This window comes from Fodinicola feengrottensis, assembly GCF_039530045.1.
Lineage (GTDB): Bacteria > Actinomycetota > Actinomycetes > Mycobacteriales > HKI-0501 > Fodinicola > Fodinicola feengrottensis.
Window position 1 is genome coordinate 1 of the sequence record NZ_BAAANY010000046.1, and the last position, 48,890, is coordinate 48,890.

Annotated in this window: 38 protein-coding genes and 1 tRNA gene; 27 read left to right on the plus strand and 12 right to left on the minus strand. The window is 65.6% G+C overall.

All coding sequences use genetic code 11. The features are described 5' to 3' along the window. Nucleotides 1-185 precede the first annotated feature (185 nt). Complete coding sequence (locus tag ABD301_RS40495) at nt 186-2,090, minus strand: ricin-type beta-trefoil lectin domain protein (protein WP_344315337.1); 1,905 nt, start codon at nt 2,088-2,090, stop codon at nt 186-188. Nucleotides 2,091-2,507: 417 nt separating this feature from the next. On the opposite strand from ABD301_RS40495, the gene ABD301_RS40500 reads away from it, so the two are divergent. The 12 genes from ABD301_RS40500 to ABD301_RS40555 all read left to right on the plus strand — a co-directional run bounded on the left by ABD301_RS40500 (nt 2,508) and on the right by ABD301_RS40555 (nt 15,396). Then, nucleotides 2,508-3,377, plus strand: a complete 870-nt coding sequence (locus ABD301_RS40500; protein ID WP_344315338.1) for an acyl-CoA thioesterase — start codon at nt 2,508-2,510, stop codon at nt 3,375-3,377. Between the two features lie 41 nt (nt 3,378-3,418). After that, nucleotides 3,419-4,180 carry a 3-hydroxyacyl-CoA dehydrogenase gene (locus ABD301_RS40505; protein ID WP_344315339.1) on the plus strand — a complete coding sequence of 254 codons (762 nt, stop codon included), beginning with the start codon at nt 3,419-3,421 and terminating at the stop codon, nt 4,178-4,180. Further along, a complete protein-coding gene (locus ABD301_RS40510; RefSeq protein ID WP_163567608.1) occupies nt 4,180-5,277 on the plus strand; it encodes an NAD(P)-dependent alcohol dehydrogenase in 1,098 nt (365 codons plus the stop codon). Before ABD301_RS40505 ends, ABD301_RS40510 begins: the two co-directional genes overlap by 1 nt. A 13-nt stretch (nt 5,278-5,290) precedes the next feature. Then, on the plus strand, nt 5,291-6,055 hold the full coding sequence (locus ABD301_RS40515; protein ID WP_163567609.1) for a crotonase/enoyl-CoA hydratase family protein: 765 nt from the start codon (nt 5,291-5,293) through the stop codon (nt 6,053-6,055). Nucleotides 6,056-6,086: 31 nt separating this feature from the next. Further along, the gene (locus tag ABD301_RS40520; protein ID WP_279579769.1) at nt 6,087-6,749 is read left to right on the plus strand and encodes a TetR/AcrR family transcriptional regulator; all 663 of its coding nucleotides are present in this window, start codon (nt 6,087-6,089) and stop codon (nt 6,747-6,749) included. Nucleotides 6,750-6,851: 102 nt separating this feature from the next. After that, the gene (locus tag ABD301_RS40525; protein WP_344315341.1) at nt 6,852-8,015 is read left to right on the plus strand and encodes a thiolase family protein; all 1,164 of its coding nucleotides are present in this window, start codon (nt 6,852-6,854) and stop codon (nt 8,013-8,015) included. Further along, the gene (locus tag ABD301_RS40530; RefSeq protein WP_344315342.1) at nt 8,012-9,190 is read left to right on the plus strand and encodes an acyl-CoA dehydrogenase family protein; all 1,179 of its coding nucleotides are present in this window, start codon (nt 8,012-8,014) and stop codon (nt 9,188-9,190) included. Before ABD301_RS40525 ends, ABD301_RS40530 begins: the two co-directional genes overlap by 4 nt. Nucleotides 9,191-9,203: 13 nt before the next feature. Beyond that, entirely contained in the window at nt 9,204-10,292 is a 1,089-nt protein-coding gene (locus tag ABD301_RS40535) for an acyl-CoA dehydrogenase family protein (RefSeq protein ID WP_344315343.1), read from the plus strand. Then, a complete protein-coding gene (locus ABD301_RS40540; protein ID WP_163567610.1) occupies nt 10,292-11,170 on the plus strand; it encodes an enoyl-CoA hydratase-related protein in 879 nt (292 codons plus the stop codon). The genes ABD301_RS40535 and ABD301_RS40540 overlap by 1 nt, the downstream gene beginning before the upstream one ends. A 33-nt stretch (nt 11,171-11,203) precedes the next feature. Beyond that, complete coding sequence (locus ABD301_RS40545) at nt 11,204-12,607, plus strand: aldehyde dehydrogenase family protein (protein WP_344315344.1); 1,404 nt, start codon at nt 11,204-11,206, stop codon at nt 12,605-12,607. Nucleotides 12,608-12,628: 21 nt separating this feature from the next. After that, nucleotides 12,629-14,164: an AMP-binding protein gene (locus tag ABD301_RS40550; RefSeq protein WP_344315345.1), complete on the plus strand. Its 1,536-nt coding sequence runs from the start codon at nt 12,629-12,631 to the stop codon at nt 14,162-14,164. Next, on the plus strand, nt 14,161-15,396 hold the full coding sequence (locus tag ABD301_RS40555; RefSeq protein ID WP_163567611.1) for a cytochrome P450: 1,236 nt from the start codon (nt 14,161-14,163) through the stop codon (nt 15,394-15,396). The genes ABD301_RS40550 and ABD301_RS40555 overlap by 4 nt, the downstream gene beginning before the upstream one ends. Here ABD301_RS40555 and ABD301_RS40560 read toward each other — a convergent pair. Then, a complete protein-coding gene (locus ABD301_RS40560; RefSeq protein ID WP_344315346.1) occupies nt 15,362-16,687 on the minus strand; it encodes an alginate lyase family protein in 1,326 nt (441 codons plus the stop codon). The two genes, ABD301_RS40555 and ABD301_RS40560, sit on opposite strands and share 35 nt — an antisense overlap. 98 nt (nt 16,688-16,785) lie before the next feature. Here ABD301_RS40560 and ABD301_RS40565 point away from each other — a divergent pair, with 98 nt between their 5' ends. Continuing rightward, complete coding sequence (locus ABD301_RS40565) at nt 16,786-17,739, plus strand: NAD-dependent epimerase/dehydratase family protein (protein ID WP_163567612.1); 954 nt, start codon at nt 16,786-16,788, stop codon at nt 17,737-17,739. A gap of 64 nt (nt 17,740-17,803) precedes the next feature. On the opposite strand, the gene ABD301_RS40570 is transcribed toward ABD301_RS40565, so the two are convergent. Further along, nucleotides 17,804-20,119: a glycoside hydrolase domain-containing protein gene (locus tag ABD301_RS40570; protein ID WP_344315347.1), complete on the minus strand. Its 2,316-nt coding sequence runs from the start codon at nt 20,117-20,119 to the stop codon at nt 17,804-17,806. A gap of 185 nt (nt 20,120-20,304) precedes the next feature. Continuing rightward, on the minus strand, nt 20,305-21,702 hold the full coding sequence (locus ABD301_RS40575) for an MFS transporter (protein ID WP_344315348.1): 1,398 nt from the start codon (nt 21,700-21,702) through the stop codon (nt 20,305-20,307). A gap of 72 nt (nt 21,703-21,774) precedes the next feature. On the opposite strand from ABD301_RS40575, the gene ABD301_RS40580 reads away from it, so the two are divergent. Then, the gene (locus ABD301_RS40580) at nt 21,775-22,164 is read left to right on the plus strand and encodes a MerR family transcriptional regulator (RefSeq protein WP_344315349.1); all 390 of its coding nucleotides are present in this window, start codon (nt 21,775-21,777) and stop codon (nt 22,162-22,164) included. A 114-nt stretch (nt 22,165-22,278) separates the two neighbouring features. Further along, on the plus strand, nt 22,279-24,255 hold the full coding sequence (locus ABD301_RS40585) for an aldo/keto reductase (RefSeq protein WP_344315350.1): 1,977 nt from the start codon (nt 22,279-22,281) through the stop codon (nt 24,253-24,255). On the opposite strand, the gene ABD301_RS40590 is transcribed toward ABD301_RS40585, so the two are convergent. After that, the gene (locus tag ABD301_RS40590; RefSeq protein ID WP_344315351.1) at nt 24,252-25,649 is read right to left on the minus strand and encodes an amidase; all 1,398 of its coding nucleotides are present in this window, start codon (nt 25,647-25,649) and stop codon (nt 24,252-24,254) included. The two genes, ABD301_RS40585 and ABD301_RS40590, sit on opposite strands and share 4 nt — an antisense overlap. Nucleotides 25,650-25,741: 92 nt before the next feature. Between ABD301_RS40590 and ABD301_RS40595 the strand changes: the two genes are divergently transcribed. Together ABD301_RS40595 and ABD301_RS40600 are read left to right on the plus strand one after the other, a co-directional pair. Then, nucleotides 25,742-26,353 carry a TetR/AcrR family transcriptional regulator gene (locus ABD301_RS40595; RefSeq protein ID WP_344315352.1) on the plus strand — a complete coding sequence of 204 codons (612 nt, stop codon included), beginning with the start codon at nt 25,742-25,744 and terminating at the stop codon, nt 26,351-26,353. A 13-nt stretch (nt 26,354-26,366) separates the two neighbouring features. Continuing rightward, complete coding sequence (locus ABD301_RS40600) at nt 26,367-27,281, plus strand: SGNH/GDSL hydrolase family protein (RefSeq protein ID WP_344315353.1); 915 nt, start codon at nt 26,367-26,369, stop codon at nt 27,279-27,281. 3 nt (nt 27,282-27,284) lie between these two features. Here ABD301_RS40600 and ABD301_RS40605 read toward each other — a convergent pair whose 3' ends face one another. The 3 genes from ABD301_RS40605 to ABD301_RS40615 all read right to left on the minus strand — a co-directional run bounded on the left by ABD301_RS40605 (nt 27,285) and on the right by ABD301_RS40615 (nt 30,694). Beyond that, a complete protein-coding gene (locus ABD301_RS40605) occupies nt 27,285-28,712 on the minus strand; it encodes an aldehyde dehydrogenase family protein (protein WP_486320509.1) in 1,428 nt (475 codons plus the stop codon). Between the two features lie 11 nt (nt 28,713-28,723). Beyond that, entirely contained in the window at nt 28,724-29,986 is a 1,263-nt protein-coding gene (locus ABD301_RS40610; protein WP_344315355.1) for an MFS transporter, read from the minus strand. Nucleotides 29,987-30,091: 105 nt separating this feature from the next. Then, nucleotides 30,092-30,694, minus strand: coding sequence for a TetR/AcrR family transcriptional regulator (locus ABD301_RS40615; protein ID WP_344315356.1), 603 nt, complete (start codon nt 30,692-30,694; stop codon nt 30,092-30,094). Between the two features lie 115 nt (nt 30,695-30,809). Between ABD301_RS40615 and ABD301_RS40620 the strand changes: the two genes are divergently transcribed. Continuing rightward, nucleotides 30,810-31,457, plus strand: coding sequence for an SCP2 sterol-binding domain-containing protein (locus ABD301_RS40620; protein ID WP_279579787.1), 648 nt, complete (start codon nt 30,810-30,812; stop codon nt 31,455-31,457). On the opposite strand, the gene ABD301_RS40625 is transcribed toward ABD301_RS40620, so the two are convergent. Then, nucleotides 31,447-32,451, minus strand: a complete 1,005-nt coding sequence (locus ABD301_RS40625; protein WP_344315357.1) for a zinc-binding dehydrogenase — start codon at nt 32,449-32,451, stop codon at nt 31,447-31,449. The genes ABD301_RS40620 and ABD301_RS40625 overlap by 11 nt on opposite strands. Before the next feature lie 80 nt (nt 32,452-32,531). Here ABD301_RS40625 and ABD301_RS40630 point away from each other — a divergent pair, with 80 nt between their 5' ends. The 7 genes from ABD301_RS40630 to ABD301_RS40660 all read left to right on the plus strand — a co-directional run bounded on the left by ABD301_RS40630 (nt 32,532) and on the right by ABD301_RS40660 (nt 45,738). Continuing rightward, a complete protein-coding gene (locus tag ABD301_RS40630; RefSeq protein WP_344315358.1) occupies nt 32,532-33,500 on the plus strand; it encodes a helix-turn-helix transcriptional regulator in 969 nt (322 codons plus the stop codon). 54 nt (nt 33,501-33,554) lie between these two features. Then, complete coding sequence (locus tag ABD301_RS40635) at nt 33,555-36,860, plus strand: glucodextranase DOMON-like domain-containing protein (protein ID WP_344315359.1); 3,306 nt, start codon at nt 33,555-33,557, stop codon at nt 36,858-36,860. A 40-nt stretch (nt 36,861-36,900) separates the two neighbouring features. After that, nucleotides 36,901-37,917: a non-homologous end-joining DNA ligase gene (gene ligD, locus ABD301_RS40640; RefSeq protein WP_344315360.1), complete on the plus strand. Its 1,017-nt coding sequence runs from the start codon at nt 36,901-36,903 to the stop codon at nt 37,915-37,917. A gap of 32 nt (nt 37,918-37,949) precedes the next feature. Continuing rightward, on the plus strand, nt 37,950-39,200 hold the full coding sequence (locus ABD301_RS40645) for an alpha/beta fold hydrolase (protein WP_344315361.1): 1,251 nt from the start codon (nt 37,950-37,952) through the stop codon (nt 39,198-39,200). A 73-nt stretch (nt 39,201-39,273) separates the two neighbouring features. Continuing rightward, a complete protein-coding gene (locus ABD301_RS40650; RefSeq protein ID WP_344315362.1) occupies nt 39,274-41,409 on the plus strand; it encodes a serine/threonine-protein kinase in 2,136 nt (711 codons plus the stop codon). Further along, nucleotides 41,409-43,415 (plus strand): serine/threonine-protein kinase, encoded by a 2,007-nt coding sequence (locus ABD301_RS40655; RefSeq protein WP_344315363.1) that lies wholly within the window; start codon nt 41,409-41,411, stop codon nt 43,413-43,415. Before ABD301_RS40650 ends, ABD301_RS40655 begins: the two co-directional genes overlap by 1 nt. An 85-nt stretch (nt 43,416-43,500) precedes the next feature. Beyond that, nucleotides 43,501-45,738 (plus strand): endo-beta-N-acetylglucosaminidase, encoded by a 2,238-nt coding sequence (locus tag ABD301_RS40660; RefSeq protein ID WP_344315364.1) that lies wholly within the window; start codon nt 43,501-43,503, stop codon nt 45,736-45,738. On the opposite strand, the gene ABD301_RS40665 is transcribed toward ABD301_RS40660, so the two are convergent. Beyond that, nucleotides 45,739-46,356 (minus strand): hypothetical protein, encoded by a 618-nt coding sequence (locus tag ABD301_RS40665; protein WP_344315365.1) that lies wholly within the window; start codon nt 46,354-46,356, stop codon nt 45,739-45,741. It abuts the gene before it with no gap. 129 nt (nt 46,357-46,485) lie between these two features. Between ABD301_RS40665 and ABD301_RS40670 the strand changes: the two genes are divergently transcribed. Beyond that, on the plus strand, nt 46,486-46,896 hold the full coding sequence (locus tag ABD301_RS40670; protein WP_344315366.1) for a DUF1003 domain-containing protein: 411 nt from the start codon (nt 46,486-46,488) through the stop codon (nt 46,894-46,896). Nucleotides 46,897-46,945: 49 nt separating this feature from the next. On the opposite strand, the gene ABD301_RS40675 is transcribed toward ABD301_RS40670, so the two are convergent. Further along, nucleotides 46,946-47,030, minus strand: a tRNA-Tyr gene (locus tag ABD301_RS40675). 160 nt (nt 47,031-47,190) lie between these two features. Between ABD301_RS40675 and ABD301_RS40680 the strand changes: the two genes are divergently transcribed. Continuing rightward, entirely contained in the window at nt 47,191-47,682 is a 492-nt protein-coding gene (locus ABD301_RS40680) for a YajQ family cyclic di-GMP-binding protein (RefSeq protein ID WP_344315367.1), read from the plus strand. A gap of 3 nt (nt 47,683-47,685) precedes the next feature. Here ABD301_RS40680 and htpX read toward each other — a convergent pair whose 3' ends face one another. After that, on the minus strand, nt 47,686-48,549 hold the full coding sequence (htpX, locus tag ABD301_RS40685) for a zinc metalloprotease HtpX (protein ID WP_344315368.1): 864 nt from the start codon (nt 48,547-48,549) through the stop codon (nt 47,686-47,688). Between the last annotated feature and the right edge of the window lie 341 nt (nt 48,550-48,890).

The window sequence follows — 48,890 nt, forward strand, 5'->3', positions numbered from 1 at the left end:
CCGGCCCACCCCCAACCCTTTACCAAATAATACGAGAAATCCAGCACATCCTCGCCACCTGGGCCGGCGCATGCCATACCTGCCACCAAATTCTACGAACCTAACAAAGTACTACTAGGCGTACGGCCGCGATTCCTCACCGCGTGGGCGAGCCACGTGCGATGAGGAGTCGCGGCCAAAATGACCTACGTGGTCCATTTCTGGTTGGCGGCGCCGGTGCAGTCCCAGAGCTGCAACGGGGTGCCGTCCGCGGTGCTGGGACCGGTCACGTCGAGGCATCTGTTGGACTGCGAGTTGACGATGTCGTTGCCCGCCGTGTGTTGCCATTGTTGGTTGGCGCCGCCCGTGCAGTCCCACAGCTGCGTTCGGGTCCCGTTCGCGGTGCCGTTGCCGACCGCGTCCAGGCATTTGCCGAGCGCGCGCACCGTGCCGTCGGAGTTGAAGGACCACTGTTGCGCGGAGCTGCCGTTGCAGGTGTAGAGCTGGACGGCGGTGCCGTTAGCGCTGTTGGCGCCGGCCACGTCCATGCATTTCCCGCCGTAGCCGGTCACCGCACCGGTGCCGCCGCCCCCGCCGCCGCTGCCCTGTGTACCAGCCCACGTGAAGGTCGCCGAGGTGGCCGCCGGCAGGTTGTACGTGAAGGATTCGTTGCCCCAGTTGACTTTCACCGACTGGGTGCCGTTGGTGCCGTTGTACGCGATCAGCGCCTTCGACCCGTCCGGGTTCTGCCATGCCACATTCGGCACGGTCGAGTTGGCGGAGGAATCGATCCGGTACGCGCCGGGTTTCACGAATTTCGTCAGCTGGCCCATCGTGTAGTACTCGATGGTGTAGTCGACCTGCCCGCTTCGGCTGTCTCCATTGTGGACGGTGATCAGCCCGGTGCAGGTGCTGCAGCCGCCGCTGTTGGGGCCCATGGTCTGGTCGACCGCGAGGCTCCATTTCACCACGCTTTTACCCCAGTTCCGGGTATAGCTGATGATGTTGTTCATGTCCTCGTTCTGCTGGTTGCCGATCCAGGTGCCACCGGAATGCTCGGTGTCGTAGGCATCGGTGTTCGGGAACTGGTTGTGGATGGTGGTCTGCTGACTCACGTCCCCGCCGTAGCCGTGCCATGCGATGCCGCCAAAAAGCGAGTCGGCGCGCAGCGCCGCGTCGCCCATCGGGACCGAACCGAGGTCGTTGTAATTTCCCCAGTTATAGTCCAGAACCAGCAGTTTGGTGTCCAGCCCGGCCGCGTGGAATGCCGGCAGCAGATTGTTCTTGCTGAAGGTGTCCAAGCCGGAGCCGTTCCAGTTCATCGAGCCGTAGTTCGTGTCGTCGGAGCCGCAGCAGGTCGGCTCGTTCTGCGCGGACACGAAGTCAATGTGCAGGCCAGCGGCTTGCGACGCCTGGATGAACTTCACGAAATATTGCGCGTACGTCCCATAATACTGAGACTGCAGCCAGCCGCGGTTGGTGAACTTGCCGTTGTCCTTCATCCAGCCCGGCGCGCTCCACGGCACCGCCATCACCTTGAGGTTCGGGTTCAATGCCTTGGCCTGCTGGGAAAGCGGGATGACATCGGCCAGATCGTGGGAAATCGAGAAATGTGCGAGGCTCGGATCGGTCTGGCCGGACGGCAGGTCGTCGTACGAGTAGTTGTAGCGGGCCAGGTCGGACGCGCCCATCGGATTGCGCAGGAAGCCGACGCCAATGCCGTTCACCGGGTCGAAAAGCGCGCGCATCGTGTTGTCGCGAGTGGTCTGGGACAGGGCTCCGCTGGAGTTCATCAGCCAGGCGGCGGTGTCGGTGAAGGACGCGCCGCCGCCGGTGAACTGCTGGTAGCGGTTGCTTTCGTTGACAGTGATGGTCTGGTTGGCGCCCGGGCTGCTCGCCGCGAACGCGATCGGGGCCTGCTGCTGCAGGCCGCGGGTGACATGGCGACCACCGGAGTCATCCGTGGTGGTCAACCAGATGTTCACCGGCTCGGCGGCCGCGTGCGCCGGGCTCACCGGCAGCGCGCCAAGCGCGACGCCGGCGGTGAATGCGGCCAGGACAGCCAGAAAGCGTGAGCTCCTGGGCTGCCCGGGATCTCTGGTCGCGGGCATGACGAGTCCTTCCTCGGCACGACGGGAAAAGTGAACTCACCGAAGAACGACGACCCTGCGCAGCGGTCCGCCATGACCGCTGCATCGCCGACCCGCCGTGGCCGGGGATCCGCTGGTTTGCGGGGCCTGCCCCGGCGAGTAACACGCAGGAAACACCCGGCAGGAGAGCATGTCAATATGCGGCAAGATCGATACAGATCGCTCGTACGGCCGCAAAACCGCAGGTCAGACCTTAATTCTCCTCTTTAATCGGGAGCGAAAAAAAGTCCGTCAAGGGTTTGCCCGCGATACCTCGTCGCGGGCGACAGTCGCCCGCGATGGGGCATCGCGGCCAAACTCGGACAATGCGCCCGCCGGGCCGTACCGGCGAAGGCTGGGTATGTTCATGGCGACACAGCCCAGCGCAGGGAGGCGCGGATGCAGCCCGATCCCGGACCGGACCCGTCCCACGAGTTTGGGCCGCTGCTGGAGCTGGAGGAACTGGACGACAACTTGTTCCGCGGCTGGTGCCATTCCGGCCTGCCGCAGCGGGTTTTCGGTGGGAATGTGGCGGCCCAGGCGCTGGTTGCCGCCGGCCGGACGGTGCCGGCGCAGCGGCCGGTGCATTCGCTGCACGGCTATTTCGTCCGGGCCGGCAATCCCGACCACCAGATTCTCTATCAAGTGGAAAAGACTCGCGACGGCCGTTCGTTCAGCACTCGGCGGATTACCGCGACGCAGCACGGCGAGGCGATTTTCACGCTGTCGGCGTCCTTTCAGGTGCCTGCCGAGGGATTCGACCATCAACGGGAAATGCCGGTGACCCCGCCGGTGAGTGCGATTCCGCCGGAGGTCACCGGCAGCACGCCGGGTCGCGGCCGGATGCGCGACTCGCCGGTGACCCGAGTGCTGGACCTGAGGCCGGCCGACGGCGGCGACCCGGCCCGCCATCGACAGCGTTTCTGGGTGCGTACGCGCAATCGCCTGGATGACCAGCCGCTGTTGCACGTCTGCGCGCTGACGTACATTTCCGACCTCAGCCTGGCCAGCACCGCTTCGCTGCCGTACCGGACGGAGGCCACCATGATGATCTCCTCGCTGGACCACGCGGTGTGGTTCCACCGGCCGTGCCGGGCCGACGAATGGCTGTTGTTCGCGCAGCACAGCACGAATGCGGCGGGTGCGCGCGGGCTCGTCAACGGCGAGTTCTTCACCCAGGACGGCAAGTTGGTCGCTTCGGTGATGCAGGAGGTGCTGATGCGTCCGATCGGCCCGCCGCCCGAGCGACACTTACCTAACGATCGCTAAACGGGTAGGGTGCGGCTGACCACGGACGAAGGGATGGACGGATGCAGATCGCGGGCAGCGTCGCGCTGGTGACCGGAGGCGCATCGGGGCTGGGCCTTGCCACCGTGCGCAAGCTGGTGGAGTCGGGCGCCAAGGCGGTGATCCTGGACCTGCCGTCGTCGCAGGGCAAGCAGATCGCCGAGGAATTGGGCGACAGCGCGACTTTCGTGGCCGCTGACGTGACCGACGAGGGGCAGGTGACCGCCGCGGTGCAGACCGCCGTCGGGCTCGGCCCGCTGCGGATCGCGGTGAACTGTGCCGGCATCGGCAACGCGCACCGTACGGTCAACAAAAACGGACCATTCCCGTTGGACGCGTTCGCCAAGGTCATCCAGGTGAACTTGATCGGCACCTTCAACGTCATCCGGCTGGCCGCCGCCGAGATCGTCAAGACCGAGCCGATTGACGGCGAGCGCGGTGTCATCGTGAACACGGCGTCGGTGGCCGCGTTTGACGGCCAGATCGGTCAGGCCGCTTACTCCGCCTCAAAAGGCGGGATTGTCGGCATGACCTTGCCGATCGCGCGTGATCTCGCGAGCATGCTCGTACGAGTCGTGACTATCGCGCCGGGCCTTTTCGAAACGCCGCTGCTCGGCGCACTTCCGGACGAGGCAAAGAAATCCCTCGGCGCCCAGGTGCCGCACCCGAGCCGGCTCGGCCAGCCGCCGGAGTATGCCGCGCTGGCCGCGCACATCGTGGAAAACCCGATGCTCAACGGTGAGGTCATCCGGCTGGACGGCGCGATCCGGATGGCGCCGCGGTAATGCGGGCGCGGGCCGCCGTCCTGCGGGCAAAGGACGGGCCGTACGTGATCGAGGACGTGCGGCTGGCCGCGCCCGGAACCGGCGAGCTGCTGGTACGGATCAGTGGCGCCGGCATCTGTCACACCGATCTGCTGCCCAGAGTGCCGGACTATCCAGCCATGCCACCGATCGTGGCCGGTCACGAAGGCTCCGGAGTGGTCGAGGAAATCGGGCCCTCGGTGACCGGCCTCGAGCCGGGCGACCATGTCGTACTCACCTTCGATTCCTGCCGTGCCTGCGAAAACTGCTATGCCGGCCATCCGGCCTATTGTGACACATTTTTGGTACGCAACCTGACTGGTGTCGGTTTGGGGGATTCCGCGCCCATGCAGGACGCCGACGGCAAACAGATTTCGGCTCGCTGGTTCGGTCAATCGTCCTTCGCGAGCCATTCGATCGTGGCCGCGCGTAACGTCGTGAAGGTCGATTCCTCGCTCCCGCTGGAAATTCTCGGACCGCTGGGCTGCGGCATGCAGACCGGTGCCGCGTCGGTGCTGATCGCGCTCGGTGTCACCGCTGGTACGTCGATCGCGGTCTACGGTACGGGCGCGGTCGGGCTCAGTGCGGTGATGGCGGCGCGGGTAGCCGGCGCGGCGAAGATCATCGCGGTCGACGTGAGCCCGAAAAGGCTGGAGCTGGCGGCCGAACTCGGCGCCACCCATACGATCGACGGCTCGACCGACGACGTTGTTCGTCAGATCCGCGGAATCACCGGCTCGGGCACTCAGTTCGCGTTGGATTCGACCGGAGTTCCCGCTGTCATCGTCAATGCGATCACCGCGCTGCGACAGACGGGTACGTGCGGCCTGCTCGGTGTCGTCAAAGGCGATCTCATCCTACCGGCTTCGGTGCTGGCGCTTGGGCGCAATGTCAAGGGCATTCTTGAAGGTGACGCGGTGCCGCAGGTCTTCCTGCCCAAACTGATCGATTTGTGGCAGCAGGGCCGCTTCCCGTTCGATCGGCTGGTCGAGACTTTCCCGCTGGAGCGGATCAACGAGGCCGAGCAGGCCGCGCTTGCCGGCGAGGTAGTCAAACCCGTCCTGCTCCCCAACGGCTAACGGAGGTGGCTCAGTGAGCGACAGCGTGCTGACCGAAATCGCGGACGGCGTCCTGGTGATCACCATTAACCGACCCCAGGCCCGTAATGCGGTCGACAAGTCGGTCGCCGAGGGCATCGCGGCCGCGGTGGAGGAACTCGACAGTCGGCCGGACCTGGTGATAGGTATCATCACCGGCGCTGGTGGCACGTTCAGCGCTGGCATGGACCTGAAAGCCTTTGCCCGCGGCGAAACTCCGTCGTTGCCCGGTCGCGGTTTCGGCGGGATCACCCAGCAGCCGCCGACCAAGCCAATGATCGCCGCGGTGGAAGGCTGGGCGCTGGCTGGCGGTTTCGAGCTGGCGTTGAGCGCCGACCTGATCGTGGCCTCGAAAGAGGCGAAGTTCGGCATTCCCGAGGTCACTCGCGGACTGGTGGCCGCGGCGGGCGGACTGCTCCGGCTGCCCAAGGTTCTGCCGTACCAACTGGCGATGGAGTATGCGCTGACCGGCGATCCGTTCACTGCCGAGACCGCGCATCGGTACGGCCTGGTCAACCGCCTGGTCGAACCGGGACAGGCATTGGCGGAGGCGAAGAAACTGGCCGCGCGCATCGGGCAGAACGGGCCTTTGGCCGTACGAGCGACAAAGCAGATCGTCGCCGGAGTGGTCAAGTGGACCGACCAGGAGGCCTTCGCTGAGCAGGGCAAAATCGTTGGGCCGGTTTTTGGTTCCGCGGACGCCCGCGAAGGTGCCGTCGCCTTTGCCGAAAAACGCAAGCCGGTGTGGAAAGGCGAGTAGATTCGTTCGTTCCGTTGGGAAGGGAGGCGCAGTGCCGGCCAAAGCCGAGGTTGAGCTGGATATGGAGCAGGTCGAAGGGGGACGTTGGCGGATCTTCGGCGCCAACGTGCTGCCGCCGATTTTGGCCTGTGCGCTGGAAGCCTTCGAGGAGCAGGGCTATCACGCCACCACGGTCCGGGACATCGCGCGCCGGGTCGGCGTCACCGTGCCGGCACTTTACTACCACTACGAGAACAAACAGGCGCTGCTCGTCGAGCTGCTGATGGGCTCGATGGGGGGCTTGCTGGAGCGCTGCGAGGCCGCGGTGGCCGAGGCCGGCGGCGAGCCGGTCGACCAGTTCTCGGCGATTGTCGAGTGCATCGTGCTCTACATGGCCTCGCGCGGCTCGCAGGGCTTGCTGGACAGCGAGATTCGCAGCCTGGAGCCGGAAAATCGAGTTCGCTATATCGCTCTGCGGGATCGCCTGGAGACGACGCTGGGCGAAATCATCGAGCGGGGCGTGGCGGCCGGCGACTTCACCACCGAGTTCGCCGAGGAGTCCCGCCGGATGGTGCTGACCGCGTGCAACGCGGTCGCCCGCTGGTATCACCTGGACGGGCCGGTGTCGCCTGAGGAGATGGCGCGGCGATATGTCTCCATCGCACTCGGAGCTGTCGGATATCGGCCACGCTCTCGCGCGCGTAAGAAGTCCTGAGGCATTGTTCACTGCCTTGACTCGGTCGACCTGTTGTCAAGTTAGCGATCGCTCAGTAAGTTCTGTGACGGGGGTAACTCTCGTACGAAGAGGTGAGCCAACATGCGCGATGCCGTCATCGTCGAAGCCGTCCGTACGCCGCTGGGCAAGCGTCGAGGAGCCTTGCGCAACGTCCATCCGGTGGACCTGTCCGCGCAGGTGCTCAAGGCCCTGGTCGCCCGGGCCGGGGTGCAGCCGGCGCGGATCGACGACGTGATCTGGGGCTGTGTCATGCAGGTCAGCGAGCAGGCCGGCAACATCGGCCGCAACGCTGTGCTTGCGGCCGGCTGGCCGGAGTCGGTGCCGGCCACCACGGTCGACCGGCAGTGCGGATCTTCCCAGCAGTCGGCGCATTTCGCCGCCGCCGGTGTGATGGCCGGGCAATATGACCTGGTGATCGCCGGTGGTGTCGAGTCGATGACCCGAGTGCCGATGGGATCCGCGCGCGGCACCGGCGGCAGCCCGTGGGGCGAGTGGGTCCGCGAGCGATACGGCGTCGACGGCTTCAACCAGGGCATCGGCGCCGAAATGGTGGCCAAACGCTGGAATATCAGCCGCGAGCAGGTCGATCAGATCAGCCTGGACTCGCATCGCCGGGCCGCCGAGGCGACCGACGCCGGCCGGTTCAAGAAGCAGATCGCGCCCGTACAAGCGCTGGACAACGAAGGAAACCTGACAGTTTTTGAGGTCGATGAAGGAATTCGGCGGGAAACGTCGATGGAGAAAATGGCCGGGTTGAAACCGGCCTTTCAGGACGACGGCGTCGTGACCGCCGGCAATTCCTCGCAGATTTCCGACGGCGCCGCCGCGATGCTCATCACCACCAGCGAGATCGCCGAGCAACTCGGCCTCACTCCGCTGGCCCGGTTCCATTCTTTTTCGCTGGCTGGCGTGGATCCGGTCAGCATGCTCACCGGCCCGATCCCAGCTACCCGGAAGGTGCTGGAAAAGGCCGGGCTCAAGGTAGATGACATTGGCGCTTTTGAGGTGAATGAGGCGTTCGCGCCCATCATTGACGCCTGGTTGACCGAAATCGGAGCACCGTGGGAGAAAGTCAATCCGAACGGTGGCGCGATCGCGCTCGGACATCCGCTCGGCGGTTCCGGTGCCCGGCTGATGACCACGCTCGTGCACCACATGGTCGACAACGGGATTCAGTACGGCCTGCAGACAATGTGTGAAGGCGGCGGCATGGCGAACGGTACCATCCTGGAGCTCGTCCGATGAGCGATTTCGCGGCTCGCGCGGCCGGTTGGCTCTCCGCGCACGCACCGACCGACGGCTCAGCGGAGCTGGCCGACGCGAAGCGTTTCCAGGCCGAGTTATATGACGCCGGGTTCGCCGGCATCACCTGGCCGACCCAGTACGGTGGTCAGGGACTGAGTATGACCGAGCAGTTGACTTTCAGCGGCATCGCGCAGAAGTACGACCTGCCGACCTATCCGTTCATCATCGGCATGGGCATGTGCGGCCCGACCCTGCTGGATCTTGGTACGGACGAGCAGAAAACCCGATATATCAAGCCGCTGCTGCGCGGTGAGGAGATCTGGTGTCAGCTGTTTTCCGAGCCTGGTGCGGGATCCGACGTGGCCAGCCTGCAGGCGCGGGCGGTCCGTGACGGCGACGACTGGGTGCTGAACGGCCAGAAAGTGTGGACGACGAACGCGCAGTTCGCCGATTTCGGTGCGGTGCTGGCGCGTACGGATGTAGACAAGCCCAAACACAGCGGGCTCACCATGTTTGTCGTCGACATGCACGCGCCCGGCGTGAACGTCCGGCCGTTGCGGGTGATGACCGGGAACGCGCCGTTCAACGAGGTTTTCTTCACGGACGTACACATTCCCGGTGATGCGGTGATCGGCACCGTGAACGACGGCTGGCGGGCCGCGGTCACCATGCTCGGGCATGAGCGGGTTTCCATTGGTACGTCGATGGCGCCGCGATCGGATCCGCTGGCTTTTGGGTCACTGCTGGAAAGCGCGCGACGGGCCGGGAATTCGACCGATCCGGCCGTACGAGCCAAGCTGACCGAGCTTTACGTGCGGCAGCAGGAGTTACGGCTGCTGACCGTACGGATGCGCCAGGAAGCCTTTGCTGGCAAGCCGATCGGCGCTCGCGGCTCGGTCGCGAAGCTGGTCGGCGCGGTGGTTGCCAACCACAGCGCCGATGTCGCCGGTTCGGTGGCCGGCCCGGACGCCGTCGGATGGCTGCCGGACGACCAGGCCGCGGCCGAGCTCACGACCGGGATCGTCGGCGCGCCTGGCATCGGGATCGCCGGTGGCACCAACGAAATTCAGCGCAACATCATTGGCGAGCGGGTATTGGGCCTACCCAAGGAGCCTCAGGTCGACCGGGACGTGCCGTTCCGGGACCTGAAGGTCGGCACCCAGCGGACGAACTGACATCGGAGCCGACATGGAACTCGTACTCACCCAGGAACAGGAAGACCTGCGCGCGACGGTTCGTAAGTTCTTCCAGGACCAAGTCCCGATGTCCGCCGTGCGGGCGGTGGTGGATGGCGCCGACTATGACGCTGGGCTGTGGAAGCGAATGTCCAGCGAACTGGGCCTGACCGGGCTGGTGGTGCCGGAGTCGTACGGCGGTGCTGGCGCGGGGCACGTCGAAAGATCTGTGGTGCTGGAGGAAATGGGCCGCTTTCTGGTGCCGTCGGCCTTCTTCTCGTCCGCTGTGTTGGCGGTTGACGCGCTGCTGACGCTGGATGACGAGCAGGCGCGTGCGGACCTGTTGCCAAGACTCGCGTCCGGTGAGATCACCGGCACTGTCGCGGTCGCTGAGGACAGCGTGTACTGGCATCCGGGCACAACCAACACCGAGGCGGCCTCTACCGACACCGGCTGGGTCCTCAATGGACAGAAGAACCTCGTCGTCGATGGCGCCACCGCCGGCGTGATCATCGTCTATGCCGACGAAGGTTTCTTTTTGGTCGACGGGCAGGCAGCTGGCCTGACGCGTACGCCACTGGCCGTGCTGGACCCCACCCGGCGGCTGGCCAGGCTCGAGTTTTCCCAGGTATCGGCCCGGAAACTGGAATGTGCGGACGCGGCGGCGGCGCTGCGCGCGATGGCCGACCTGGCTGCGGTCGCGCTGGCCGCGGAGCAGGTCGGTGGACTCGCTCGATCGATGGAAATGTCGGTGGACTACGCGAAAGTCCGGGTCCAGTTCGGCCGGCTGATCGGGTCGTACCAGGCGGTCAAACATGGCTGCGTCGATTCGTACGTGGACTGGGAACTGACGTCGTCGGTCCTGCGGTATGCGACCTGGGTCGCTGACAACAATCTCGACGAGCTGCGAACAGCGGCCGCACTCGTACGATCCAGTGTTTCGCCGGCGTATTTCCGGGTCGCCGCACGGACAATTCAGCTGCACGGCGGGATCGGCTACACCTGGGAACACGATGCGCACTTCTATTACAAGCGCGCGAAGTCGTCGGAGCTGTTGTTCGGGGATCCCGCCGAGCAGCTGGCCGAACGACTCGGCATTTGATGTCGTACGAGCAAATCTCCTATCAGGCCGAAAACCGGGTGGCCACCATCACCCTCGACCGGCCAGAAAAGCTCAACGCCTTCACCCACGTGATGCTCGGCGAACTCGTCGATGCCCTGAACCAGGCCGATGGCGACGACGATGTGCGTGCTGTCGTCGTTACCGGCCGAGGCCGGGCGTTCTGCGCTGGCGCGGATCTTTCCAGCGGCGCCAGCAGCTTCGACGCCGATGCTCGTCAAGTGCGAGGCGATGTCAGGGAAATGGTCGACGGTGTGCCGCGAGACGGTGGTGGCGTCCTCTCCCTGCGGATCGCGGCGATGCGAAAGCCAGTGATCGCCGCGATAAACGGCCCCGCCGTCGGTGTCGGGCTCACCATGACGCTGCCGATGGACATCCGGCTCGCCGCGGACTCCGCCCGAATGGGCTTCGTCTTCGCGCGCCGTGGACTGACTCCGGAGGCCGCGTCCAGCTGGTTCCTGCCTCGTATCGTCGGCATCTCGCAGGCGATGGAGTGGGTGTCTACTGGCAGAATTTTCGATGCCGAGGAAGCGAAATCTGGCCGACTCGTGTCGTACGTGCATCCCGCGGACAAACTGCTGGACGCGGCGTACGCGCTGGCCGCGGAGATCGCGCAGAACACGTCCGCGGTCGCGGTGGCCGCGGCCCGACAGCTGATGTGGTCGATGCTCGGTGCGGCCAACCCGTGGGAGGCGCACCGGCTGGACTCCAAGGCGATCTTCCAGCTCGGCCAGTCCGGCGATGTCGCCGAGGGCGTCAAGGCTTTCCTGGAGAAACGGCCGGCCAAGTTCCCGCTGCGGGTCAGCGAGGACTATCTGACAGACCTGCCGCCTTGGCCAGGAGCCAAACCCGAGGCATGATCGTCTTCCAGAGAAGAAACAGAAGGGGCTTCGATGACCGACTTCACGATGACCATCGGCGGCAAGGCGGCGGCGGGCGCAGCCACCTTCGGCGTCGTCAATCCGGCCACTGGCGAGGTTTTCGCGCAGGCTCCGGAGTGTACGGCCGACCAGCTCGACAGCGCGATGAGTGCCGCCGCGGACGCCTATGTCACGTGGCGAAAAGACGAGGACACCCGCCGCAAGGCGATGCTGGCGGCGGCTGAGGCGATCGTCGCCGCGGCCAGTGAGCTGACCCCACTTCTGACTGCAGAGCAGGGCAAACCGCTCTCTCAAGCGGCCACCGAGGTCTACGGATCGGCAGCCTGGCTGAAATACTTCGCCGGGCTGGAGCTCCCTCGGGAGATCATCCAGGACGACAAGCGTGGGCTCGCCGAGGTGGTCCGCCGCCCGATTGGTCCGGTCGCCGCCATCACGCCGTGGAATTTCCCGCTGTTGCTGGCTTTCTGGAAGATCGCGCCGGCATTGCGGGCCGGCAACACGCTCGTACTGAAGCCGTCGCCGTTCACTCCACTGGTGTCGTTGAAGATCGGTGAGGTGCTGCGGGACGTGCTGCCTCCGGGCGTCCTCAACGTCGTCAGCGGTGGCAACGAACTCGGCGGTCTGATGACCGCACATCCGGTGCCCCGCAAGGTTTCCTTCACCGGCTCGATCGCTACCGGCAAGAAGGTGGCCGCGTCGGCAGCTCCGGACTTGAAGCGGGTCACCCTGGAGCTGGGCGGAAACGACGCGGCAATCGTGCTCGACGATGCCGACCCAGCTGAGGTCGCCGGCAAGATCTTCGACGGCGCCTTCGCCAACAACGGTCAGGTCTGTTCGGCGATCAAACGCTTGTACGTGCCGGAAAATCTGCACGACGAGCTGGTCGAAGCGCTGGCCGCGAAGGCCAAGGCGGCCAAGGTCGGTGACGGCACCGCGGAAGGTACCGAACTCGGGCCGATCAACAACCGACCGCAGTACGAGCGGGTTTCGGAGTTGGTGGCGGACGCGGTGGCCGGTGGCGCACGGGCCGCGGCGGGTGGAAAATCGGTCGACGGGCCGGGATATTTCTTCGAGCCAACCATTCTGGACAACATCGACGACGGCGCCCGGATCGTGGACGAGGAACAGTTCGGTCCCGCTCTGCCGGTCATCGTCTACCGTGATGTCGACGACGCTCTGCGCCGGGCGAATGCCACCAACTTCGGCCTTTCCGGCTCGGTCTGGTCGGCCGACACCGACCGCGCCGCGGCGGTCGCGGCCGAACTGGAATGCGGGACGGCCTGGGTGAACACCCACCTGGTGCTCTCGCCCAGCCAGCCTTTCGCCGGAACCAAGTGGAGCGGCATCGGCGTCGAGAACGGTCCTTGGGGCTATTACGGCTTCACCGAGATCCAGGTCATCTACCGCGCCAAGTAAGCGAAATCTGGAGGTCGGCGAATGCATCTGGGAGCGATGGCCGCGGCTACCCCGGACAAGGCGGCGGTCATCATGGCCGGCACTGGACAAACCGTCACGTACGGCGAGCTGAACGCGGCCTCGAACAAACTCGCGCACGCTCTTCGCGAGGCGGGGCTGCGCCAAGGCGACCACATCGCGCTGATGGTGGAGAACAGACTGGAGTTTTTCACGCTGGCCTGGGCAGCGCAGCGGTCCGGGCTTTACTACACCGCGATCAGCACCCGGCTGCAGGTCGACGAAGTCGCGTACATTATCGACAACTGCGAGGCGAAGGTCTTCGTTTCTTCGGCGCCGCATGCACAGGTCGCGGTGGCGGCCGCGGACCGTTGTCCCGGCCTTGTCCTCACGGTCGATCTGGACGCCAGTATCGAGGGATTTACGCCGTACCAGGAAGTTGTGAGCGGACACCCGGAAACCTCGCTGCCGGACGAGATCGAGGGCATGCCGATGCTCTACTCGTCCGGCACCACTGGCCGGCCGAAAGGCATCAAGCGGCCGATCACCGGCCTGGAGATGGGCGGCGACCCGCGTTTCGTCGCATTGGCGATGTTCTTCGGTCTCGACAACACCACCACCTACCTGTCGCCGGCACCTCTTTATCACGCGGCACCACTCGGATTCTGTATGGCAATGCTCCGGCTGGGCTCGACACTGGTCGTCATGGATCGGTTTGACCCGGAGGCATTTCTGGCCGTGGTCGAGCACTACCGCATCACCAATGGCCAGGTGGTGCCGACGATGTTCATCCGAATGCTGAAACTTTCCCAGTCCGTACGGGATAAATATGACTTGTCCAGCCTACGCGGAGTGATCCACGCGGCGGCGCCCTGCCCGATCGACGTCAAGCGGGCGATCATCGACTGGTGGGGTCCGATCCTCTGGGAATACTATGCCGGCACCGAAAACAACGGCATGGTCGCCTGTGATTCGGCGGAATGGTTGGCGCACCCGGGCACCGTCGGCAGCGCGAAGGTCGGCGAGCCGCACATCCTGGACGACAACGGCGAGGAACTGCCACCGGGGCGGCCCGGGACTGTTTACTTCGGCGGTGGCGCGGAATTCGAATATCACGGCGATCCGGAGAAAACCGCGGCCTCACGTGATCCACGGGGACGCGGCTGGTCGACGCTCGGCGACATCGGCTATCTCGACGACGACGGGTTCCTCTATCTGACCGACCGGCTCGCTCACATGATCATCAGCGGCGGGGTCAACATCTACCCACAGGAGGCCGAGAACATTCTCGCCCTCCACCCGAAAGTCGCGGACGTGGCGATTATCGGCGTGCCGGACGAGGAAATGGGCGAGGTAGTGAAGGCGGTCGTACAACCGGCGTCGATGGTCGATGCTGGCCCGGAACTGGCCGAAGAGCTGATCGCATATTGCCGGGATCGGCTGGCTCACTACAAGTGCCCACGGTCGGTGGACTTCCGGCCGGACCTGCCCAGACTGCCGACCGGCAAACTGCAGAAGAGACTTCTGCGGGACGAGTACGCGACAGGAGTCGCCAAGTGACCCCCGACGAGGCCGGCCTCGCGCTGGCGGATCCCAGCGCGTACGCCGAAGAGGACCGCTTGCACACGGCTCTGACGTTGTTGCGTAAGGAAGACCCGGTGCACTGGGTCGACCCGTCGCCGGAGTTCAACCCGTTCTGGGCGGTCACCAAACACGCCGACGTGCTGGAAATCGAGCGCCAGCAGGACATCTTCCTGAACGGTCCGCGGCCCTTGCTGGCCACCGCGGAGGCGGATGCGCACGCTGCCGAGAACGGCCAACTGCTTACCACCCTCGTTCACCTGGACGACCCGAAACACAAGGTGTTGCGGGCCATCGCGGCCGACTGGTTCAAGCCCCGCGCGATGCGCGACCTGCAACTGCGGGTGGACGAGCTGGCTGTGCGCTATGTCGACCGCATGGTCGAGCTGGGCGGCGAATGCGACTTCGTACGGGATGTGGCGGTGCATTACCCGCTGTACGTCATCCTTTCCTTGCTCGGCCTGCCCGAGTCGGATTTCCCGCGCATTCTGAAGCTGACGCAGGAGATTTTCGGTGGCCAGGACACCGAACAGCGACGCGGTCAGACCCAGGAAGAGATGATCGCGGTGGTGACGGACTTTTTCGCTTACTTCCAAGGGATCACCACTGACCGCAGGGCCAATCCGACCAACGACCTCGCGTCCACGATCGCCAACGGCATGGTCGACGGCGAGTTGCTCAATGACATGGACACGATTTCCTACTACGTCATCGTCGCGACCGCGGGGCACGACACCACCAGCTCGACCATCGCTGGCGGCCTCCATGCACTGATCGAAAATCCGGACCAGCTCCAGCGCCTGCGCGACGATCCGAGCCTGGCTGGCCCGGCTGCGGACGAGATGATCCGCTGGGTCACGCCGGTCAAGGAATTCATGCGTACGGCCACTCGCGACTACGAACTGCGAGGCGTCAGCATCAAAGAGGGCGACTCGTTGTTGTTGTCGTACCCGTCGGCCAACCGAGACGAGGACGTCTTCGAGGACCCCTTCCGTTTCGATGTAGGTCGTACGCCGAACAAGCATCTCGCTTTCGGCTTCGGAGCCCACTACTGCCTCGGGGCGGCGCTCGCCCGAATGGAGACGAAGGCCTTCTTCTCCACTCTGATTCCGCGACTCGACGCGCTCGATCTCGCCGGCAAACCCGAGTCGGTCGCCACGACTTTCGTCGGTGGTCTCAAGCACCTGCCGATCCGCTACCAGATGCGTTAACACTTGTGGAGATGTCGTCGAGTTGTTCGGCGGCTGGACGGGCCGGGAAGAGGTCGCCGCCAGGTTCGGCGGGTACCCGGGAAAGGGCGGCTTTGGCGGCCTTGTCGCCCTGTTGCGCGGCGGCATGTAGCACATCGACGGCTGCGTACTGACGGAAGTCCATTTCCGGGTAGGGCCAGACGCTTTGGCCCTGGGTGGCGGCCGGGATGAGGTAGTCGACCGCACCGAAAATGCTGCCGCCGCTTGGAGATGTGTAATGCCAGAGGTCTATTCCGACGTGCTGGCCTATCTGTGCGAGCCGGGTCAGCGCGACCAGGTTGAAGCAGAAATAGTGCCAGCTGCGGGTGCGCGTACTTTCCAGTGGTTGATAGCCATTGGCCTGGATCTGTACGTCGATCCGTTTGGTTTTGGCCGCCTGGACGACCTGGGCGGCGAGCGTTGTCTGTCCTGTGGAGAGCGCCAGCGCGGCGATCAGCATGTCGTAGAAGCTGCCGTGGTTGTTCGCCGCGGCGGCCTCGTCGGTGCCGTTTTTGTTCGTCAGCAGCCAGTTCAGGAAATCAGTCGACCAGCTGTGCATTGAGCTGTGGTCCCCGGCGGTCCAGCCCGGCGCGCCGACGTCCAGGATCGCCGTCGCGTCCAGCACCTGTGTGAAAGCGTACGAAAACTCGATGATGCCGATGCCGCGCCCGTCCACCTTGCAGGGAATTCCCTGCGCGAAGTTCATGTTCGGGTTCATTCGGGTGGTCGGGTCGACAAACCAGGTGCGCAGGTCCTGGGCGGCCTTTCGCGCGTACGACGCCTTGCCGGTATAATACCAGGCCAGTGAAAGCTGGTAGATAGCGGAAAAAGCCGTCCCGCGCTCGGCGTGATCGGAGATCGAGTCGACGATTGGGTTGCGCACGCCGTCTTTTTGGACGTACGGACAACCCCATGGGTTGTTGTCGGTCGGAGCTGTGGTTGGCCACCAATAGGGTGCGAGGCTTAGGTAGTCATGCTTATCGCCACTCGGCGGCGTCCGATTCTTGTCCGTTACCGACCAAGGCCCGGCGGTCACCGCTTTGTCCGCCTGCGCCAAAAGTGCGCTCAGCGCCTTGCGTAGCGTCGGATCGCCAAGCCCCAGGCCGATCTTGTTTTGTTGCAGCAGCTTGCCATCGAGCACCACGGTCGCTGGCGCGCACACTGCCCCGATCACCGGAAGTGTGCAAGATCTGGCGCTGCTGGCGGACGCGGTCGCGGGCGTGAGTGCGAGAGTGATCGCCACGGCTAACGCGACGACAGGCCGGAATATCATGCCCGCTCCTTTCATGTACATGAACATGTGGTGACTGGCTGAACAGAGCGTACATATGTGAAGACCTAACGGCAATGGCCAGGGATAAGGTCTTGGATATGAGGGTTGTTGTTGTTGGAGGCACTGGTCATATCGGTACGTATCTCGTTCCTCGGCTGGTCGCCGGTGGTCACGACGTGACTGTGCTCAGCAGGTCGGAGCGCGACCCGTACCAACCGCATGGGGCCTGGGATCGCGTGCGTACGGTCACGGTCGACCGGGTCGAGAGCGACGCGGCCGGCGAGTTCGGGCCGCTGGTGGCCGAGTTGGAGCCGGACGTGGTGATCGACCTGATCTCGTACACCCAGGACAGCGCTGGGCAGCTGGTGGAGGCGCTGCGTGGGCGCGTGCAGCATTTCCTGCACTGCGGCACGATCTGGGTGCATGGCCACAGCGCGGCGGTGCCGACGACCGAGGACGCGCCGCGGCGGCCTTTCGGCGACTACGGGATCGGCAAGGCCGCGGTCGAGCGATATCTGCTGGACCAGGCCCGGCGGTACGATTTTCCGGCCACCTTGGTGCATCCCGGCCACATCAGCGGGCCCGGCTGGGTGCCTATCAATCCGGCCGGCCATCTCGATCTTGGCGTTTTCCAGGCATTGGCGGACGGGAAGCAGCTCGCGTTGCCCAACCTCGGTATGGAGACGTTGCAGCATGTTCACGCGAGCGATGTCGCGGACACTTTCCTCGCCGCGATGGCCAATCGCTCAGTCTCGATCGGCGAGAGTTTTCACTCGGTCGCGTCCGGCGCGCTGACCTTGCGCGGTTATGCGGAGGCGGTGGCTGGGTGGTTCGGCCGCGAAGCGGACCTGACTTTCCTGCCGTGGGAACAATGGACGCGGACCGCCTCCGCTGATGCGGCCAAGTTGACCCATGACCACCTCGCGCACAGTCCCCATTGTTCGATGGAAAAAGCAGATCGCTTGCTCGGCTTCCGGCCGCGTTTCAGCGTTTTGGAGACTCTCGAAGAAGCCGTCAACGCCCTCGTCGCGAGCGGCCGAATCGTCCGGTGATCGTACGGGTCGACCGTTCCGGAGGCGGGGGTGACTGGCTGGAACATCACCCCCGCCCGGAAAACTACGGCGTGGACAGGGTGGTCGCCGTTGGCCAGGTGTCGTGGGAAACGCCGTTGGGGGCGGTGTTGCCAGGGAACCAGAACCAGTGCTGCAAGTGGCCCTGCGCATCGGCGGCGAAGATGTGTTGCTGGTTGCCCACGATCGCGGAAGTGGGGCTGCCGGCGAGGATTCCGGTGCTGTCCCACGTGTTCTGGCTCGGCGAATGTGGCGTGTCGCTCGGGCTCCAGGACCAGTGTTGTAGTCGGCCCTGGGTGTCCCGACCGAACACGTCCTGCTCGGTGCCGTAGAGGAAACCGGTGAGGGTGCCGGTCAAGGTGATGCCAGTGCTGGCCGCGTCGTTCCAGGTGTCGTGTTCTTTGGTCGTGTCACCCGGACTCCACCAGTAGTGCTGCAGGTTTCCAGCGCTGTCGGTGATAAACACATGCTGCTGGTCGCCGACGCTGTAGACGGCTGGCTTTCCGGTCACTCCGGTCGCCCAGCTTTCCTGCGTGAGACCGGCGGACGGGCTCCAGGACCAGTGCCGCAGATCGCCGCCGCTGGTGGTGAAGAAGACATGTTGCGCGCCACCCATCACCACTGCCACCGGGTCACTCGCAGCGTCACCGGAGCTGTCCCAGGTGTCGTGGTTCATCGAGCCGGCCGAAGAGCCGTCCGGATACCAATACCAGTGCTGCAGGTTTCCGTTGGTGTCCCTGGCAAAGACGTGCTGCTCATCGCCGTTGACGAAACCTGTCGGGGTGCCGACCAGAGTGATGCCGGTGGTGGCCGCGGTGTTCCACGTGTCGTGCTCCGGCGTATGTGGGGCGTCGCCGACGCTCCACCAGTAGTGCTGCAGGTTTCCTTTGCTGTCAATAGTGAAGGCGTGCTGCTGGGCGCCGGCACTGCCGGTCACGTACGTCACCGGCTGCCCGGCGACCGTGTTGGCCGGTGCCCAGGAGTCCGCGCTCAGGCCGGTGCCGCCGGTGTTTGGCGTCCACCATAAATGCGACAATGAGCCGTTCGTGCCGCGACCCATGTAGTGCTGTTCGCCGCCGTTCACGTAGAACTGGGACGCCGTGCTGGACGTGCTGTTGTTCGTGGCGTCGGCCACATCGAGCACGTCGCTGTCGATGTTGATCGTCACGCCGCCATAACTTTCGTTGTGGCCGCCCTGATACTGGTGGATGCGCTGGTGGTTGGCCCAGTCACCAGCTGGGATGAACGAGTCGTCGGTGTTCGCCGCGGTGCCCCAGTGCGCGAAGTAGATGTGGTCCGGTGTCGGGTACGAGCCACCGTAGACGCTGACCATGTCGGCGATTCCCGAGGCAGAGCTGGAATAAAGTCCGGAGCCGTAGCCGAGGGTGTGGATTTGGGTGGTGTAGCCGTTCATGAAGTCGAGTACGGCCTGGGTGCATGAGCCGCCCCGGCCGTAGGCTTCCATGTCATCGTAAATCACGCTGCCCGCGCTTAGACCGAGCGACTGGGCCTGCGCGACGGCGTCCTGGGCGGCGGACTGGCCCTGTGACAGCGCGCTGCCCGGGTCAATTTTCGAGCCCACGCTGGCCGGTGCGCAAGGTGCTTGCAATCCCACGTAGATCGGGAAAAGATGCCAGCCGGCGGCATCTTGCTGGGAAACCCAGGAGGAAGTCAGGTTGGCCTGCGCGCAACCGCGGTTTGTCCCACCGATATAGACGCCAACCGCGCGGTAGGGCGACGCGCCCCACGCCTGCATCGCGCCCGACGACGGTGCCGCGCAGGCGTCGAACCCGGTGCCCTGGAAGGTTCCTGGCGCGGACACGTCCGGCGTGACCGCCTTGGGTGTCACTGCTGGGGCGGCCGGAGCGGCATGGGCGTCCGCGGTCAGCTGAGCCGATTGCAGGACGGCCGCCAAAACCGGCTGCTGCGTCCCGTACGAGCCGCTGACCAGCAGGCCCGCTGACGGAATGACGAGATCTATCCGCCGGTCAGTGGTGGTTGGTACGCGCTGCGGCGCGGCGGTGTTGGCTGCTAGTTTTTGCGCCCTCACTGGTACGTTCGCGCCGGCCAATGGCTCGACGATGACCGCCTCGGTCGCGCCGACCAGGCCAACCGGGCAGGACTGGTTGGCGCCCGGATGGCCCAGATACAGCACGTGGCGGTCGAGGCGTACGCACGTCGTCGGCGCCTTTTCCAGGTCCACCACCGACCAGGTGTCCGGGATGGCGACCTGATATCCGTGGTATGTCACGACTTTTCCGGTCGCCGCAGTGGCCGGCGCCTGCAGTCCGACGGCGGCGACGACGGCAGCGGCCGCGACCCAGCCTGCCGTTCGAAGCGCGGACCGGTTGAGAATCGTCACGAGGGATCCCTCCGCGGTGCAGCTGGTACGCCCGGGTGCTCAGGCCTGGAAAACGCGGTGATACAACGTTGGAAATGGTGTGCAGCACCGAAGTATCGCCGGCTTGAACAGGTGTCAAGAGCGGTTTGTGGAACAGCGGGAATTAGCAGGCCCCGGTGGCCACTTTCGGTCGCGCAGGGGTGTAGTTATCGGACTTTTTCAGGGGATTCGTCAATTGGCAGGGCTTTTGTCGGATAGCTCGTCTGGGGCAGAACAACCGCGGCGACGAGACCGGCGACCGCGACGCAGCCGGCCGAGCTGACGAACGCGACCGAATAGCCGTACGTGAGCCCGGCCGGTCGCAGGACGGTGACCACGGTCGACAGCGCCGCGAGCCCGACGGCTCCGCTGGCCTGCCGGACCGTGTTCAGCAGGCCGGCCGCGAGGCCGTTCTGCGACGGCAGCACACCGCTGGTCGCGATCACTGTGATCGGGGTGAACGCCGCCGCGGTGCCGAATCCCAGCACCACTCCGGGAATCGCGACGGCGACGACGTACGAACCACCCGCCCCGAGCAGGACGGCCATGGCCGCAAGGCCTACCGTGCCGATCACGCAGAAAATGACCGCGGCCCGGCGGGCACCGAAAAACAAGGTCAGCCGGCCGGCGGACTGAGCGCCGGCGAACATGGCGGCACCGACCGGCAGGAACCCGAGACCGGCCCGCAGGGGTGAGAAGCCGTACACATCCTGGAGATACAACGAAATCAGGATCGGGGAGGCGAAGAATCCCAGTCCCAGCAGGAACATCACCACGTTGCCGCCGCTGACCGTACGCACCCGGAAGACCGACAGCGGCAGCAGCGGATTCGTTGACCAGCGGGCTTGGTGCGCGGTGAAAAGCCCGAGCAGCGCGACGCCAGTCACCAGCAGGGCGCCGCCGATCCAGGCACTGGAGCCAAAACTCATCACCGCGTAGACAGTCGCGACCAAACCGCCAGTGGCCAGGGTGGCTCCCCAAACGTCCAGCCTGGTACGCGGCACGCCTGGGTCCAGGCGCGGCAACTTGACGTACGAGACGGCGAGAACGAGCGCACCCAACGGGAGGCTGATCAGGAAAACCCAGCGCCAACCGAACCACTGGGTGAGCACTCCGCCGATCACCGGTCCGGCCGCGGCGGCGACCGCCCCGACCGCGCTCCAGGTGCCCAACGCCCTGGTCCGCGCCGACCGGTCGGTGAAGGTCGTGGTGAGCAGCGAAAGCGTGACCGGGATGAGCAGCGCGCCACCGAGCCCCTGCACCGCGCGCGCGGCCAGCAACGCCCCGGGAGCGGTCGCCAGCCCGGCGGCGACCCTGGCCACGGTGAACAGTCCGGTCCCGACCACCATCAATCGACGCGGCCCGAAAACGTCCGCACACCGGCCGCCGAGCAGCAGGAATCCGGCGAAGACCAGCGTGTACGCGTTCACCACCCACGGCAGTGAGATCGCCGAAAATCCCAGCGTGGCCCGGATTTGTGGCAGCGCGACCGAAACAATCGTCGCGTCCAGGATGACCATGAACGAGCCGGCGCACGCCAGCGCCAGCACCAACCGTGGTCGCATCGGCGTCCTCTCCAGGTTTCTCGGGCAAAGTCAACCTTGCCTGTTCAACCTGGGTTGAGTTCAAATAGTGTGATGGACGCCCTGATCCCGATCCGCGACCTCGCCGACCATTTCGGCCTGCCGCTGTCGACCCTGCACTACTGGGAGCGGCGCGGCCTGATCCAGCCCCTTCGTCGGGCCGGCCGGCGTTTCTTCGACAGCGAGCAGTTCTATCGGACTGCTCTGGTTGTTTTGTGGCGCACGACCGGCATGATGAGCATTGACGACATCGCGACCGTGCTGGCTGGGCGTACGCAGACTCACGACTGGCGGGACACCGTGGTCGGCCGAGTGCGCACTATCGAGGACCAGATCGCGAAGTTGGACAGCGCGCGAACGTATTTGAATCACTTGTTGACCTGCCGGCATGAGAACGAGTTCGAGAACTGTCCGAAATTCCGCGCTGGGTTCCCGCGGCCGTGAAACGGCTTTCTGTCACATAAAAGCGAAAAGGGGCCGCTTGCGGACAGCGGGGACCCTTCGTGGGCGGGTGGTGGCAGGGTGGTGGTGGGATCGGGCCCGCCATTGGGGAGAAACATGCTGGGCTGGGGAATCGTGGGGCCGGGCAACATCGCCGGCAGTTTTGCCGGTCAGCTGCCACTTTCGCGCACCGGGCGGCTCGTCGCGGTGGCGAGCCGGGACGCGGATCGGGCCGCCGCGTTCGGCCGGGAATTCGGAGCAAGTCGTACGTACGGTGACTACGGGGCCTTGTTGGACGACGATCAAGTCGACGCTGTCTACATCGCAACTCCACACTCCCTGCACCCTATGTGGACGGTGCGGGCGGCCGAAGCGGGCAAACACGTGTTGTGCGAGAAACCGCTGGCGATCAATGCGGCCTATGCGATGGCTGCTGTGGAAGCAGCCCGACGCCACGATGTTTTCCTCATGGAGGCGTATATGTATCGCTTCCATCCGCGGACTCGGCGGCTGGCCGAGTTGGTCGCCGAAGGCGCGATTGGTGTCGTAAGCCAGATCCAAGCGTCGTTCGCGTTCTCGTCGGCTGGCACGAGTGGCCGGCTGTTTGACCCCGCACTGGGTGGCGGTGGCATTTTGGACGTTGGTGGATATCCGGTCTCAATGGCCAGATTGTTGGCTGGCGCGACCGTTGGAACGCCGTTCGCGAATCCGGTGGAAGTGACCGGCGCGGCTCATGTTGGTACGACTGGGGTGGACGAGTGGGCGATCGCCACTTTGCGGTTCGCCCACGGGCTAATGGCGCAGGTGGCCACCGGCGTACGGCTGGCCGCTGAGCACACTGTGAAAGTCTATGGCAGCGAAGGATTCCTGGAGGTGCCCGATCCCTGGGTGCCGTCGCCGGACGAGCCAGCCCGCATCCTGGTGAGCCGGGTGGGGGAGCAGCCGCGCGAGATCGTGGTGGCAGCGGCGGCGCAGTACGCGCTGGAGGCGGACGCGGTGGCGGACCATCTCGCCGCCCGGCAAGCGCCCCAGCTGACCTGGGCGGACAGCCTTGGCAACGCGGCGGCGCTGGACAGTTGGCGAGCGGCGATCGGCCTCACCCTTCCCGCGGACCAGCCGACCGGCCCAGCGCACGGCCGGTCGCTGCGTCGCCGGCCGGACCACCGGATGCGGTACGGGTGGATCGGCGGACTCGACCAGCCGGTGTCGCGGCTGGTCATGGGCGTCGACAACCAGCCCGATCTCGGGTACGCGAGTGTGATGTTCGACGATTTCGTCGAGCAGGGCGGCAATACTTTCGACACCGCTTGGCTATATGGGGGCGGCCGGCTTGAGGAGCTGTTCGGCCAATGGCTGCGCGGCCGTGGAAACCGCGATGAGCTGGTGATCATTGGCAAGGGCGCGCACACTCCACATTGCGATCCCGCCTCCATTGGCCGGCAGTTGGCCCAGAGCCTGGCACGGTTGGGGACGGATCACGTCGATCTTTACCTTATGCACCGCGATAATCTTGAGGTGCCGGTGGGCGAGTTCGTCGAGGCTATGGACGAGCAGCGGGCCGCTGGACGGGTAAGAGCGTACGGCGTCTCCAACTGGACGCCGGCGCGTTTCGACGAGGCAGCAGCGTACGCGTCCGATCATGGTCTGGTCGGGCTTTCGGGCCTGAGCAACCATTTCAGCCTCGCCGAGGCTTACGCCGTGCCGTGGGACGGGTGCGAGCACGTCACCGACCCGCGGTCGTGGCGCTGGCTGCGGGACCGCCAGGTCGCGTTGCTGCCATGGTCCAGTCAGGCCCGCGGTTTCTTCACCGGCCGGGCGCGGCCCGCTGACCGGTCCGACGAAGAGCTCGTACGCTGCTATTACAGCGAAGCCAATTTTGGCCGGCTGGCGCGCGCCGAAAAACTGGCCGCTGACCTCGGCGTCCCCACCACCGCGATCGCCTTGGCGTATGTGCTGCACCAGCCGTTCCCGACTTTTCCGCTCATCGGGCCGCGGACGTTGGCCGAAACCGACAGCTCGCTGCGCGCTCTCGACGTGGAACTCAGCGACGATCAAATGACATGGCTGGCAGGTAACGAGAACGCGGATTCCTAAGCGACCAGCGGGGGCCGCCGGTCTGTCCAAGGTTGGGCTTCCTCCAATTCGTACGCCAGCTCGAACAATGTTCGCTCGTCGCCGACTTTGCTGGCGAACTGGATGCCGATCGGCAGGCCGTCGCTGCTCCAGTGCAACGGGACGCTCATCGCCGGTGCGCCGACCGCGTTGGAAAGCGGAGTCCACGACAAATACCCACTGAGCCGTTCGGTGACAGTGGGCAGGTCAAGTTCGCCAGTGATGTAGCCAATCGGGACAGGTGGCTGCAGCAGGACGGGAGACAGAATGACGTCCAGGTCCGTGAACCAGCGTTCGTACGGTCCGGCCGCTGCCGTCAGGTTGGCGCGGGCGGCGTCGAGGGAACCAGCCGGGAGGCTGCCGGCGAATGCGGCGAACGCGAGGGTCAGCGGTTCCAGGACGGAATCGTCGGGCGCCGTACCGGTGATCGCCGTGATGAGCTGGACTACGTCGAGGGCGCTTGCCGTAAAGACTTTGGTGAATTCGGCGAGGAAACCAGGCCCGTCCAGCGGTAGTGTGGTCGGTACGATCAGGTGGCCGAGTTTTTCCAGCAGTGCGGCCGCCGCGGCTACGCCGGCGGCGACTTCTGGGTCCGGAGCGTGGCCGCTGAGACTGTCCTGCAAATAGCCGATACGCAGTCGGCGGTTGGTCGGCCCAGTCACGTGTCCGACCGGCGAAGTGGAGTCTTTGCGTTCCATCGCGGCGAAAAGGGCGGCAGAGTCGCGGACCGTACGAGCGAGGCAGTGCTCGGTGGTGACATCGAAACCGGCAGCCGGAGTTTGGTTGCCGATCAAGGCGCCGCGGGACGGTTTGAGGCCGAAAAGCCCGCACGCGGAGGCCGGGATCCGGATCGACCCGCCGCCGTCGGCCGCGTCCGCCATCGGCACCACACCAGCGGCTACGGCGGCCGCTGAGCCGCCAGAGGAGCCACCTGAGCTGTGCTCGAGATTCCACGGATTGCGGGTCGGGCCGAAGGCGATGGGCTCAGTGGTGGGCAAATAGCCCATCTCGCCCAGCGCGGTCTTGCCGATGATGATCAGTCCAGCGGCCTCCAGCGCGTCGACCTGCGGGGCGTGGGCGGCGGCCGGCGGAGTGAGGCGGCTGAGCCGCGATCCCCAGCCGGTGACCGAGCCGGCGTAGTCGTACATGTCCTTCAACAAATAGGGCACGCCCGCGAACGGCCCGCTGAGGTCGGCGGTTTTGGCTCTCTCTCGAGCTTGTTCGAAAAGTGCCGTGGTGAGGAAGTTCAGCTGTGGCTGCAGCCACTCAGCGCGCGCGATGGCGTCGTCGACGGCTTCGACGGCGGTGAGGTCGCCGCGCCGGATCATCGCGGCGAGTGCGGTGGCGTCGGGCTCGGTCATGTCAGGCTCTGTCATCAGCGCAGACTCCACATCAGATTCACTAGCGTATCGGATTCATTTGTGTATAGTGACTCGCGTCACGTACGTCGTCAAGGAGAAGTGACGCAATGCCCAAAGGGCCGACCAGGCGGCGACCGCGGACGGTCGCGCGGTTGTTGGACGCGGCCCTGGAGCTGTTCGCCGAACAGGGTTTCGGCAGTACGACCATTGGCCAGGTCTGCGAGCGCGCCGGCTACACCCGAGGCGCGTTCTACTCCAATTTCGCGACCATGGACGACCTTTTCTACGCGCTGTTCGACGCGCACTCCGAAGACGAGGTGGGCCGGTACGACCGGGCGCTCGCCGAGCTCGACGAGGAGGCTGTCTCGCTGGACCGGGTGATAAAACAGCTGGCGCAGGTCGACGCTCACGAAGCGGCCTGGTTCCTGGTTTCCGCCGAATTCACCCTCTACGCGATTCGTCATCCGCAGGCCCGCCAGGTCCTCGCCGAGCACCACGCCCGGCTGCGCGCCCACATCGTGGACCTGCTGGCAAAACTCCTGGAACGCACCGGTCGTACGGTCGCGTACGACCCCGACCAAACCGCCCGTCTGTTCATTTCCATCCGGGACGGCAGCCTCGCGCAAAGCCTGGTCGAGCCGGACCGGCTGCCGGCTGGCCACCTGGAAGAGACCTTCTGGCCGGTCCTGTTCCGTGCTCTTTCCCATCCACCGCAGTAGAAGGAAAACGCCGATGCCGTATCGCCGCTTTGCCTTACTTGTCATGGTCGTCGCGCTGGTCTTCGCCGGTGCCGGCGTGGCATCGGCCGCCGGGCCGCGTTTCCAGGAATATGTCGCGCTCGGCGATTCCTGGTCCGCGGACGTGAACATTCTCAACGTCACCACGAAATACGTCCCGTTCGGCTGCGTGCAGAGTGCCAGGGACTACCCGCATCAGGTGGCCGCCGCGCTCGGCGTGCCCACCTTCCGGGACGCGACTTGCGGCGGCGCGATCACCGACAACATGGCCGGGCCGCAAAGCGCGCCGCTGGGTGGTACGAACACGCCGCAGTTTGATCGGCTCACGACGAAAACCGACCTGGTGACGATTGGCATCGGCGGCAACGACGTGGGTCTGGTCGGGATGGTCGAGGGCTGCATCAGCCTGTTGCCGTCGCTCACGCCGGTGCCCGGAGCGACGCTGCCGAGCCCGCTTGGCGCGTCCTGTCAACCGAAGTTCGTCGTTGGCGGTGTTGACAAGATCTCGCAGGCGATCGCCCAGGCAGCAGCAAAAATCGCCAACGTCATCGCCGGCGTCCGGGCCCGCTCACCGCACGCGAAGATCGAGGTGGTCAACTACATGAACCCGTTCCCGACCGCCGGATGCTACCCGTATATTCAGTTCGCCAACGAGGACATTCCCTGGCTGCGGGCCAAAGTGAACGAAATGGACGCGATGCTGGCCCGGGTCGCGGCCAGCAAGCACGTCGGTCTTCTCAACACCAACACCGGGATGACTGGGCACGACCTCTGCCAGCTGCCCACCAGGCAGTACGTCACGGCCGTCCTGCCGCTGTCCAGCGACCCGCTGATCGCGGTGCCGTTCCACCCGACCCAGCTCGGCGCCAACCATCAGGCGGCCACGATTGTGGCCGCCCTCGGCGGATAGGGATCAGTCCTGCGGGCCGTTGAGCGCAGCCGTCACGACGGCTTCGGCCAGCGGCCCGTACGGCGGAAGCAGCGCCTCGACGAGGTCGTTTTCGCCCCTACGCACCACTCCGCGCGGGTTGGAGAACTCCCGGAAGCCCTCGATGCCGTGGTGGCGACCGGAGCCGCTCTGCCCGATGCCACCGAAGCCGAGGGACGGGAGCGCGCCCTGCAGGGCGCAGGAGTTGACGCAGGCACCGCCTGAAGTCGTCCGGTCAAGGACGTAGTCAGCGACCGAGTTGTCCTTGGAGAAGACGTAAAGTGCGAGCGGGCGTTCGCCGGCGTTGACGTACGCGAGCGCCTCGTCCACCGAGTCGTAAGGCTTGATCGGCAGGATCGGCCCGAAAATCTCCTCCCGCATCAGGGCGAGGTCGTCCGACGGGTCCACCACCAGCGAGATCGGCATCTGTCGGGTGGAACGGTCGATTTTCGCGTCCGGCTCCAGCGAGACCACCTGGCCGTCTTTCTTTCCGGCTTCTTCCAGCAAACCGGTGAGCCGGTCGAGATGACGTTCGCTGATGATGCCGGTGCAGTCGGCCGTGGTGGAATACCCCGGTGTCCGCTCGACGACGTGTTTGTGCGCGAGATCCACAAATTCCTGCATCTTCGCCCGCGGCACCAGGCAGTAGTCCACCGTGATGCACATCTGTCCGTTCTTGATCATCTTGGCGCCGAGGATCTGGCCGACCGTCTCGGCGTCGACACTGTCCTCGTTGACGATCGCCGGATTCTTCCCACCCAGCTCCAAAGTCACCGGCACCAGGTTCTGCGCGGCGGCCACCGCGACCTTGCGGCCGACCTCCGGGCTGCCGGTGTAGAGCAGGTGATCCCAGCGTACCGCCGCGAAAGCGGTGGCCAGCTCGAGTTCGCCGGTCACCACCGCAACGTGGTCGGGGTCGAAGGTCGCGGCGATCATGTCCTTGAGCAGCTCACCGCAGGCCGGGGTGAACTCGGATGGCTTGATGATCGCGCGGTTGCCGGCCGCGAGCATTTCGACCAGCGGGCCCAAAGACAGGTCGAAGGGGAAGTTCCACGGCACGATGTTGCCGACAACTCCTTTGGGTTGGTACGAAATCGCCGCGCGGGCGGATCCGAAAAGGCCGGGGTCGGCCTCTCTTTCCTGCGGTGCGGCCCATTGTGCCAGCTGCTCCGCCGCGTACGCGGCCCGGCCGGCGACGCCCAGCACCTCGATCAGGTCGGTGAACAGCTCCGGGTGCACCGCGAAGTCCGCGGACATCGCGGCCCTGATGCGACTCCGGTTCGCCACCACCAGCTGCGCGAGCGCGCCAAGGTGGGCGCGCCGCTCGTCCAGGCTCGGCGCGCCCTGCTGCCCGAAGGCGGCCTTCTGCGACGCGAAAATCTCGTGCAGCTCGGAAACGGACGTCATTCGCATTCTCCTCAGGGTTATTTGACGCTTTTGATGGGCCAGACAGCCAAAGCGGCGATCACTCCGGTCACCGCCACCAAGGCGTAAAGGGTGACGTAGCCGCCGAGCATGTTGATCACCACACCGCCGAGGGCGGCGGCCAGCACGTACGGCAGCATGTTCGCGATGTTGATGACGCCAAGGTCCTTGCCGCGATCTTCCGGATGCGGCAGCACCTGGGTGATCAGCGCCTGGTCGACGGAAATGTACGCGCCGTAGCCCAGCCCCAGCAGGATGGCGCCCGCGATGGCTCCGGGCATCGTGGGCGACAGCGCGAAAATTAGTCCGGCGATGCCCTGCAGCGTCGACGAGATCATCACCATCCGCTTGCGTCGGCCGGTACGGTCCGACAGCCAGCCCGACGGCAAACAGGCCGCCACCACCGAAACGGTGTAAAGCACGGTGAGAATGAGCGTGCCCAGGTCCGGGTCGACATGGACCCGATCCTTGAGGAACTGGTAAAGATAGAGCTGACCGAGCGCGTTGGACAGCTGGATGAAGAATCTTCCGGTCCACGCCCAGGAAAAGTCGGCATGCTTGAGTGGCTGGACGATCCCGACGACCACCGCCCGCAGATCCAGCGGCCGACGTTGCGCGGCCGTGAGGCGTACGCCCCTGGTGCGCAGCGCGAACGGAATAGCCAGCAACACCACCAAAACCCCCAGCGCGGTGTAGCCGATCGGCACGCCCAGCAACACGGTGGTGACCAGCATGATGCCCAGCAACGGGCCGACGGACTGCGCCACCCCGAACCATGACGAGACTCGGGCGCGTTGTCGTACCGGCACCTCGTCCGGCACGGTCGCGAGAATGGCGGCCGTCATCGAGGAGACGCCGACCTGGGCCACCGCCCAAAAAGCCACCACCAGGAAGACGGTGTGCGCGATGCCTTGCACGATCAGCGCGCCGCCAAAAACGAGCGCGCCGATGATCACCCAGATCTGCCGGCGGCCGCGACGATGCAGCGTACGGTCCGAAAGCTCGCCGGCCAGCACACAAACCACGATCGTGACGACCGCGGCGACGATGTTTGCCAGCGCCTGCGCGCTGACCGCGGCCGCGCTGTTGCCGGTGATCTCGTTGGTCTGCTTGGGAATGAGGATCTGCTGGACCGCGTAATACGCCATATACATGCCAAAAGCGGCTAGCGTCCAGTAGGTGATCCAGCGTGGCCGTACGAGCGTGGTGGGCTCGTCGAAAGCGCGTCGTTCTTGGGTTCCTGCGGAATCGACAGTCGTCATCGCGACTCCTGCCCTGCGGGATGGCGGCCGGCGGCGCAGCCCTGTCCAGAACGAGAGTGATGCCCGTCGCATTCTATGTCAAGGGTCTTGGTCGATTGTCCAACTTCAGTCGGTCGTTCTCCGGGCGGACGCTGCCAGCTGGACGGCGAAATGGTCGAGCACCGCCGTCGCTTCCCCGTTGTCCCGATCGACGATCCACGCGAGCGTGACGCCGTCGAGCATGTTGCGCAGGCTCCGAGCCAGCACCCGCAGCGGCACGGTCCACTCCATCCGAGCTGCCGCGGCGGCCACCTCCAGGAAGTCGATGGCTGCCTCGAGGTAGCCCTCGTACTGCTTGCGGGCCACCTCGGCGAGCTCGGGATCACGCAACGCGTACTGCGTCAGCTCGTACGTGATCTGGTGCTCGCCAGGGTTCTCCTCGACCAGTCGCCAGTACGCCCGCAGGCTCTCCCGAAGGGTGTCCGGCAGGCTTCGATGCGGCCGTACGGCGTCGATCGCGGCCCTTCGGTTGCGCTCGTTGATGGTGCCGATGACCTGCATGAACAGCTCCTGCTTCGAGCGGAAGCAGTAGTGGAAGAAGCCCAGCGGCATGGCCGCCTCGGCGACGATCGCCCGGGTCGATGCCTTGGCCACGCCGTCCCGGGCCAGCACCCGGATCGCCGCGGCCACCAGGTCCTGCCGCCGCTCGTCCGCCGACACCCGCGCCATCGTCCACCCCGATCGTCGGAGTCACCCTACTCGTGAAGACGACCAAGTCGACTGTCTTGGTCAGGCATCCAACCTTCGATGGGGATACCCTCCACAGCGACGAATGGAGGCCGGTGTGGTCGATCTGAGCGAAGCCGCGGTGGCGAGGTTGAGCCCGCGCGAGCTGGTGGCCGCGCTCAAACGGCTGAGCCCGGACGACCCGGCGCTGGCGGACGTGGACATGGAGATGGTGGCCCGCCGGATCGACCCGCGGCGGCTGAGTCGCAGCGAGTTCGCCGACCTGCTGTCCGCTATCGACACCCTGGCCGCCGGCGGCGCGAAAGTCGACCTGTCCACCATGGACGCCGCGACTTTCCTGCGGATCATTGGCAAAGCGTCCGGCAGCCAGATCGAGGCGGCGACCGCGGTGCCAGCCGTACGCCGGCGGATCCTGGACGAGCTGTTCCGCCGGATGGCCGACTACTTCCGGCCCGAGCGGGCCCGGGATGGCCGGGTGGTCATGCAGTTTCGGGTGACCGGCGGCAGCGGACCTGGCGGCCTTGACCACTACAGCGTGGTGATCCAGGACCGCGCCTGTACGGTGTCGAAGAATCCCAGCGATGACGCCAAAACCACCATTACGACCGGCCCGGCGGACCTGCTGAGGCTGGCCACCGGGTCGGCGTCGCCGGCGATGATGTTCCTCCGCGGCAAGGTGAAAGTGGACGGCTCGCTGGGCTTCGCGTCCGGTTTTATGGCTATGTTTGAGATGCCTAAAATCTGATCAGTACGTTGCCGCGGTGCTTGCCGGCGAGCAGCTCGTCCAGCGCGCTCGCGGCGACGTCCAGGCCGCCGTCCAGGATCGTTGCCGGGTAGGCGATCTCGCCGCTCGCGAGCCACCGACCGTAATGCGAGTTCCACGCCTGGATCTGGGCGGGCGTGTGCGGGGTCGGGAAGGGCTTGATCACCAGCTCCTTCACGATCGCGGTCATGATGTCCAGCCGCGGATGCGCGCCGACGCCGCTGTCGAGTTGTCCAGCCAACGCACCACAAAGCGCGAACCGCGCGGCGTACGCGGCGGCTTGCACAGCCGCCTCGAAAGTGTCGCCGCCGACCGTGTCGAAGAAAACGTCGATTCCGTCCGGCGCGGCCGCCCGGAGCTGGCCGAGCAGGTCGCCGTCGCGGTAGTTGATCGCCGCGTCGAACCCGAGCTCGCCCGTCAAGTAGTCGACCTTCGCCGCGCTGCCGGCCGAACCGATGACCTTCGTCGCGCCGACCGCCTTCGCGATCTGCCCGGCCAGCGACCCGACGCCGCCGGCCGCGCCGGACACGAAGACCACGTCACCCGGCTTGACCTCGGCGATGTCCACGATGCCGTGGTACGCGGTGACGCCCTGGTTCAGTGCGTAGTAGGCCGCCGGCAGCGCCTTATCGACTGGATACGCCTGCGCCGAGGTCAGTACGGCGTACTCCTGCCAGCCCGCCCGATGCACCACTTCGGTGCCCACCGGCAGTGCCGGATCGCGCGACTCCACGACCGTACCGACGGCCGGCCCCCACGGCGCCTCGCGGAGCTGGTAGCCGGGCATCGGCAGCCCCGGATCCTGCCGCATCAGGTCCGCCGTTACGGCGGTGAGCTGCAGATACGTCGTACGTACGAGGACCTGGCCGGCATCCAGGCTGGGCAGGTCGACCTTGTCGATCGCGGTCAGTCCGACGGTGGATTCGGTGCCGGTGCGGTGCTGCGAAAGGGCGACGCGGCGAGTGTTCGTGGTCATCGTGACTCCTTGTTTCGTTGGTTCCGAGAACGACGTTAGGAGTCATGGCGGACAGATCTTGTCCGCTAGTGTGGACTGTTATGTGGGACACCGCCGGGCGACTTCTGCGCGTACTCGAACTGCTGCAGCAACGGCACGAATGGGGCGCCGCCGAGCTGGCCGAACGACTCGGGGTGTCCACTCGTACGATCCGCCGGGATGTCGACCGGCTGCGGGCGATCGGCTATCCGGTCGACGCGCGTTATGGCGCCGACGGCGGCTATCACCTCGCTCCCGGCGCCAATTTGCCGCCGCTGATGTTCGACGCCGACGAGGCGGTGGCCACCGTTCTTGCCTTACAGGAGTTCAATGTCTCCGGTGCGGAGCTGGTCAGCGGCAGTGCCGTACGAGCGCTGACGAAGCTCGCCGCGGTGATGCCGCGCCGGCTGCGCGGTCAGGTGGAGGCGCTGGTCTGCCAGGTCCGGCACACCCCGCACGGCACGATGCGCGGCCAACGGCCGACCCCGGTCGCGGTGGAGACCCTGATCGCCGTCGCGGTCGCCTGCCGGGAGCGGCGCCGGGCCACCGCTGCGTACGACGGCGCCGACTGCCTGCTCGACCCGCTGAGTCTCGTACGCGCTGGTCAGCGGTGGTATGTCGTGGCATGGGAGGTCAACTTGGCACAGTGGCGAACCCTGCGCGTCGACGAGCTCACCGACTTCACCGCGACCGACCGCCCGGCCGCCGACCGTGAGCCGCCGAGCCCGGATCTTGAGGCGTACGTGGTGGAACACCTGGCCATCCAAACCCAACAGGTCCACGCGACCGTACGCGTCGAGGCGCCGGTCGCCGCCATCGAGATGTGGATCGACCCGGCCTGGGGCTGGATTGAGCCGGTTGGCGACACGGCGTGCGTACTGCACGTCGGCGCGGACTCACTGGCCAGCGTCGCGCGCTGGTTGCTGCTGCTGAACGCCGAACTGACCATCGTGGAACCAGCCGAACTGGCCACCGAATACCGCAACCTCGCCGCGGTGGCCCTGCGCGCCGCCGACAGCTTCAGCCCTTAGGGGGGCGCAGAACATACGTAGACACCGGTGGCGGGAGGTGATGTGATCTGCCGCATGCGCTTACTCGCGGCGGTGGTCGTTTCTGGGTTGACGGCGGCTTTTCTGGCGGGGGCGCCGCCGGCCGCCGGAGCGGTGATTGCGGCGCCCGGTGAGCCGGGGACCACTTCGCATTTTGACAACGCGCGGAAGGACTGCGTTGGTACGGCCGCGGGCCGGCAGTCGAAGGTGTGGTTCACCGTCGCCGGCGGCATGTTGTCCGACGTTTACAGTCCCACCGTGGACAACACGAATGTCGAAACGATGCAGTATGTGGTCACCGACGGCCAGACATTCACCGACCTGCAGAGCCGGGATATGACTTATTCGGCGCGCAAGGCCGATCCGTCCGGGATGTCCTGCGAAGTGGTTGCACAGCCCAAAAACGGCCGATATCGGATCGTGACGACCTATGCCACGGATCCGGACCGGGCCGCGGTGGTGATGGCCGTCCGGTTCGAAGGGGCGACCCGCGGGCTGAAGCTGTTCGTACGGCTGGACCCGAGCGTGAATGGCAACGGCGGCGGTGGCGGTACGAACGGTGGCGCGGACGATGCGACAGCCCAGACCGCCGCGTTGACCGCCGCCGACCCGAACACCGTGACGAATGCGGCGAATCGCGACTATGCGCTGCCAACATCCTTGGCGTTGCGGGCAAACCGGCCTTTCACCGAGGCGTCGGCTGGTTTTGTTGGTACGCCAAGTGACGGCCTGACGCAGTTGGACACCGCGCGCGGATTGACGCCTGCGTACGGGAGCGCTCAGCACGGCAATGTGGAGCTGACCGGCGGGTTGGATACCAGCCACGGCCCGGTCACGCTGGCGCTGGGTTTTGGCCGTAACGCTGACCAATCGGTTGCCGTCGCGGGTGCCGCGCTGGCCTGGCCCTTCGGCTTCACGCTGGCTCGATATGCCGCCGGCTGGGCCGCGTATGACCGGCAGCTCCGGCAGCCGCCGACGACCTTCCCCGGCGTCTCGCCGGCGAAAACGCAGGAGCTGCGGTCGGCGTATTGGCTGAGCGTGAATGTGGTGAAAGCCAGCGAGGACAAGACCTTCCCGGGCGCGATCGTCGCGTCGCTGGCAAGTCCATGGGGTCAGGCGGTCAGCGCGGCCGACAATCCAGACGGAAAGGCGGTCTATTTTGGCTCGTACCGAGAAGTTTTCGCACGAGATCTCTACGAGGCGTACACTGGGTTGCTGACCGCCGGTGATATTTCCACGGCTCGTGACACGGTCCGTTTTCTCTTTGACCACCAGCAGCTGGCGGACGGCCGGATGCCGCGAAATTCGCTGCTCAACGGCAAGAAAGCGCCGGACACCGGTGGTGACCAGCTGGACGAGTCGGCCTATCCGATCCTGATGGCCTATCAGGCCGGCCTCGCCGGCGATGCCGCGCTGTGGCCGAAAATCCGGCAGGCCGCCGACTTCGTGGTCGCGCACGGGCCGTCTTTTGGCTCGGAGCGGTGGGAAGAGCAGGGCGGCTACTCGCCCTCCACGATCGCCGCCGAGATCGCCGGTCTGGTCGCCGCCGGCCGGATCGCCGATCTGCACCAAGATCCCGCCGCGGCCCGCGTTTACCGCGCGACCGCTGACTATTTCCAGCGCTCGATCAAGGGCTGGACGGTCACCACCTCCGGCCCGTACCTGCCCGGGCGGTATTTCCTTCGACTGTCCAAAACAGGTGACCCGAATGCGGCTGTCTCGTACAGTCTGGGCAACGGCAGCGTCACCGCCGATCAGCGAGCGGTGGTCGACGGCGGTTTCCTTGAGCTGGTACGACTGGGAATCCTGCCCGCCAACGACCCGGACGTGACGCGGTCGTTGCCGGTGGTGGACCAGGCTATTGGCCGGACGACGCCATCCGGGCAGGGCTTTTATCGTTATGGCACCAGCCAGTCCGGCAGCGAAGACGGCTACGGCGACTGTTATGAACCGGATCCGACCACGTGTACGCCCAATGGCAAACCATGGCCGACAGGGAACAGCGGTTCTGGGCACCTGTGGCCGGTGCTGTCCGGCGAGCGGGCCGAGCGCCAGCTCGCGGTGGGGGACCAGTCCGGCGCGGCCGCGCTGTTGGCGGCGATGCATTCGTACGCCTCCGGAGTGGGGCTGGTTCCCGAACAGGACTGGGAAAATCCGGACCTGCCGGCCTCCCCGTACGGCACCGCGCCGGAAACCGCGTCGCTTGGATTCCACAATGGACAGGCGGCTGGTTCGGCCTCGCCGCTGACCTGGGCGCAGGCGCAGGAGGCGCGGCTGACGCTGTCGATCGGACGGACCACCCCGATCGAGCAGCCGGACATCGTCCGCTCGCGCTATGTCGCGCATCCCGCACCGACCGCGCTGGCATTGACGATTACTTCCCCGGCGCCAGGAGTTTCCACACCTGACGCGAAAATTCAAGTGACGGGCAAGACCATAGCTGGCGCGACGGTTAGTGTGGCATCCACTCCTACGGAAATCGCTGGCAGCCCGGGGCTGGTCACGACGACCGCCGGCGCGGACGGCTCGTACGCCGCGACGGTGCCACTGGGTTTTGGCGCCAACACGATCACCGCGGCCGCCAGCAAGGGATCGGCGACCGGTTATGCGCAGGTGTCGATCAGCTCGGACGCGGTCCCTGGCACGGTGGTGTTGGACACCGCCGATCCGGCCGGCGACGACGCCGGACCGGGCACGTACGCGTACCCGACCGCGAGCGATTTCCAGGCAGGTGCCTTTGATTTGACCCGCTTCCAGGTGATCAACGCCGGTGCGACCACCTATTTACGAGCGACTCTGGCGGACTTGACGCCGACCTTCGGATCCCCGCTCGGCGCGCAACTGCTCGATGTTTACGTACGTGACCCGGCAAAGGGACCGGATGCCACGACAGCCGCGTACCCGTCCCGAAACTATGCAATCGCCGCCGACTCGGCATGGTCGCGGTTCATCGAGGTGCAAGGCTTCGCCGACCCGGTTTTCACCGACGCGAGCGGCACTTCGCTCGGTCCGGTCAGCGTGACCGCCAGCCAGGTCTCGAAAACCATCACGATGGCGGTGCCGACCGCCGCCCTGGGCACCCCGACCAGCGGCTGGGTTTTCACCCTGGCGCTGCATGGGCAGGACGGATTCACCACAGACAAGGCCCGGGCTTTCGCCGCCACCGCGCAGCCTTACGCCTTCGGGGTGTGTAGGGGCGGCGTGAGTTCACCGATCTGCGCGCTTGATCCGAACGGCGTTCCCAAGCTGATCGACACCATCCCGCCAGCCGGGGTCAGCCAATCCGCTGAGTTGGACCCGACGGCCGGTCCGGTCACCCTGCACGGCTTCCCAGTGCCGTAGGCCGCCTGCGTCTATTGTGCGGTAAGGGCTGGTCAGGGGGATGGTTGTGGGAGATCCGTGGGCGAAGATCGATCCGAGCCGGCTGCGACCGTTGGGCGCGGCCGGCTTTCAGGAGCCGATGCTGGCGACGCTGACCGATCGGCGGTTCAGCGACCCGGACTGGATTTTCGAGCGCAAGCTGGACGGGGTCCGGGCGATCGTCGTACGGGACGGCGGCCGGCCGCAGCTTTTCTCACGTAACAACAAGACCATGGACCGGGCGTATCCAGAGCTGGTCGACGCGCTTGACGACCAGCCGGAGACCCGGTTCGTCGCGGACGGCGAGATCGTCGCCTTCGACGGCCGGCAGACCAGCTTTTCTCGCCTGCAACCAAGGATGCACCTGACCGACCCGGCGAAGGCGCGGGCAACTGGCATCGCGGTTTTCCTCTATTTGTTCGACCTGCTGGCGTACTCATCGGTCGACCTCACCCAGTTGGACCTGCGGGCCAGGAAAACCTTGTTGCGGGCCGGTTTCCATTTCGATGACCCGATTCGTTATGCCAGCCACCGCAACGAGAATGGCGAGGATTTCTACCGGCAGGCATGCGCGTCCGGCTGGGAGGGCCTGATTGCCAAGCGGGCCGCGTCCACGTACCAACACGGCCGGTCGAAAGACTGGCTGAAGCTCAAATGTTCGTACGGTCAGGAGTTCGTGGTCGGCGGTTTCACCGACCCGCAGGGCTCGCGCTCGGATTTCGGTGCGCTGCTGATGGGGCACTATGCGGACGGCGACCTGCACTACGCCGGCAAAGTCGGCACCGGTTTCGATCAACGCACCTTGCGTGACCTTCGCCGCCGGATGGAGCCGCTGATCCGGTCCACCTCGCCTTTTTCGCACCCGGTCCGGGACAAGGTCGACGAACGGACCGTGCACTGGGTGGAGCCGGAGCTGGTCGTACAAATCGAGTTCAGCGAGTGGACCGGCGACGGCCGGCTCCGGCATCCACGTTTTGTTGGGCTGCGGCAGGACAAACCCGCTCGCGAGGTGGTACGTGAAGCCGGGCCGGCACTTTAAAATAGACCTAAACTGTTTCAGAAGGGTGAGCCTTGAAACTTCCAGGCCTGGTGCTGACCGACCATGTCTTCGCTGTGCCGTTGGACCACACTGATCCAACCGGGCGGGCCATCGAAATCTTCGCGCGCGAGGCGGTCTCGCCGGACAATGCCGGCAAGGAGGTGCCTTGGCTGCTCTTCCTGCAGGGTGGGCCGGGCGGCAAGTCGCCGCGGCCGACCGGTGCTGACAGTTGGCTTGGCCGCGCCGTGAAAACTCACCGGGTCCTGCTGCTCGACCAGCGCGGCACAGGCCGCAGCACGCCGGTGACGGCGCGTACGGTCCGCGGCATGGACGCCGCCGCGCTGGCCGCGTACTTGCGCTGTTTTCGGGCTGACAGCATTGTCGCTGACGCCGAGCTGATCCGAGCCCAACTGCTCGGTGAAGCGCAGTGGGAGACCCTCGGGCAGAGCTACGGCGGCTTCGTCACGTTGACGTATTTGTCGAAGGCGCCCGAGGGCCTGAGGGCGTGCTATGTCACCGGCGGACTGGCCGGGCTGACGGCCACCGCTGACGAAGTGTACGCCCGCACTCTTCCGAGAGTGGCGGCCAAAAACGCCGCGTACTATCGGCGCTATCCGGAGGATGTGGCGGTGGTCCGGCGGATTGCCGACCATCTGGAGTCCGCGGACGTACGGTTGCCCGACGGCGACCGGTTGACCTCTCGGCGTTTTCGGCTCATCGGCAGCTCGTTTGGCATGAGCGACGGCTATGAGCGGGTGCACTGGCTCCTGGAGGAGGCGTGGCATGGCGACGAGCTCGCCGACGGATTCCGCCACCAGATCATGTCCGCGACCGGATTTGTCGACACTCCCATTTACGCGCTGCAGGAATTCACGTACGCGCAGGGAAAGGGCGCGACCGCCTGGTCGGCGCAGCGGGCGATCGCGGACCTGCCGGAGTTCTCTCCCGAGGCGGATCCGCTGCTGTTCACTGGCGAGACGATGTTTCGTTGGATGTTCGACGAAATCGCCGCGTTGCGCCCTTTCGCCGGTGCCGCCGATCTGTTGGCGGCGGCCGATGACTGGCCGCCGCTCTACGATCTCGAACGGCTCGCCAGCAACCAGGTTCCGGTGGCCGCGGCCGTCTATTTCGACGACATGTACGTGGATTCGGGGCTACAGCTGGAAACCGTACGCGCGATCGACAACGCGCGGGCCTGGGTGACCAACGAGTTCGAGCACGACGGCCTTCGCCAAGGCGGAGTCCTCGAACGCCTGATGGACATGGTCGCCGGCCGTTGTTAGCGGACGTGAAGCAGGGATTGCGCGGGCGCGTCATGATGGGGCCTAGCGAAGGGAGGCGAGCGCGGTGCGGCCGTTGACAGGGACCGATCCGCGGGCGGTTGGCGGCTATCTGTTGTTGTCGCGCCTTGGATCGGGCGGCATGGGCGTGGTTTATCTGGCCCGTTCCGCTGGCGGCCGGCTGGTGGCCCTGAAAGTGATGGACGAGGAACTCGCCGCCGAACCCGCGTTCCGGCAGCGTTTCCGTCAGGAGGTCGATGCCACCCGCGTGCTGGCCGGCGCCTTTGCCGCGCCGATGGTGGAAGCCGATGTCAGCGACACGGCGACCATGCCGTGGCTGGCCACCGCGTACCTGCCCGGCATTTCCTTGCAGGAGACGGTGACTCGGCATGGGCCGCTGCCAGCAGCGACGGTGTGGATGCTCGCCGCTGGTTTCGCCGAAGCGCTCGCGGCGGTCCATAGAGCCGGGATTGTGCACCATGATCTGACCCCATCGAATGTCATGCTCCTCACCGACGGGCCGCGGCTGATCGACTTTGGTCTGGCCGCCCTGGCTGGCGCCAGTTCCCGCACCCGTACGGCCGAGCCGCTGGGCTCACCAGCGTACGTTTCGCCTGAGCAGGCACTCGGTGAAAAGGTCGGCACCGCCAGCGACATGTTCTCGTACGGTGCCGTGCTGGCATTCGCCGCCACCGGCGCCGGGCCGTTCGGAGATGGGCCGGCCCACACTCAGCTTTATCGGGTAGTCAACGAAGAACCGAGTCTGGCAGCGGTGCCCGATGAGCATCTTCGGCAGTTTTTGGCCTATTGCCTCGCCAAAGATCCGGCTGTGCGGCCAACTTTGCAACGAGTGATGCAAGGGATGGAGCCGATCGTGCGGCAGGTGGCCGCCGCCGGTGGTCACTGGCTGCCGCCGGCGGTGCTGGTCGAGATCGCGGATCGGACTCGTACGGCCGAAAACGCCACTCTGCCGGCCCGCTATCGGCCTTACGTCTCGGCCGATGACACCGCCTTCGGGCGATTGATCAGCCGGCGCACGCTCTTTCGGGGCGCTCTCGGCCTCGCTGGCGTGGCCGCCTGTATCGGCGGTTGCAGCACGTTCGTGGCAGTCAAGCATTCCGTGCGATATCCATGGAGCTTCGACGAAGAAGGCGCGCATCTGGTGGTTGCCGGCAACCTGGCCTTCGTTTTCACCGCGCCCGACAACCTGTATGCCCTGGACGCCCAGACGGGGCGTCAGCTCTGGACGGCGAAGACCAGGGAATATCCCGACCGACCCGACATCGTGGTGGCCAATGGAAATGTTTATGTTTTCACTGGCAACGAGACCAACGTCTTCAACGCGACTACCGGTCGGAGCGCCTGGGCTAACAGTGACGCGTGGTACGGCCCGGCGACAGTCTCGGGCGACACTCTTTACTACCAAGGTCCCCTTCCCGACAACTCTCTCACCGCCGTTGATGCCCGCACGGGGGTTGAGCGCTGGCACGGCCTCGCCCTAAGCGGCCTGATACCGCCACTGGTGTGCGGCCAGATCGTTGGTGTAGTGGACGACGGAACAATGGCGATCCATGGTATAGACGCGCGCACTGGGAAACAGGTGTGGTCTTACCAGACGGGTTCAAGTTCTTCCCTGGACGCGAAGTTTCTCGCTGGCCGTGATCATTTCTATTATGGCAACCAAGGTCGGTTCCTCGCGATCGGCGCCGCCAGCGGAAAGGTGAGTTGGCAAACGACGGGGCCAGTTGCCGCGCCGGTGCTGGTGGGCAATACCTTCTACCTCGGAGCGCAGGGTGGCACTCTGCACGCGTACGACGCCACCAGTGGAAAACTCAGATGGGCTTTCCCGGTTGGCGCCGAAGATGACCAGTTTGGCGCCGGCACCCAGCCGACGGAGGCCGACGGGATGGTCTATTTCCATGGCAGCAAGGACAAAGCCTTCGGGCTGGTCGCCGCCTCCGGGAAGAAGGTGTGGGAGCTGGATGTGTCCAACCCGAACGTGCCAAACGGTGCGCCGGCAGTGCTCAATGGCGTTGTTTACGTCATCCAGGACGAAAATTATGTCAAACAGTTGGCCGCGGTGGACGCCCGCACCGGAAAGGTGCTGGACACCCGGGAGCTTTCCGACTTTGGCGAGCTGACGATCGCTGGCCGGGAGCTGATCTACGTCCAAACGGGGGCGGGCATCGTCGCGCTGAGGGCGGTGCGGTGATGGAACCGTTGACTGGCACTGATCCGGCCTTCATCGCGGGCTATGAGACGCTCGGCAGGCTGGGCGCTGGTGGGATGGGCGTGGTCTATCTCGGGCGTGCCCCCAGCGGCCGTTTGGTGGCTGTCAAGGTTATCCGGGCCCGGTTTGCCGGGGATCTGGAGTTCCGCGCGCGATTCCACCGTGAGGTTGCCGCGGCTCGGGTGGTCAGCGGTGCTTTTACCGCGCCCGTCATCGATGCTGACCCAGACGCCGACCAGCCCTGGCTTGTCACCGCGTACGTGGCAGGGCTCGCGTTGGATGAGGCGGTCCGCGATTTCGGTCCACTGCCGGTCCAAAGCGTGCGTACGCTCGCCGGAGGTCTGGCCGAAGCACTCCGGTCCATTCACGCGGTGGGTCTCGTCCACCGAGATTTCAAGCCCTCCAACATGTTGCTTGCGGCCGACGGGCCACGGGTGATCGACTTCGGGATTTCCCGCGCGCTGGACGCGAGCAAGCTCACCCAGACCGGTTTCCTGGTCGGCTCGCCGGGATTCATGTCCCCCGAGCAAGCCGCTGGTCAAGCGACGGGCCCCGCCTCAGACGTCTTCTCGTTTGGTGCCGTATTGGCGTATGCCGCGACTGGGCGGGAACCTTTTGGCGGCGATGGCCCGATGCCCGCCCAGATCTACCGAACGCTTTACACCGAACCAGACCTCACTGGCCTGGATACCCCTTGGCTGCGCGAGATTACCCTTGCCTGCCTGGACAAACAGGCCGAGCGGCGACCGACGGCCCAGCCGCTGTTGGACTTCCTTTTGGTGTCCGCGCCACCGAGCCCGGCTGGCCCCTGGCTCCCGCCGGCGGTCATGGCCGCTTTGGCGCAACGCGTGCAACAGTCCGAGCACCTGCTCGAGATTCACCGGCTGGCCACTGAAAAGGCCGCCGCCGAACGGCGACGGAGGTCGCGGCGAGCGGTCATCAAGGGTGCCGCGGGGGTGGCCGTACTGGCCGCTGTCGGTACGGGTTCGGTGGTTCTCATCGTCGAGAACTCGATACCGCCCCGGAGTCCGGAGTGGTCAGGCCTGCGGGTCACCACCACACCGTTGTCCCCGCCGAACCCTGGTGGTTGGAACTACACGAAAGAAGCGCAACTGGCCGGCCCGCACGGCAGTGTTGGCATCTCGTGGTCGGCGGTCGGGGATGAACTCGACTCCCACGAGGCGGCGGATCTGCACACGTCGGCGATACGAGCGCGGCCCGGCCAGAAACTGCTCGTCGCGGCCGTTGATCAGATGGTCACCTACGCTGCTTTTCCACCGGGCAAGGCAAACCCTGTTGTCGTTAAGCTCAAAGTGGGAGACCAGTCGACCGACCTGAAGAACCTGCCGCTGTCGGAGAATTCCTCGACAACCCAAGTGATTGTGGTGGGCGCGGCGCCGACGACGCCAATACGTCTCCAGTTGGTCGATGCCGGCCGGATGGCCGAGATGGACCTGCGGACGGCAAAAGTGATCGACAATCCGTACCAACAGTTCCAGTCCGACGCCGCCTGGACGGGATCAGCGACGGCGACGGCCTTCTTTTATGGCCAACCAGTGACCACCGAAATCTCCGCTTCCGTCGGACTGTCGACCAGCAAACAAGTCGCATCGATCGTCAACTACTTTCCTGGCAACGGCTGGGCGCCTCCGGGAAAGGCTTTCCTCGCCGTGCCAGCACCCGTCCTTTACGGCAGCTTTCTCTATCCGACCGAAGTTCAGTGCGACGACTCCACCGCGTTTTCCTTCCATCTGCCCAGTGGGGCGGTGGTGCCCGCCGACCGGCATGCCCGTACGACCATCCTGTTGGACACTTCGGGGATCACACCTGTGCCGGTCACCTTCCTGGTGCCCGCCGACACTCGCGGCGGGCGCATCGTGCTCGACCTGAGCAAATCGCAGCTGAGGGACATCAGTTCCTCGGGGGCCACGACCCACCGCTGGCAGAAGGCACCCACTTTCGCACTGCCGCTCAAGTTCCCGAGCTAGGGTGCGGCCTTGACAGGCCCGGCGGAACCACCTTAGCTAAAGCGATTAAGTGGACGTCCGACGCGTCGCGCTGGGGGTAACGCCGATGTCAGCACCGCAAGCTCGGAATGACGACGAGGTCCGGCGCGGAGGTCTCAGCCGTCGGGGATTCCTCGTGGCGGCAGGCGCCGCTGGCCTGGTTGCGGGGATGGCGGGTCCGGCGTGGGCCGCCGAGCCGGCCGCGGCCGGTAGCATCGCACCGGTCTGGCCGGGTACGGCAGGCGGTTTTCCGGGTTTCGAGGTGGACACGTCGGCGAAAATCGCTGATTTGCTGGCGTACGTGCCGGAAAAGGACCCGGATGCGAAGTTCTGGCGATCCCGGGTGCCGTTGGCGGCACGGATTCCGGCGCTGACCCAGGCTCAGGCGCAGCCCGCGTTGGACCCGCGGACCCGGGCGACGAACCTGTCGCAGGTCTACATGCCGCTGACCTCCGACCAGGCCCGCTATAACCCCTCCGACGGCACCGACTATGCGGTGACCACTCAGCATGCGGACAAGGCCGCGGAATTCCAGTACGTACGGTATGGCACCTCGGTCAACGTCTATGTGCCGCGGTTTTCCCAGTATCAGGACATTTTTAGTGGCTGGCCGGCCTCGAACGAGTCGATTACCTGCCTGCCGAACCCGGCATACGTCGACACTGCCCACCGCAACGGCGTGATCGCCCTCGGAGCGATCGGCAACCCGTACATGTCGGCTGGCGACCCGCACGGTTTCCTTGCGCAGGACGAGAGTGGCCGGTTTGTGGTGGGCGACAAACTCGTCGATCTGGCCGCTTTTTTCGGCTTCGACGGTTACTTCCTGAACTTCGAGGAGTCGGTGCCAGTCGCGCAGGTCGCGAAGATCATGGCGATGTTCGGTGCGATGAAGGCGCGTGCTTCCCAGCTGGGGCTGAAAACCTTCCACCTGCAGTGGTATGACTCGCTCGGCGTCGACGGCAACCTGTCGTACCAGAACGCGCTCACCGCGGTGAACGAAGGCTGGCTGCTGGACGGGCACTGCGACACCATCTTCCTGAACTACTGGTGGGGTCAGCCGGAGGTCGACAGCAGTGTCACGCAAGCGAAGAAGGCTGGCCTTGACCTGCTGAACTCGGCGTTTTTCGGCATCGAAATGGAAGGCGGCGGGTGGCAGGGCCAGCCGCCGGTGGACCCGACCGGATACTGGGCCAAGGCGACCGCACCGGTGCCGGCGAACGGGAGCGCGCCGGCCAAGGCGAGCGTGGCGATGTTCGACGCGGTGCAGGACACCGTTCGCTGGAGCCGACAGCAGGCGGCCGACCCGAGTGTCCCGGCCATCGCGGCGGCGACCTACGACTACGAGCGCCGGTTTTGGTCAGGTGCGGCGAAAAATCCGGCCGCACCAGTGCCTGCGGGCGCCAACTTCGGGGCCGCGAATTTCTTCGCCGAGCGGTCGGTGATCGGCTCGGTTCCGTTCGTGACTCGATTCGGCACCGGCCAGGGCACGGCGTTCTATCTCAACGGCGACAAAGTTGGCGACGCACCTTGGTTCCATGCCGGCATCCAGGACTTGCTGCCGACCTGGCAGTGGTGGACCAAGCCGTACGCTGGCGGCAACGGCTCCGCGCTGACGGTCGACTACGACCACACGACCGCATTCACTGGCGGCAATTCGGTGACTATCTCCGGGAAGCTGGGCCCAGCGAACGGAACCGAGGTGCGGCTGTATAAGACCGCGATCTCGGTGGGTGGCTCCGCATTAACGGCCAGTCTCGTTTACCAGGCCAATGCCGGCAGCCTGGTCAGCCTGGGGCTGACTTTTCAGGACCGGGCGGGCGCCACCGAGTGGCTCCCGTTGTCCGGCGCGGTGCGCGAAAATCTCGGCAGGTGGACCCGCGCGACGGTCGACCTTGGGAGGTTCGCGAATCGTACGATCGCCGCTCTCTCGGTTGGCGTTCACAGCCGTACGGGCGTCCACGACTGCCTCGTACGCCTGGGGGAGCTGATCATCGACGCTCCCGGCCGCTGCCGCCCCGGACCCAAACCTTTGGGCTTCGCGCTGGAAAAGTCGGCCGTCAACTCGGCGCGTACGGCCGCCCAGTTGCGACTGACCTGGGAATTGGACAACACCGTTTGGTATTACGACATTCTCCGGCACCATCCGGGCGGCGGTTGTACGTGGCTCGGCCGGATCAGCGCTGACGCGTACCACGTCAGCGCGATGCCCCGCGTTGGTCAGGAAAAGATGACCAGCCTCAGCCTGCTGCCCACCGATTTCCACGGCGTACCAGGACTCGAAGCCACTCTCGACTTCCGTTGGTAGTTAGTGGAAAACAATCGCGTGGCCGGTCGCGACACTGATGCGGGCCGCTTCATGGAGGGTGAGCCAGACCTCCCATTCCATCCGGAACGGGTGGTCTTCGGGCACCGCGGCGACCCGGGCCGCTTCCGCGTCGGAAAGAGTGCCGTCGCTGGTCAAGACGATGCCGAGCGGCTCCGCGCAGTCCACGAGTTCGGCGAGCAACCGCTGGCTTGACCCGGTCAGGACGCTGTCCACCTCGACCGGTTCCGGGAAGTCGACCGGGACGTACGTGCCGTCGCAATCGGAGTGGTAGATCAGATGTGACGTGAAGTCCATCGCCACCTCGTCGACGAGGTCATCGTCCGCTGAGAGCTCGTCCGGGCTGGACACCGGCGGCACCGGCATTTCCAGGATGATCCGGGCGTGCACGCGGCGCAGGTAGTGGATGAGTGAGTACGAGAAACCGTCCAGCGCGGCCCGGTTTCCGGACAGCGGTGCCGGCGTTGGCTCCGCCCAGACGATGCCCTCGGTGGCCAGCCCCTCGCTGAGCAGAGCCATCGACTTTCGGGCGTACTCAACGCCTTCGTCGTCATAGCCGACGAAACTTTGTTCAAGACCAACGGTCACAGACAATCCCATGCGCGACACAGTAAAGGTGAGGACAGTGCCGGCGCGGCCCCAAAAGGGCAGACAAAAGACTCGTGTCGCCGAGCGGCGACAAGCCGAAACCGAGATCCTTTACGTCAGCCAACAAGAAGGAGCTGCCACATGAGCACGTCCACCGCCGCTGCCACGCCGCTGCACCACCCGGCCGTCGTCGAGCACCTCGCGAAGCGGGCCAGCAGCATCCAACTTCGCGTCGCGGACGCCATCACCAAGTTCGCCGGCTCGATGATGTTCGTCTACATCCACGCGATTGGCTTCGGCCTCTGGATGCTGTTCATCGAGCCCAGCCCCTGGCCCACGCTGACCCTCGTCGTGTCGCTCGAGGCGATCTTTCTGTCCACGTTTGTGATGATCGGCCAGAACCGGCAGGCCGAATTCCAGCAGATAAAGGCGGACCACGACTTCGTCGAACAGGAGTTGGAGCTCAAGACAAACACCGAGCTGACCCGCGCCATCCACGTCATGACCGAGGAACTGCACCGCCGGCTGCTGACCACGCCGGAGGCAAAATGACCGCAACAAGAAAACGGCTCCGGACCGGAGGTCAGGAGCCGTTCACAGCTGGTGGCGGGTGTTGGGTTTGAACCAACGTAGGCTGAGCCGGCGGTTTTACAGACCGCTCCCTTTGACCACTCGGGCAACCCGCCAGGGATCTTGCGTGTTCAGTTGTCGATCTTGCCAGCACGCCCACGCCGGGTGCCCAGTGGGTCACTCGGCCCGTACGCACCGGCCTGAGGCAGGATAACGAACGTACCGGGACCGGTTGCACGCCGGCCCCGCCGTCAGTGCGAAAGGGAGTGGGTAGCGGTGGCAGACCCGTCGTTCGATGTGGTGAGCAAGGTCGACCGTCAGGAGTTCGACAATGCCCTCAACCAGGCGTCGAAGGAGCTGTCCAACCGGTTCGACTTCCGTGGTACGGGTGCGTCGGTGGCCTGGACGGGCGAGGAGGCGCTGACGATCGAAGCGTCGACGGAGGAGCGCGCGAGCGCGGCCCTGGACGTTCTCAAGGAGAAGCTGATCAAGCGTGGCATCAGCATGAAGGCGCTGGACGCCGATGAGCCAGCGGTGTCCGGGAAGATCTACAAGATCAAGGCGACGATCGTGCAGGGCATCTCGTCGGAGAACGCCAAGAAGATCGCCAAGGCCGTACGAGACGCCGGTCTCAAAGGTGTGCAGGCGCAGATCCAGGGTGACCAGCTCCGGGTGACTGGTAAGAAGAAGGACGACCTCCAGGGCGTCATCAGCCTGCTCAAAGAGGGCGACTTCGGCATCGCCCTGCAGTTCACCAACTACCGCTAGCGGTCAGCGGCGGTAGCCGGCCATTTCCTCCAGCCGGCGGATCCGCTCCGGCATGGGCGGGTGGGTGGAGAAGAGCGCGGTGAGGCCGCCGCCGCGGAACGGGTTGGCGATCATCAGGTGGCTGGTGGACACCAGGCTCGACTGCTCGGGCAGCGGCAGCGAGGCGGCGCCCATGTCGATCTTGCGCAGCGCGCCGGCCAGCGCCAGCGGGTCGCCGCTCAGCCGGGCGCCGTCGGCGTCCGCCTCGTACTCCCGGGAGCGGCTGATGGCCAGCTGTACGAGCCCGGCCGCGATCGGGCCGAGGATCAGCATCACCAGCCCGACCAGCGGATTTGGCCGGTCGTCGTCGCCGGAGCCGCCCATCGGGATGAACCAGGCCAGGTAGCCCAAGTACGTGATCATGCTGGCCAGCGCGCCGGCCACCGACGACGTCAGGATGTCGCGGCTGTAGACGTGCGACAGCTCGTGGCCCAGGACGGCCCGCAGCTCGCGTTTCTCCAAGACCTGCACGATGCCCTCGGTCACGCAGACGGCCGCGTGCCGAGGGCTGCGGCCGGTCGCGAAGGCGTTCGGCTGGTTCGTCGGGCTGACGTACAACCGCGGCATCGGCTGCCGGGCGGCGGTCGCCAGCTCTCGGACCATCGAGTAGTACCAGGGCGCCTGCGCCTCGCTGACCGGGTAGGCCCGCATCGACCGCAGCGCGATCTTGTCCGAGTTGAAGTAGCTGACCCCGTTCACCACCAGGGAAATCGCCAGCGCGATCAGCAATCCGGTGGTGCCGCCGAGCGCGTACCCAGCCAGCAGGATGATCCCGGACAACCCACCGAGCAACACCGCCGTCTTCAAGCCGTTGTGATGGCGGTGCACAACCCCTCCTGCGCATGTACGAAAACCCAGCGCCCGTCCAACGCCTGGCTCGTCACCGTACGTTCCCGCACGCATTATCCGCGCACCAGCACACCGCCCGCATTTCGCCATCCCGGCCCAACCCCACCCCACCGCGTGCCGGTGCACCAGGCGAACGCCGTGGATACCGACGTTCTCCGCCCGGCTCAACCCGCGTACCGGCGACCCTGTGGACGCGGTGGGTACGGAGGTTCTCCGCTCGCCTTAGTCCCATCGCGTACCGGGACCACGTGGACGCCGACCCCGCCCGACCCAACCCCCACCGCGTCGGCCGTCAGGCCGACCAACTCGCGCCGCCGGGG

Coding starts and splice junctions, on each gene's coding strand:
- ABD301_RS40535 (WP_344315343.1), top strand. CDS start 9,204: ATGGAACTCGTACTCACCCAGGAACAGGAAGACCTGCGCGCGACGGTT.
- ABD301_RS40530 (WP_344315342.1), top strand. CDS start 8,012: ATGAGCGATTTCGCGGCTCGCGCGGCCGGTTGGCTCTCCGCGCACGCA.
- ABD301_RS40510 (WP_163567608.1), top strand. CDS start 4,180: ATGCGGGCGCGGGCCGCCGTCCTGCGGGCAAAGGACGGGCCGTACGTG.
- ABD301_RS40670 (WP_344315366.1), top strand. CDS start 46,486: ATGAGCACGTCCACCGCCGCTGCCACGCCGCTGCACCACCCGGCCGTC.
- ABD301_RS40660 (WP_344315364.1), top strand. CDS start 43,501: ATGTCAGCACCGCAAGCTCGGAATGACGACGAGGTCCGGCGCGGAGGT.
- ABD301_RS40615 (WP_344315356.1), bottom strand. CDS start 30,694: ATGGCGCGGGTGTCGGCGGACGAGCGGCGGCAGGACCTGGTGGCCGCG.
- ABD301_RS40635 (WP_344315359.1), top strand. CDS start 33,555: ATGCGCTTACTCGCGGCGGTGGTCGTTTCTGGGTTGACGGCGGCTTTT.
- ABD301_RS40630 (WP_344315358.1), top strand. CDS start 32,532: ATGTGGGACACCGCCGGGCGACTTCTGCGCGTACTCGAACTGCTGCAG.
- ABD301_RS40545 (WP_344315344.1), top strand. CDS start 11,204: ATGACCGACTTCACGATGACCATCGGCGGCAAGGCGGCGGCGGGCGCA.
- ABD301_RS40525 (WP_344315341.1), top strand. CDS start 6,852: ATGCGCGATGCCGTCATCGTCGAAGCCGTCCGTACGCCGCTGGGCAAG.
- ABD301_RS40565 (WP_163567612.1), top strand. CDS start 16,786: ATGAGGGTTGTTGTTGTTGGAGGCACTGGTCATATCGGTACGTATCTC.
- ABD301_RS40655 (WP_344315363.1), top strand. CDS start 41,409: ATGGAACCGTTGACTGGCACTGATCCGGCCTTCATCGCGGGCTATGAG.
- ligD (WP_344315360.1), top strand. CDS start 36,901: ATGGTTGTGGGAGATCCGTGGGCGAAGATCGATCCGAGCCGGCTGCGA.
- ABD301_RS40605 (WP_486320509.1), bottom strand. CDS start 28,712: ATGCGAATGACGTCCGTTTCCGAGCTGCACGAGATTTTCGCGTCGCAG.
- ABD301_RS40540 (WP_163567610.1), top strand. CDS start 10,292: ATGTCGTACGAGCAAATCTCCTATCAGGCCGAAAACCGGGTGGCCACC.
- ABD301_RS40500 (WP_344315338.1), top strand. CDS start 2,508: ATGCAGCCCGATCCCGGACCGGACCCGTCCCACGAGTTTGGGCCGCTG.
- ABD301_RS40600 (WP_344315353.1), top strand. CDS start 26,367: ATGCCGTATCGCCGCTTTGCCTTACTTGTCATGGTCGTCGCGCTGGTC.
- ABD301_RS40585 (WP_344315350.1), top strand. CDS start 22,279: ATGCTGGGCTGGGGAATCGTGGGGCCGGGCAACATCGCCGGCAGTTTT.
- ABD301_RS40560 (WP_344315346.1), bottom strand. CDS start 16,687: ATGATATTCCGGCCTGTCGTCGCGTTAGCCGTGGCGATCACTCTCGCA.
- ABD301_RS40505 (WP_344315339.1), top strand. CDS start 3,419: ATGCAGATCGCGGGCAGCGTCGCGCTGGTGACCGGAGGCGCATCGGGG.
- ABD301_RS40580 (WP_344315349.1), top strand. CDS start 21,775: ATGGACGCCCTGATCCCGATCCGCGACCTCGCCGACCATTTCGGCCTG.
- ABD301_RS40495 (WP_344315337.1), bottom strand. CDS start 2,090: ATGCCCGCGACCAGAGATCCCGGGCAGCCCAGGAGCTCACGCTTTCTG.
- ABD301_RS40610 (WP_344315355.1), bottom strand. CDS start 29,986: ATGACGACTGTCGATTCCGCAGGAACCCAAGAACGACGCGCTTTCGAC.
- ABD301_RS40575 (WP_344315348.1), bottom strand. CDS start 21,702: ATGCGACCACGGTTGGTGCTGGCGCTGGCGTGCGCCGGCTCGTTCATG.
- ABD301_RS40550 (WP_344315345.1), top strand. CDS start 12,629: ATGCATCTGGGAGCGATGGCCGCGGCTACCCCGGACAAGGCGGCGGTC.
- ABD301_RS40665 (WP_344315365.1), bottom strand. CDS start 46,356: ATGGGATTGTCTGTGACCGTTGGTCTTGAACAAAGTTTCGTCGGCTAT.
- ABD301_RS40590 (WP_344315351.1), bottom strand. CDS start 25,649: ATGACAGAGCCTGACATGACCGAGCCCGACGCCACCGCACTCGCCGCG.
- ABD301_RS40625 (WP_344315357.1), bottom strand. CDS start 32,451: ATGACCACGAACACTCGCCGCGTCGCCCTTTCGCAGCACCGCACCGGC.
- ABD301_RS40595 (WP_344315352.1), top strand. CDS start 25,742: ATGCCCAAAGGGCCGACCAGGCGGCGACCGCGGACGGTCGCGCGGTTG.